This window comes from Natrinema salifodinae, assembly GCF_900110455.1.
GTDB lineage: Archaea > Halobacteriota > Halobacteria > Halobacteriales > Natrialbaceae > Natrinema > Natrinema salifodinae.
Genome location: NZ_FOIS01000006.1, coordinates 1 through 55,259, shown reverse-complemented (window position 1 = coordinate 55,259; position 55,259 = coordinate 1). Strand labels below are relative to the sequence as shown.

Below are 55,259 nucleotides of genomic sequence, written 5' to 3'. Positions count from 1 at the left end.
AGATCGAGTATCTGTCTCGATCGGAGAATCGGGTTCAGGTACTCAAATTACTCACAAGAGACGCGCTTACGCGCCGTGAATTGCAGGACGAGATTGGTGCTTCGCAAGCAACCCTCAGTCGGATTCTCCAGGATTTTGAGAAACGTCAGTGGATACAGAAACGGGACGCCGTCTACGAAGCGACCGCTCTCGGATCATGGGTCTCTGACTGTCTGAGTGCACTCCAACAAGCTCTCAGCGTGAGCGACGAGTTGCAGGAGTTTGAGGCGTGGCTTCCAACGGATATTGATGGATTCGACGTGAGCTGGCTCGCTAATGCCGAAGTAATCACGCCGACGCCGATTGAGCCGAACGCACCGATGGATCGAGTCGAACACTCATTGCGTACTGGACAGCATGTTCGCATACTCTCGTACGCATACAACAAGACCTGCCTTGACGCGAACATGACTGCGGTTCGAGAACGCGGTCAACGGTACGAGGCCGTATATAGTGATGAGGCCATTCAATCGCTATATGACAACCCCGAGTGGCGTGACCAGTTGGATACGATTCTCGACGCCGATACGACAGCTATCTCGGTTTATAACGGGGAGATTCCTTGTTCCGTTACGATCGTAGACAAGGTGGTTCAGCTTGTTCTCCGAGACGAACACGGTGTTATCCGTGCGATGGTTGAATCGAAGTCAAGACCGCTCCATAAGTGGGCAAATTCTCTGTTCGAGCAGTATCTTGATGATGCGAAGTCGGTTAGTAGCTAAAGTCCTTTAACCACGCTTCGTGACGAACAGGCCAGTAGCCGCTAATCACTTCGTCGTACTGACGCACTTGCAACGATACTGGTTGATTTTTCGAAAATAACTACGACGTAAATAAGGCACGCATCAGAACCATCCTCCGAGGTTGTGCTGGACAAGAGATCGACCCTCGCCTGGTCAGTTCTCGTCGCCGTCCCCGTCGGATTCCCTCGTCGACTCGGCCGCATCGCGGAACCACCGGCCAACCGTCCGCTGGCGCTCGTGTGCTCGGAGTCGGTCCTGTAACCGCTCCTCAATGAGCGCCTGCAGCTCGAGCCCGCGATCGGCGTCGATATCGTGGGCCGTCGCGGCCCGGCCGAGGAAGGTAGCGGAACTGGCGGTGTCGGCCGTTACACTCGCGAGTCGCCGCCGGCGCTGGAAGATCGTCGCCTGGTGGAGCACGGCCTGGACCCGGTAGTGGGGGACGACCTTCGTCGTGCGCCGCCAGAACCCCGTGCGCGTGAGGAAGTAACGGTCGCCGACGCGGTAGCCGCGGTTCGTCCATTTCAGATGGGCGGCGATCGGGACGAGAGCGGCGAGCGCGGCGACGACGTACCAGTCCCGGACGACGGTCGTGTACCGCGCGACCAGGTACGCGAGGCCGACGACTGCCGCGACGACGAGGAGGTAGCGAACGGCGTAGCGCTCGCGAGCGCGCCGCGGCGGCGACTCGAGGTCAGTCGAGCCGAAGGGTTCGATCGCGCGGGCGAGCGCGGCCACCCGGTCGGCGTCGGCGAGCGGAATCGCGGACTCCGTGCTCCGACCGTCCTGACCGGGCGCGTACCCGGCCGTCTCGACGCTCAGGGCGGCGTAGCCGAACCACCGGAACGGGACCGATTCCGAAATCGTCAGCGTCTGGACCTTCTCGAGCGGGATCGTCCCGCTGTAGCGCTGGAGCAGCCCCCGCTCGTAGTAGAGTTCGTCGCCGACACGGGTGAGCCGGAAGTCGTAGTAACGGGTGAACGTGAGGGTCGCGCTCAGGAACCAGGCGGCCAACAGGAAGCCCACGACGGCCCACGCGAGCGCGACCAGGCCGGTTTCCGCGCCTGGCAACACGCCGACGCGGTCGGAGAACAGGGTCATCGGGTCGAACCCGCTGGCGAAGGAGAGCGCGATCCCGCCGAGGAGGCTGGCCCCGGGATCGATCGTAAAGAGGCTCAGGATCGCGAGTTCGCGGGGGCGGATCTCGAACAGGAGCGTTTCGTCCGCTTCCGCGGGGGCCGTCGCGGCGTCGGTGGCTCGATTCCGGTCTCGGGCCTCGCGAGTGGGTCCCTCGGCTGCGTCCGCCTCTGCGCTCGCCCCGCGGCGGAGTTGTCGCCTGAGTCGCTGGGCCTCCGTTTCGGCGACGTACCGGAGGCTGACTTCGGTCTCGCCGCCGCCCGCGGTTTCGATGTGGACGGCCGCGATGCCGAGCAGTCGGCCGATCACGTTCTGTCGGATATCGACGTTCTGGATCCGTCCAAGGGGAAGTTCGCGATCCCGACGCGCGATGACGCCGGAGGTGACGTCGAACGTGTCGTCGGTGAGGTCGTACCTGAACCGCCGGTAGTACGCGAACTCGTAGACGATTCCGGTGACGATCCCGATCGCGACGAGCCCGACGACCGACAGCAGATCGATCCCGTTGCCGCCAGGCGAGACGACGACGCCGATGACGAAGAACAGGAACCCGGTGTTGAGGCTGCGAGAGAGCGATCGGACGGCGACCGAGGCCGGGTGCAGCGTCCGCGCGCTCATACCGCGTCCTCACCCGCGCTCTCGATCGCGAGCCGGCGCAGCGCATCCTGAAGATCCTCGGCGCGCGCGGGCGTCAGGCCGGGGATCGCAACGTCCGAACTCCGGGACCCGGCCGTGTAGATCACGACCGTCGCGAGCCCGAGGGTCCGCTCGAGCGGCGAGCGCCGGGAGTCGACGTGCTGGACACGGACGTAGGGGACGACCGTCCTGATGCGAGTGAAGACGCCCCGTTCGATGTACAGGTCGGCGTCCCGGAGGTCGAACCGCCAGACGCCGTACCGTCGCCAGGCGACGAAGATGCGCACGACGGCGAGGACGGCGGCGAGCCCCGCGGCGGCCGGTACCAGAGCGTCCGGCGCGGATTCCCAGAGATTGGTCCGCGTGAGCCCGATCGCTCCGCCGACGAGGATCCCGCCGAGGATCGCGGCCCGAACGAGTGCGAGCGCGAGCCAGACGACCCGGATTCGCGGCGTGAGCCGTTCCATACTGACCGTGAGGGAACGAACGGATTAAAGGGTGGGAAAGCGGCGGGGGTTCTCACCGACTGAGAGGGATTAGGAGCGAAGCGAAGCGGGAGAGGAGAACGGAACGCAAGCCGTCGCTGATGTCGGCGGAAGCGAGCCGACGGCGGGCAGCGATGCAGCGCGGCGTCAGTGGGTCGTGGCGCGGACGTCTTCGACGCGATAGAGATCGTCTTTGAGGCCGTCCCCGTCACAGTCCTCGTTCGGGCACTCGTAGTGCCAGCCGTCCTGGGTCGCTTCGCCCTCTCGGAATCGCTCTCCGCATACTTGACAGAAGAGCTGTCCCTTTTTGCACGTGTCTCGGTGTAACTCGAGGGCGAGTTCGGTCTGGAACGACTGGTTACAGTTACGACAGGTGTGCATATTTCGTCTGACGAGAGCCGCTGCCAAAACTGCTTGGGTTCTTTTATTCCGTTCGATTCGGCCCTGATACGGCCCCGACCTCCCGATTTGCGGGAAATCGATCGGGAAAAAAGAACGGTCGGTGCCCGTGTTTACTCGACTGCGAGTGGTTCACTCGTTGGTAGAACACACCAACATTGCTTCGTGTAAACAGTGCGCTTGGCGGTATGTCACGGGGCTGGTTTATAGGCGGATAGTCCTCGTTACGAAACTCACGTACCGCCCCGCTTACTTTGTCCGTCCTCGGCCTACGGCCGACGATGAACGCGCTCGAGATCGGCGGTCGGCTGCTGGCCGGGATCGTGCTCATCCTGCTGAACGCGTTTTTCGTCGCGGTCGAGTTCGGTTTGACTCGCGCCCGGCAGTATCCCGAGTCGGAATTCGATACTCCGGGACTCCGGCGCGCCTGGGAGATGACCGACGACCTCGAGTTCTACCTGACGACGTGTCAGGTCTGGATTTCCGGGACGAGCATCGCGCTGGGGGTCGTCGCCGAGCCTGGCCTGGCAGCGCTGATCGAACCGACGATACAGAACACGGCGCTGGCGTCGGTCGGCGCCGGCTCGCTGCTCGCGTTTTTCATTATCAACGTAGTCCACCTCACTCACGGCGAGCAGACGCCGACGTACCTCGGCGTCGAGCGCTCGAAGCAGGTGTGTCGGTACGGAGCGCGGCCGTTGTACTGGTTCGCGGCGACGATCACGCCACTGATCAAATTCGGCGACTGGGTGGCCAAGGCGACGCTCCGGCTGTTCGGCGTCGAGATGACCGGGTCGTGGACCGAGACCGAAGAGGAGGTTATCGAGTCCCGGGCCGAACTCCGCAACCAGCTCGGTTCGGTGCTCGAGGAGGGCGATCTCTCGACGGAACGCCGAGAAGAGGTGCTGAACGCCTTACGGATCGGAGAACAGTCGGTTCGTGAAGTGATGGTTCCGCCGGACGAGATCGTCGCGCTGTCCACGGCCGTCGATTCCGAGGAGAACCGTCGTCGAATGGAGGAGCGGCCGCAGACCCGCTATCCGTTGGTCGGCGAGGAGCTGACCGACTTCCGCGGGATCGTCTACACGCCGGTCCTCGTCGGCCGCCGTGAGGCCCTGGCATCCGGCGACCTCGATCTCACCGAACTGGCGGCGCCGCCGATGACCCTGGCGCCCGACGCGGACGTCAGCGACGCGATCGACCAGTTCCAGACGGAGAATCAAGAACTCGCGCTGGTGATAGAGAACGGCGAGGAACGGCGTTCCCCGAGCAGTCGGACGCGGCCTGGCGACGGCGACGTCGTCGGCCTGGTGACGGTGACCGACTTACTCGAGGCGGTGATGGGGGATATCGAGGACCCGCTCGATCGGGGAGAGATCGACGCGAGCGGTCGGTAAACTCGCTGCCGGAGAGTCAGTCGTCCTGACCGAGGATGCCCCGTTCGGTCATCTTCCGGGGGTCGAGGACCTCGTCGGCCTCCTCCTCGTCGAGGTACCCCTTCTCGAGGACGACCTCGCGGACGGTCTTGCCCTCCTTGAGCGCGGTCTTGGCGACCTCACTGGCCTTGTCGTAGCCGATGTGGACGTTGAGCGAGGTGGCCATCGCCATCGACTGCTCGACGCGGTCCCGGCAGTACTCCTCGTTAGCTTCGAGTTCGCGGACGAACCGCTCGGCGAAGACCTGGCTCGCGTTCGAGATGAGTTCGGCCGACTCGAGGAAGTTGTGGGCCAGCACCGGCTTGTAGAGGTTGAGGTCGATCTGGCCCTCGGCGGCGCCCGCGGAGACGGCGGCGTCGTTGCCGACGACCTGCTTGTGGACCTGATTGACGGCCTCGGCGACGACCGGGTTGATCTTGCCGGGCATGATCGAGGAGCCGGGCTGGTTCTCGGGCTGTTCGATCTCGCCGAGCCCGTTGCGCGGGCCGGAGGCCAGCAGCCGGAGGTCGTTGGCGATCTTGTTCAGCGAGCCGGCGACGGTCCGCAAGGCGCCGTGGGCCTCGGACATCGCGTCGTGGGCCGCCTGAGCCTCGAAGTGGTTGTCGGCCTCGCGGAACTGGACGCCGGTCTCCTTCGTGATGTACTCGGCGGCGCGGCCGGGGAACTCCTCGTGTGTGTTGAGGCCGGTGCCGGTCGCAGTGCCGCCGAGCGCGAGCTCGCCGAGGTGGTCGCGGACCTGATCGACGCGGGCCAGGCCCTTCTCGACCTGCGTGCGGTAGCCGCCGAACTCCTGGCCGAGCGTAACCGGCGTCGCGTCCTGGAGGTGCGTACGGCCGGTCTTGACGACGTCGTCGAACTCGTCTTCTTTCTCTTCGAGGGCCTCGCGAAGGGTGTCGAGCGCGGGGATGATGTCCTTTTCTACCGCCTCGAGGGAGGCGACGTGCATCGCGGTCGGGATGACGTCGTTACTCGACTGGCCGTAGTTGACGTGATCGTTGGGGTGGACGACGCGGTCGCCGATCTCTGCGCCCATGAGCTCGGCGGCGCGGTTCGCGATGACCTCGTTGGCGTTCATGTTCGAGGACGTGCCCGAACCGGTCTGGAAGACGTCGACCGGGAACTGGTCGTCGTGTTCGCCGGCGATGACCTCGTCGGCGGCCTCGATGATCGCCTCGGCGACGTCGTCCTCGACCAGGCCCAGATCGCGGTTGGCCTGGGCGGCGGCCTTCTTGACGACGCCGAGCGCGCGGACGAACCGGCGGCTGAACGTGATCCCCGAGATGGGGAAGTTCTGGATCGCGCGCTGGGTCTGGGCCCCCCAGTAGGCGTCCGCGGGAACCTGCATCTCGCCGAGGCTGTCCTCCTCGATTCGGTAATCGTCTTCGTCTCCCATACCCGGAGGCTCTCGGCGGGTCAGGTAAAATCCACCGAAAGCCCGATATCGTCCGCGCGGGCGCGCTCGCGAAGCGCCGACTGGAGTCGCTCGCGGCCGGTCCCGTGGATCTCGCGGGCCGTCTCGAGGTCGACGTCGCGGATCGTCGGCGTTCCCCAGACGAACGTCCGCGAGCTGGCGGTGTCGACGACCAGCGAGGCCAGGCCGAGCCGTCGCTGGAAGACCGACCGCCGCGTCGAGACCGTCTGGATCCGGTAGTAGGGGATGACGGTCGTGCGCCGCTTCCAGAACCCGGATCGGACCACCAGGTGGTCCTCGCCGACGAAGTAACCCAGGTGGACGTACCGCAGGTGGGCCGCGGGCGGGACGGCCGCGAAGACGACCGCAGCGAGGTACCACCGCTCCAGCGAGGTCGCTCGCGCGAGGCCGAACGCGGCGGCGACGACGACGGCCGCGACCAGCGAATAGCGGACCAGGTAGCGCCGTCGGGCCAGCGGCGGCGGCCGCCGGAAGTCGGGCGTCTCGACCCCGGTGAGGTTCTCGGCGAAGCGCCGGATTCGAGTATCGGCGGCCAGCGGGACGGCCGACTGGCTGCCGCCGCTGCTATCGGGGCCGTAGCCGGCGGTCTCGACCCAGAGGCCGGCGTAGCCCAGCAGCCGCTGGATCGGGTTGTCGGTGATCGTCACCGACTGGATTTTCTCCGCGGGGATCGATCCGCTGTAGCGCTGGAGCAGCCCCCGCTCGTAGACGAAGTCGTCGCCGGCCCGGCCCAGCCGGAAGTCGTAGTACGCGACGAACGTGTACCCGACGTTCAGCAGGTAGGTGACGGCGACCCCGTTGACGACCGAGATCAGCGTCAGGATCCCGTAACTCCCGGCGGTCCCGCTTTGGAGGTCCGTCGGGCCGCCGACGGGCCTGGCGACCGCGAGGAGGTAGTCGACGATCGCGTCGCTCGCGACGAAGAAGACGAACAGCAGTCCCGCGCCGGCGGCCGGCCGGAACGAGGACAGCGAGTACAGGAGCAGGTCTCGCGGCTCGAGGGCGAACAACCGTTGTCGCCTGGTCCGGCCGGAGCGGGCCGCCCCCGCTTCGGACGCCCGCGCCGCGGACGGCGTCGAAGCGGGGGCCCGTTCGGAGCCGGCGTCCGCCGTCGCCGCATCGGTTTGCGGTGCGTCCGTCGTATCGGGCGCCCGGCCGCGGTCGGCGGCCGCGTCGGTCTCGGCACCGGACCCCGTCGCACCCGCCTGGCGGCGCCGCTCTTTCACCGCCGCGGTCCGGTCGCGGATCTCCCGTTGCAGGCGCTGCGCCTCGGCATCACCGACGAACTGCAGCGTCGCCTCGGTGTCGCCGCCGCCGGCGGTCTCGATCGAGACGACGGCGAGGCCGAGCACGCGCTGGACCACGCCCTGGGAGACGTCGACGTTCTGGATCCGCCGGTAGGGGATCTCGCGGGCGCGCTTAGCGACCACGCCCGCAGTGACGTCGAACGTGTCCGCCGTGACCGCGTAGGTGAATCGATAGTAGTACGCCAGGCCGTACGCGACGCCGGCGACGAGGCCGAGCGGGGCCAGAACGAAGAGCCACCCGACGTCGACGACGTCGAAGACGCCCGACGAGATCGACACGAGAAAGATCGGGATCGAGAGCCCGGTGACGCCCCGCTGAACGGCCATCGAGACCGCGCTGAGTGGATGAAGCCGGTTCATAACACGTTAGACGGCATCCTCGGCCTCGCTTTCGACGGCCAGCTCGCGGAGGGTATCCTGCAGGCGCCTGGCCCGGTCCGGCGTCAGCCCCGGGATCCGGACGTCGGCGTTCCGGGAGCCAGCCGTGTAGACGACGACGCTCGAGAGCCCCAGCACGCGTTCGACGGGGCCGAACTGCGTGTCGACGTGCTGGACGCGGACGAACGGGACCGCGGTCTCGACGAAGGTGACGACACCCCGTTCGAGGTAGAGCGCGTCGTCCTGGAGTTCGAACCGCCAGGCCTGGTACAGGCGGACGGCGTAGACGACGCCCAGGAGGAGTCCGAGGGCGACCGCTCCGGCGATCGCGGACGTCGGGACGGCGACCAGCCACCGCTCGACCGCGGCGAGGCCGACGCCGAAGACGACCGCCGCGAGCGCTCCGCGGGCGATCCAGAGCAGTCTGATGCGCGGATGCAGCGATTCCATACGAATATCGTATCAGGACTGGTGGATAAAACTACGGTCGCGGGCGATGAACGAAGCGGCCGCACGGCGCGGTGGGCGGTGAGAGTCGAGGATCGAGCGAGCGGCAGTCGGTTCGACGGGGAGATTACCGGGAGAGAGACGGGACCGTGAGGACCGGGACCGACGCGTCGCGTCGGACCTGGTCGGTGACGCTCGTCGGCGCGAGGTAGCGGCGGAGGCCGCTCCGGTCCGGTTCGCCCATGACGATGAGATCGACGTCAGTTTCCGCCGCGTATCGGGCGATTTCCGTCGCGGGGTCCCCGTATCGGAGCCGTTTCGCGACGTCGATGTCGGTCTCGGCGGCCGCGTCGCCGACCGCGTCAAGCGCCGCTTCGGCGCTGTCCTCCCGTCGCTCGACGACCATGTCCCAGTGGTCGACGGACGCGGTCATACGTACGATCGACAGCGCGTCGACGCGCGCGTCGTGACGGGCGGCCAGCGAGGTGGCGATCTCGCTGACCGCCTCGTCTGTTTCTGCCTCGACCGCGACCAGCACGCGGTCGAACTGCCCCTCGCCGTGCTCCGTCTCGTTCGTCGGCGCGTCCGCGATGTCGCGGCCCCCTATCGTGGCCGGTTCGTCCGTTTCGATCGACTTCGATCCCATTACGTCCTAGCACGCTGCCGAGATCTATATAATTGTCCAGAAAATGATTCATATCGCCCCGAGTTTTCACCCCCCGCGCTCGGGTCGATCCGTGAATCGAATTCACGGCGTGAAACCGGAGGTCAATCGTGCAGGATCCGAACCGGTGCTGGCGACGATGCTCGAACGCGAACGGTGAACCCGCCGGTCCGGAAACCGTGCCGTCGCCGCCTATTGGGCGTCGAGATCCTCGTACTCTTCGGGCGTGTACGTCGACAGTTCGAGGGCGTGAATATCGGTCGTCATGTGGTCGTCGAGCGCGTCGTAGACCTGCTGATGCTGCTGGACGAGCGGTAGGCCCTCGAAGGCCGGTGAGACGACCGTCGCGGCCAGGTGGTCCTCGTCGTGTTCGTCGCGGGCGTGGGTGACGGTCGCGTCCGCGTCCTCGAGCCCCGATTCGATGAGTTCCTCGACTTCGGCTGGCTTCATAGGGGGAGAATACGGCGCTCGCGGCAAAAGCACCGCGGTCCCGGCAGGCGCGGGTAGGCGGACGCGAGGCTAGCGGTACCGGTAGCAGCGGTGGCCCGGCCCGTCAGAATGGGGTGTCCGGCGGCACGTCGCGACCCGAGGATCCCTGCTCGGCCAGGCCGTCGAGCCCGGTGCTCACGTCGACGCGATCGATCGCGTCGATCTCGGCCGGGAGCCGCTGGCGAATCGCCTGGGTCGTCATCGGGCTGACGCCACAGCCGCTGCAGGCGCCGCTGAGGTTGATCGAAACCCGGCGCTCGTCCAGGTCGAGGTCGGTGATCGTCGAGTCGCCGCCGTGCATCTCGATCTGGGGAAAGTTCCGGCGGAGGAACAGCGAGACGTCCTCGCGGACGGCATCCTCAGGGGACCGCTCGGCGTCGGAGTCGCTCATACCGGTGGGGAGGGACCGAAGGGGTATATCCCTGTTCACGAACCGGTCGAGCCGTCTCGTCGTTCGTCGGCATCGCGGTTGTGACGGTGATTCCACCGCCGATGCCGATGGCAGCGACTTTATGCCGGCGCGCGACGCTGCACCCGATATGTCACTGGCAGCCGAGACGCGCCAGGCGGTCGAGCGCGACCCGTTTCTCCTGACCGCCCTTCGGGCGGGGGTCGTCAACTACACCGCCGCGGCCCGCTATCTCGACGTCGACGGAGAGACCGACGCGATCGCGACGGCGCTGCGCCGGTACGCCGACGAGTTGCCGGCCTACGAGACCGAATCGCGGAACGTCCGCGTCCGGATGGAGAGCGGCATCGGACCGGTCGCGGGAGCGGGGAACGGTGACGAAGACGAAGACGGAGACGGCGACGATGAGAGCGCGGACCGCGGCGCAGCCGACGCGCTGCTCACCGTCGGCGGCGCGGCCGTCGGTCCCACCGGCGGCGATCGAACCGCGATCGTCGCGACCGGCGACGTCGACGCGGCCGCGCTGGCCGACGCGCTCGCGCGGCTCTCCGCCGCGGGGATTTCGCCGGCCGCGGCGGGCGTCGCCGACGGAACGCTGGTGATCGCCGTCGACCGCCTCGCGGGCGCGAACGCCCTGCGGGCAGTCGAGGACGCGCTCGACCGCGTCGGCGTTCGCGAAAGCGAGATCGACGGCGACTAAGTCGGCTCCGCGTACCAGGCCGGTTCGTCGACGAGGGACCAGTCTCTCAAAAGTCAAAAGCCGTGGTGACGAACCCGCCCACCCGTTGCAGTTCGCTCGGTGACCGATGCACCGGGTAACGGCCGTATTCGGGCGGCATCACACGCTTTAACTGTCGTCCGCGGGAAGTGAGGGTAATGACCCTGCACGTGACGAACACGTTGACGGGCGAGAAGGAGCCGTTCGAGCCACGGGACCCCGAGAACGTCTTGCTCTACTACTGTGGCCTGACGGTTTCCGATCCGCCCCACCTGGGCCACGCGCGGTCGTGGGTCCACGTCGACGTCATGCACCGCTGGCTCGAGTACCTCGGTTACGACGTGCGTCACGTCGAGAACTTCACCGACGTCAACGAGAAGATCGTCGCCCGCGTCGGCGAGGACGACCTCGGCGAGGACGAGAGCGAGGTCGCCGAGACCTACATCCAGCGGACGATCGACGACATGCGGTCGCTGAACCTCCTGCGCGCGGAGGTCTACCCCCGAGTGTCCGAGCACGTCCCCGAGATCATCGACCTCGTCGAGACCCTGATCGAGAAGGGCTACGCCTACGAGTCCAACGGCTCGGTTTATTTCGACGTCACGAAATTCGACGAGTACGGCAAGCTCTCGAACCAGGAACTCGACGAGATCGAGTCCCAGGGCGACCCAGACGAGCGCGCAGAAAAGCGCCACTCCGCGGACTTCGCGCTCTGGAAGGCCGACGGCGTCGACCCCGACGCGGTCGAAGAGCACCGCCACGAGGGCGTCGACCACGGCGGCGACCCGCCCGCGGGCACGACCTGGGAGTCGCCGTGGGGCGAGGGCCGCCCCGGCTGGCACATCGAGTGCTCGGCGATGAGCATGACCCACTTAGACGAGACGCTGGACGTCCACGTCGGCGGCCGGGACCTGGTCTTCCCCCACCACGAGAACGAGATTGCCCAATCCGAGGCCGCCACGGAGCAGGAGTTCGCGAAGTACTGGCTCCACTGCGAGCTGTTCCAGATGGAGGACGAGAAGATGTCCTCGAGCCTCGGTAACTTCGTTACCGTCGAAGAGGCGATCGACCGCTGGGGGACGAACGTCATGCGGACGTTCCTGACCGCCGGCTCCTACAACAGCAAACAGCTCTACTCCGACGAGACGATCGCCGAGGCCGAGGAGCGGTGGGACCGTCTCGAACGGGCCTACGAGGCGGCCGTCGACGCGCTGGACTCCCCCGCGGCGAGTTCGAAGGTAGAGGACGGCTCCTTCCGCGACGAGATCGACGGCGCGCGCGAGGCCTTTACGACCGCGATGAACGACGATTTCAACACGCGGGAGGCCCAGTCCGCGCTCCTGTCGGTCGCCACGGCGATCAACCGCCACCTCGAGGAAGCCGACGGCGACGGTGACGACGCCGACGGCGCCGCGGCCGGCCGCTACGACTACCGCGGCCTCCGCCTGGCCGTCGAGACGCTCGAGGAACTGGGCGGCGTGCTCGGGCTCTCCTTCGCGGGCGACGCGACCGGCACGGCCGAGCTCGCGGGCGACGTGGTCGACCTCGTGCTCGACGTGCGCACGCAAGAGCGCCAGGCCGGCAACTACGAACGGGCCGACGAGCTGCGCGACGAACTCGAGGCGCTCGGCATCGAAGTGCAGGACACCGACGAGGGACCGACCTACCGGCTTCCCTCCGGCGAGTAGCGGGCGCGAAACGACGGTCGCGAGGGCGGGGAGGGAGCCGCCGAAATCGGTGACCCCGGTCGGTCAGTCGAAGGGTCATCAGCGCGTGACGATCGTCCGGGCGTTTATTTTCTCGAGGCTGGTCGAGACGAGTGAGATGAATCGACGGCTGTTCATCGGAACCCTCGCGGCCGGCGGCGTCGGCGCGGCGGCCGGCTGCCTCAGTAGCTTCGTCGACGATGCGACGACGTTCACCGCGGCGCCGGCGCGCGTCTCCGAGGAGGCGGTCCGAGAGGCCGGCTACGAGTACCAGGGCACCGAAAAGCGAGTCGACGAGGACCGGATGGGCGGCGAAGACGTCGAGGTGACGAGCTACGCGAGCCTGTACGACCGGACCATCGATTTGCCGGCCGAATACAGCGAGGAACCGGTCCGGGCGGGCGTGTTCGGCGTGGCTACCACTCCGCAGGTCACCGTCGGCGACGAGTCGTTCAACCCCGTCGGCGACCTGTCGGACGGGGAGCTGGCCGCCCACGTACAGAACCGCTACGACGGCCTCGAGATCGGGCGCTCCGTCGGCGGTCGCGCGGTCGAATCCCTGGGTGAGCAGTTCTCGCTCACGTCCTACGAGGGGACCGCGACGCTGCGCGACGACTTCGAACTCGACGTCCTCGTCGACGTCGCCCAGCCAGATCACGACGGGGACCACCTGGTCATCGCCGCCGTCTACCCGGCCGACGACCTCGTTCCGGACGAATCGGAGCAAGAGCGGATCGACGCACTCGTCGCGGACCTGAACCACTACGACGGTCTCGACGTCGAAATCGTCGAGCGCTCCGGCGACGAGGGTTGAGAGACCGCGAGAGAACGGAATCGTGATCGAGCGTTCGAGTTCGTCCTGCGCTCAGAGTCCCAGCGCGGTGACGATCGAGAGTCCGCTCGCGATCGCGCCGATCAGGTAGCCGCCGATCGCGCCGCCGTTGAGCAGCGGCAGGCCGGCGTGGGGCCGTCCTTTGAGGACCATGTACATGAGCACGAGCAGCCCGGCGAGCGTGCCGACGATGGCCCCGAGGGCCGGCACGTTCAGCGCGATTCCGGGGACCGCGATGGTGCCGACCTCGAGGAAGGAGGCCGCGCTGGCGACGAGCACCGTCGGAATGACGGCGTCGCCGAGCCCGATGAACAGCGCGTCGCGTTCGAGGGCGTCCTCGCCGGCATCATCGACGTCCGTCTCCGTGGCGCCCGGGTCAGCGTCCCCATCATCGACGGTCTCGCTCTCACCGTCGGCTGCCGGGGCGTCGACGTCGGCTCGGGACTTCGCCTGGCGATCGTCTTCGATCACGTCGTCGGTGCTGCCGGCCGCGCGGTAGGAGTACGAGAGCGTCGTCGGCACGACGAGCACGACAGGGATCTTGAGGTCCATCACGCCCTCGGCCAGATCGAGCATGTGTTCGGTGCCGTAGACGCTGATCGCGTCGTAGACGGCGAGCACCGCGAGCAACAGTAGCGCCGGCAGGAGGCCGAAACTGATCCCGAACAGGGCGGCGGCGCCGGCCCCCATCAACACCCCGACGCCGTCGATGACGTACCACTCTGGGTGCCACAGGAGGGCTGCCCCGACGCCGAGCGCAGCGAGGAGGACGACCGCGTCGACCGCGCCGGCGGACGCGATCGGGCCGAGCACCGGCGGCACGAGTTCCGCGAAGACGTACCGGGCGATCATCACGCTGACGCCGACGATCAGGAGCCGGATCAGCCAGTCGAGGTCGAACTTGAAGGCCGCGAGCATCAGCCCGGTCGCGGCGAGCATGACGCCGAAGTAGAGGACGCTGTTGGTCGGATCCTGGGGGTTCTCGACCGCCTGGCGTTCCGATTGGTGGAAGGGCTCGATCAGCGCCAGCGCTCCGAGCTGGACGCCGAGAAACAGCAGTACCGTCACGCCGACGGCGGCGAGGACCCGCGTCCGGTCGTTCATGGCGCGGCGTTAGGACCCCGCTCCTATTGCCTTTTCCACTCGGCGGTCCGACGAGTCGAGCGCAGCGAGCCGAAACGCGGTGGCGGAGACGTCGGAAAACGCGCTACCGTGCGTACAGCGTCGATCCTACCAGCGACGGCAGGTGGACGTCGTCGTCCGGCGTCACCGCTACGTAGGGTTCGGCGACCGGCCCGAAAACGTCGACGACGCGGCCGACCTCGTCGAGGGAGTCGTCGAGCACGACAGTCCCGATCTCGTCGCGGTGTTTCTCGGTCCCGTTGCTCCCGCCGTCGGCGTCGGCCTGGTCCGCCCGCAGGACGGCCAGGCCCTGTGCGGTGCGGATGACCGATCCAACCCGGCGCATTTCACTCGCGCATCGCGACGACGTACGCCGCGACGGCTTGGACGAGGTCGTTCTTTGCGGAGTCGTCGGCCCCGCGGACGACGACCCGGCCCCGATCGGCCCAGTGCTCCCGGGAGTAGGCCTTGTCCCGCTCGATCGTGGCGTCGTAGCCGATCTGCTGGACGGCTTTCGCGATCTCGTCGACCGTCGGTTCCTCGACTGCCAGATCCTCCGACACGCGCCGTCCCTCGGCCCGCGAGAGGGACGCATCGAGATAGGCGGGCCAGATGACGTTCTCGACCATATCGGGTCGTCTGTGGAGGCGGGATAAAAATCGGTCGTTCACCGGTTCGTCGGGCGTGGCCTTCGAACGGGAGAGCAACGGAGATCGTTCCGGCGAGGAGCGTCGAACGGCGAGGGAGACCACTGACTACCGACCCTCCTCCCGTGATACGACCCTGTGTTCGGATACACGGTATTGCTGGACGCCGACGCGTGCAGTTTCGCTGACGTAGCGCCGATTCACCGGTGAAGAAACGGAGAAACGACTTCGAAACGATCCTGCGCTCCCGCTCCCCTTACTGCCGCCGGGTCAACGCGCCGAGCGTCGCGAGCAGCGCTGCGACCGCGACGGGAACGCCGAAGCCGGGGATCGCCTCGTCGCTCGCATCGGATTGGTCGTCGTCGGCCCCATCGGTATCAGCATCGTCCTCGAGTTCCGCCTCGATTTCCGCGTAGGCTTCGGGATGAACTTCCTCGACGATGGTTTCGATCGCGTAGACGACGTGCGGCGCCGGCTGATTGATCTGGTTCGCGTCTACTGCAACCAGTTGGTCGTTTTCGTAGGCGGTCGTCGCCATCGCGCCCTCCGAGAGGCCGGGGTCGTCGCCCTCGTCGTCGACGCCGTAGATGATCCACTCGGGGTCTTGCTCGACGATCACTTCGTCGCTGATGTCGGGCCATCCCTCGAGTCCCGCCTCGGCGGCGAGATTCTGGACGCCGGCGGTAGTCAACACCTCGTTCTGGAACGTCTCGGCACCGGCCGTATAGCCGAATCCGAGCGACCAGTACGCAAGCGGCCGTTCTTCGTCCTCGAGAGCCGATTCGATTATCTCGAGACGGTCGTCCATCCAGTCGATTCGCTCTTCTGCACCGGCGCACTCGCCGGTGAGCTGCCCGGTTAGCCGAACGTTTTCGCGGATGTCGTCGATCGACGTCGCGGTATCGAAGTGATAGACCGTCAGGCCGGCGTCCCGAAGCTGTTCGACGTCGCCGTCTTCCGTTACATTGTCGGCGAGAACGATATCAGGTTCGAGGGCGATCACCGTCTCGACGTCCACGTGCGTGTCGCCGGAGATGTCGATATCGGTCCGATCACCGGGATCGTGACTGTCGGTGTACTGGTTGATCGGCATTCCGACGAGGCGGTCCTCGGCGCCGATCTCGAAGACGGTCTGCGTGTCACTCGGCTGCAGCGCGACGACTCGTTCCGGCGGTTCGTCGAGCGTTACCTCCTCGCCGGTCGTGTCCGTGAGCGTCAGCGGATAGTCGCAATCGGCGTCTTGCTGTGTCGCATCGGTTGCGGCGCCGCCGGCGACCGTCGCGGGTGCGAAGCCGGCGACGACGAGAACCGTCGTCATCAGTACGATCGTTGCTGTTCGCATTGGCCCGATCATGCGGGCCACTCCAACAAATATTTGCCTAAAGCAAGCGAGATTGATCACTGTGACACTCAGGGGTCGGGTTCTCTCGTGGTCGATCGGACTGACGGTGCTCCTCATTGGGGTCGTCATCGTCAGCGCCGGGCTCGGTCCAGTTAGGATCGATTCGATCACGGTTGCGCTGGCGACCCTGAACGCCCTCGTCGTCCCGTCCGGAGTCGCGTTCGGCTCGTGGACGATCCCCGTGATCGGCTGGCCCGTTCCCGTGCCGGGGCTCGAGTACACCGAGGTATTCGCGTTCGAGACGCACGGACCCCACCAGACGATCGTCGCGGACATCAGACTGCCGCGCATCGCGCTCGCGGCCACGGTCGGGTTCGGCCTCGCAGCCGCGGGGACGGTCATGCAGGGTTTCTTCCGGAACCCGCTCGCCGATCCGTCGATCATCGGCGTCTCCTCCGGCGCCGCGGCGGGCGCCGTCGCCGCCATCGCGTTTCCAGCGCTCGTGCCGCTGTCGAGCGTCCATCTCTCGGCGTTCATCGGCGCGCTCGTCACCGCGTTTCTCGTCTACGCCATCGCGACCGACGGTGGACGGACGCCGGTCGCGACCCTGCTCCTCGCCGGCGTCGCGATCCAGGCCTTCCTGGGCGCGCTGATCTCGTACATGCTGGTCCACAGCGGCGACGACCTCCGCCAGGCCGTCGTCTGGATGATGGGCCACTTGAACAACACCACCTGGGAGGACGTCCGCTTCGCCCTCCCGGTAGCGCTGCTCGGGGTGCTTGTCCTCGGCGCCTACGCCCGCGATTTGAACGTCCTCCTGCTCGGTGAGGAGGACGCCCACCATCTCGGCGTCGACGTCGAACGGACCAAGATCTACCTGCTCGCCCTCGCAAGCATCGTCACCGCGGCGGGCGTCGCGGTCGCCGGCGTTATCGGCTTCGTCGGCCTCGTCGTCCCCCACGTCATGCGGCTGATCGTCGGACCGGACCACCGCATCCTGCTACCGACGAGCGCACTCGCCGGCGCGTCGTTTCTCGTCGTAACGGACACGATCGCTCGCGCCGGGCCGGCCGAAGTTCCCGTCGGCATCATCACCGCGTTCGTCGGAGTCCCCTTCTTCTTGTTCCTGCTCGTCCGCCGGGAGGTGCATTCGCTGTGATCGATTCGACGGCTCCTGACGATCCCGAGACCGAGACCGGAACCGATGGAATCCGGGACGAGATGGGAGCACAACTCGAGCCAACGACGATCACCGTCGACGACCTCTCGCTGTCGTTCGGCGACGTTTCCGTTCTCGAACGCGTCTCGCTTTCGATCGAACCAGGCGAGTTCGTCGGACTCGTCGGGCCGAACGGGGCCGGCAAAACCACGCTGTTGCGCGCGATCAGCGGGTCGCTTGCGCCCGATTCCGGGACGGTAACGGTCGACGGCGTCGATATTCACGGCGTCTCCTCGCGAACATCGAGCCGGCTCGTGGCGGTCGTTCCCCAAGACACGTCGCTCTCGTTTTCGTTTCCCGTCCGCGACGTCGTCGAGATGGGCCGACACCCCCACCGGTCTCGGTTCTCCTCGCCGGGACCCGAGGACCGCGCCGCGGTCGAGCGCGCCCTCGATCGAACCCGAACGACCGACCTGGCGGACCGACCGATCGACGAAGTCAGCGGCGGGCAGCGCCAGCGGGTCGTGCTGGCGCGTGCGATCGCCCAAGCGACGCCTGTCATGCTGCTCGACGAGCCGACGGCGAGTCTCGACGTCAACCATCAGGTCGAGACGCTCGAACTGGTCCGTGACCTGGTCGCCGACGGCCGGACCGCGATCGCGGCGATCCACGACCTCGACCTCGCGGCGCGGTACTGCGATCGCCTGGTCCTGCTCGCGGACGGCGCGGTCTCACGGGACGGGCCGCCGTCGGACGTGCTGACGGGCGACGCGCTCGCCGAGTCGTTCGACGCGACCGCGGTGGTGACGCCGAACCCGATCACGGGGACGGAGACGGTGACCGCGCTGGCGGACACCGGTGGTGATTCCGAAGCCGGCCCCCGGCCGGATCGCGTCCACGTCGCGGGACTCGGAACCGCCGCGGCCGGCGCGGTCGCCCGACTCGCGGCCACCGGACTCGAGGTGACGCTCGGCCCGGTCCCCCGCGGGGACGCGGCCGCCGAGACGGCCCGCTCGCTCGGTGTCGACGCGCTCGAGGTCGCGCCGTTCGAACCGCTCTCGGCAGCGGTTTGGAACGAGGCCGCGCGCCTGGTCCGCGCGGCCGACGCGACGGTGCTCGCGGAGCACCCGCTCGGCGGCGGTGCCGGTGGCGACGGCGGCGAGCGCGCGATTCACGCCGCGCTGGCCGAGTCGGAACCGCTGGTCGTCGTCGAGACGCAGTCGCCCGACGGGTCGGCCGTCTCGGAGATGGGCGATCGAGCGCGCCACGAGGAATATCGGGGCCAGGCCATCGAGTCGACGCCCGCCGAGATCCTCGAAGCGGTCGCAGCCGCGTACGCGGCCGCGGATCGATCCCGGTCTCGCTCGCAGTCGTCCGCGTCGACCGACTCGATCGACGGCTGAGAGGCTGCGGGCGAAGCGATCCGGCCAAACGCCGGCAACGCGGCGCGGGACCGTCGCCGCGCGATCGCACGCCGTTCCGTCGTTTCGACGGGCGATAATCCGCTGTTACGTCGATCCGGCGAGCGTTCTATCTGCGACTAGATGCGACCCGCGGTTCGTTTCCGGAGGCAAACGCCGATCTGTCCCGGGAAACGGGAGTGCGGCTTTTTCTCTCCCGTAGCCGTCTCGCAGCGAGTATGACAGGTTCTGATAGAACGCGGCGGACGGCGCTCAAACTCATCGGGGCGACGGCCGCGATCGCCGGCTTGCCGGCACCGATAGCGGCCCAAGACGAGGACGAAACGAACGAGACCGACGACGAGACGGACGAGGCCGTGAACGACGACGAAGAAACTGACCAGCAGCCGATCATCCTTGCCGGTCGAAGCGAGTACTGGTACGGCATCGCGCCGGAGGAGATCGAAGGCGAAGAAAACCCCGATCTGAACCTCGAGGAGGGCGGGGAGTACGACCTCGTCTGGATCAACGTCGACGGCGCGGAACACGAACTGATCGTCGAGTCCGAAGAAGGGGAGGAACTCGAGGCGTCCGACTCGTCGGAGACGGCGGGCGAAGCCGTGTCGATGACGATCGAGGCCGACGAGGACGCTGCCGAGTACTACTGCGAATACCACCCCGAGGAGATGCGCGGTGCCGTCGAACTCGACGGCGGGTTCGACCTCTCCGCGAGCGAGCACGAGGAGCACCACGAAGGAATGGAACCCGACGACGAGACCGATAACGAATCGAGCGATACCGAAATCGAGTACTGATCCCGGCGCTCCGGACTGGACGGTTTTTTACCCTTCCGCCCCAGAGTGGCCGCTAATGACCGAGTACGACTACGAGGACCTCGGACTCGTCGCCGGGCTGGAGATCCACCAGCAACTCGACACGGCGACGAAGCTGTTCTGCCAGTGTCCGACCGAGCTCCGCGACCCCGAGGAGGCGACGCGATCGTTCACGCGCTACCTCCATCCCACCCGGAGCGAACTGGGCGAACTCGACCAGGCCGCCCTCGAAGAGAGCAAGGTCGAACGCGAGTTCGAGTACCTCGCGTACGACTCGACCTGCCTCGTCGAGGAGGACGACGAGCCGCCCCACGAACTGGACGAGGAGGCACTCGAGACGGTCCTCGAGATCGCCCAGCTCATGGACATGTCCCCCGTCGACCAGGCCCACGTCATGCGCAAGATCGTCGTCGACGGCTCGAACACCTCCGGCTTCCAGCGCTCGACGCTGATCGCGACCGACGGCGAGATCGAGACCAGCGAGGGCGCGGTCGGCATCGAGGACCTCATGCTCGAGGAGGAAAGCGCCCAGCGCGTCGAAGAGACCGACGCGGGCGTCCGCTACAGCCTCGATCGGCTCGGCATTCCGCTGGTCGAGATCGGCACCAGACCGGACATCTCCACGCCCGATCAGGCGCTCGAGGCCGCCGAGCGGATCGGCATGCTGCTGCGCTCGACCGGCAAGGTCAAGCGCGGTCTGGGGACGATCCGCCAGGACGTCAACGTCTCCATCGAGGAGGGCGCCCGCGTCGAGATCAAGGGCGTCCAGAGTCTCGACGACATCGACGACATCGTCCGTAACGAGGTTGCCCGCCAGGTCGAACTCGTCGAGATCGCCGACGAACTGACCGGGCGCGAGGCGTCAGTCGGCGACGTGCAGGACGTAACCGAGGTCTTCGAGGACACCGACAGCGGGGTCATCGCCGGGGCCGTCAACTCCGGCGGCGCCGTGACGGCCGTGCCCCTCTTCGGCTTCGATGGCCTGGTCGGTCGCGAGATCGCGCCCGACCGCCGCCTGGGGACCGAATTCTCCGATCACGCGAAGCGCCACGGTGCGGGCGGCATCTTCCACACCGACGAACTGCCGGCCTACGGCGTCACCGAGGACGAAGTCGACGCGCTGCGCGAGGCCGTCGGCGCCGGTCCCGAGGACGCCGTCGCGATCGTCGCGGCCGATACCGATGTCGCCGAGGCTGCGATCGACGCCGTGGCGGCCCGCGCCGAGACGGCGATGGCGGGCGTTCCCGAGGAGACCCGCGGCGCGAACGACGACGGCACGACCCGCTACCTGCGGCCCCTGCCCGGGGCGGCGCGGATGTACCCCGAGACGGACGTGCCGCCGGTCGAACCCGACCCGAGCGACGTCCCCGAGCCCGAACTGCTGACCGAGAAGGTCGAGCGCTACCAGGCCGAGTACGATCTCGGCGAGGGCCTGGCGGAGCAGGTCGCCTACGGCGAGTACATGCCGCTGTTCGAGGACGTGGTGGCCGACGGTATCTCCGCGAGCGACGCGAGCGGAGGCTCGTCGGACTCGTCTGACGGCGTCGATCCGACGCTGGCCGCGACGACGCTCGAGTCGACGCTGACCGAACTCCGCCGTGACGACGTGGCGGTCGAGAACCTGACCGAGCGGCATCTGACGGACGTCCTCCGGCTGGTCGAGGACGGCGACCTGCCGAACGAGGGCGTGCCGGACCTCCTGACGGCCCTCGCGGAGGATCCGGATCGGACCGCCGAGGAGGCCGCCGAAGACGCCGGACTCGGGGGCGCCGACGAGGCAGAAGTCCGCGAAGCCGTCGTCGAGGTCGTCGAACGAAACGAAGCTCAGGTCGAAGACGAGGGCATGCAGGCGTTCTCCGGTCTCATGGGCGAGTGCATGGGCGCGCTCCGCGGGAAGGCCGACGGGGACCTGGTGAGCCAACTGCTTCGCGAAGAGATTCAGAAGCGAGCCTGAACCGGCTCGAGATGGGCTGAGCAAACGCGATCGGCGGAATCGATCCCTCTTTTCGATTCTCTTTCGACTTTCGTCTTCTCTCCGCTCATCACCGCCGTTTTACTCGTCGACCAACTCTTCTAACAGCGTCTCGAGGCTGTAGCTCTGGAGCGCGTCCCGTTCCTCGATCGCCGAGATAACGAACGTCGAGTCGGTCCGGTCGACGCCCTCGATCTGCTCGAACTCGGCGATCAGGCGCTCGACCATCCCGCTGTCGCTCAACCGCGCGATGACGATGAAATCGGTCTCGCCCATCGTGAAGTAGACGTTCGTGACGCCCTCGACGGTCAGGAGACGATCGGCGAACTCCTCGTAGGAACCCTGATAGTCGGCGTGAACCTGGATCAGGACGGTCACCCCGAGACCGAGTTCCTCGAGGTCGATCTCGTAGCGGTCGTTCTCGATGATCCCCTCCTCCCGGAGGTTGTTGAGCCGGTAATGGATCGTCGAGACCGGGATGCCGGTCGCGTCGTGGAGCCGTTCGGGGCTCCCCGTCTCGAGTTCGGCGATCGCCTTTAGCAGGCGCACGTCGCGGTCGTCGATGTCCATGGACGGACGTTGGGAGGCCGATAAGATGTGTCTTCCGACCGATGTACTTGGAGATTCATCCAACTCGACTTGCGTATCTGGCGGGTGATTCGGAATGCATTCATATGTATGATTTTTGGTCCAGCAGAACCGAGTTGCTTGTAGAAGCATCTAAATACGGGGACGATTTCCGAATCGAATATGACTCTACTCGATTCAGTGCCGGACGGGTACCGCGAAGCGGTGCTCTTTTCGATGCTAGCACTCTGTTGGGGGACCTCGTTCGTCGCGATCGAGGTCGGACTCGAACACGTACCGCCGCTGCTGTTCGCCGGCCTCCGCTACGCGGTCGCGGGCGCGATCGTCTTCGGCTACGCGGCCGTCGCGACCGATCGTACGCGGCCGCGCGACCGGTCGGAGTGGCTGGCGGTCACCGTCGCCGGCGTCTTCGTCATCGCGCTCTACCACGGACTGCTGTACCTCGGCGAGCTGTACGTCCCGGGCGCAGTCGCGGCGACGCTCGTCAGTACCGCCCCGATCCTCACGGTGGCGTTCGCCGGCGTCGTCCTCCCGGATGAGCGACTCGCGCCCGCCGGCGTCGCCGGCTTCGTGCTCGGCCTGGTCGGCGTGATCGCCGTCGTCCAGCCCTCCCCCGACGCGCTCGGCGGCGACGTCACCGTCGGAGCCGTGCTCGTATTCGCCTCGGCCATCATGTTCGCGCTCGGCAGCGTGCTCACGCGGCCGATCGACTCTGACCTCCCCCTCGAGACGCTCCAGGCCTGGGCGATGCTCGTCGGCGGCGCGGTGTTGCTCGGCTGGGCGTTCCTGCGGGGCGAATCGGTCGCGGCGATCGACCTGACCGGGACGGCCCTGCTCTCCTACGGCTACCTGACGATCGTCTCCGGCGTGTTCGCGTTCCTGCTCTACTTCGAACTGCTCGAACACAGCGGGGCGACGCAGGTGAACCTCGTCAGCTACGCCGAACCGGTGGTCGCGATGGGCGTGAGTTGGATCGCGCTGGGCTACGTCGTCGACTCGCTCACGCTCGTCGGCCTGGTGACGATCCTCGCGGGCTTCGTCATCATCAAGCGCCAGGCGCTGCGGGCGCTGCTTCGTTCGGCCTTCGGGACGGGATCGAGCGCGACGTCGTAAGCGAAGCGAGCGGTTCCACCCGAGTGGGCTCGACGACCGATGGTGGCTCGTTCCCGCTGATTTGTCGCCTCGCTTAGAACAGTTCGAACCGCCGATAACGGGTCGAATCAACGAGAGGGGCGGTTTCTTCACACGGATGCATTTCCGTACCGGGCTGGTTCCGGGCGTCCGTAATAACGTCTCTTCTGGTGGTTCTGTGAACTATCGGTTGCAGTAGACACTCACGTCGACCCGATAGAGTCGCATATCTGCGCCGTCGAAAACCTTTATCAGTTCACACGTTGGTCTGTTATGTGATCAATGACTGAGATGAGCGACGCGGACCCGGCGGAGCTGACCGCGGTGTGTCACGTGCGCGCGCCGTTGCTGCTCGAACCGATCGACGAGCAGATCGAGACGCTCCGCGCTTGCGAGTCCGAAGGGGCAATCGACGACCTGCTGCTCCGGAGTTGGCCCAAGGAGGTCGCGCTGTCCGACGACAGCCCCCATCAGGAAGTCCTCGAGAACTACGAGCGGTTCACGCGGTGGGCCGGCGAGCGCGGCGTCAGCGTCAGCCCGCCGTTCCGGGAGCGCTCGACGACTTCGCAGGTGACCGGCGAGACCCGGGCGCGGCTCGTGACGCCGCTGCTATGTCTCGAACTTTACGCGGACGACGACCTGATCGGCGTCTTCCCTCACACCGACGACGCAACCGAGGAGACGTACACGACCGACGAAGCCATCGCCACGCTCCGAACCGGTGACGTGCCGACGCCGCTCGGATCCGCCGCCGATGCCGACGCGGCGGCCGAATCGGCCGCGACGAACACCTGCCCCGACTGCGGCGGCGCCTTGATCGACGGCCAGGGGCTGTTCGCCTGCGGCGATTGCGGCTGGGTCGGAACCGTCAATTCGACCGGGCAGTACGAGTCCCGTGCGGAGCCCGCACGCGAGCGAGACGCGTCGCCGGTAACCCAGTAGCAGTAGACCCAGTAGCAGTAGACTCAGTAGCAGTAGAGCGGTCGAACGAGAAGCGGTACAGCTATTCGCGCGCGAACTCGCCGCCGTACTCGGCCTCGACGGTCACCGTCGCTTCGCTGTGATCTGCGGAGCTAATCGCCACTGTCTCCGCGTCCGCTTCCGTCCCGAGCGCCGACTCGAGGCGGTCCTCGTCGACCTGGTCTTCGCTGCCGTAGGCAACAGTTGCACGAGCGGTTGCGCCCGCGTCACCCGAAACGGCGAGCTGCTGGTGAGCGCCGTAGGCCCCGTCGAAAGCGTCGAATTCGAACGCCAGTCCCTTATCGTCGCTCGCCTGGTCGTCGGCGAGCGTGTCGGCGTCGAACTCGTCGTCGTCGGTGTACAGACAGCAGGTGATGCCGGTGGCGTCGCCGGCGCGGAGCAGCCGTTCGAAGTCGGCGTCCGCCTGGTGTTTCGGTTCGCGTTCGCCGGCCGCGGTCGCGACGGTTCGCTCGACGGCGGCGATCGGGTCGAACTCGGAATCGCTCCCGTTGGGGTAGGAGTAGGCGTAGACATCGTCGGAGACGCCGACGACTTCGTCGCTGTTGTCGTCGGTGTAGACCGCGTACGCATCCGCCTCGGTTTCGACGCTGTAGCTAGATTCCTCGAGATCGGCCGCGAGTTCGTCGCGGTCGTAGGTCCCGACGAGCGCGTAGACGCCCTCGGCGTAGACGAACTGTTCCTCGCCGTCGGCGGTCTCGTTGTGTTCCATATAGGCGTCGAACCCGGCCGAGGTCCCGAGCAGGCGGAGGCCGAACGAGCACAGCAGCGCGACGACGACCGGGTTGCCGACGAGCGGATCCGTCGGTTCCCGGCCCGTTTCGGCCCCTTCGTCCTCGAGCAACGTCCCCATCGTTTCGACGTCGATCGCACCGTAGAAGAACGACGAGTTCTCGGTCGTCGGGAGGATCGAGGCGTATGACGGGAGTTCGCCCTCGATTGGATCGTCGGCTTCGTCCTCGTCTTCGGCATCGGATTCGGGATCGGTCTCGTCGGACGTCTCCGAACAACCGGCGAGGGATGCCATCCCGGCACCCAGCAGACTCAGCGCCGTCCGTCGGCGAAGTGCAGTCATCTCGTGTTGCTGGTGACTACGCCCATATTACTGTGATGGCCGTTCGGCCGGGTTCCCGACCGTGACCGGCCGCTCTCATTCGGTCGGACGATCGCGAGCGCTCGAGTGCGATCGCGAGACGATCACTCCTCGATCGATCGGTTCTCGGCCGATCGGTTCTCGGCCGGCCGCTCGGTCGCGCGCCGGAGGAGCCCCAACAGCGTGTTCGCCTCGCGTTCGGTCACGTCCGCCCGGCCGAACACCCGTCGCAGCATCCGCATCGTCTTGTCCCGTTTCTCCTCGGGGTGGTTGATCTCGCCGAGCAAGTCTCCCCACTGGTCGTAGAGCCGGTCGACCGTCGCCTCGGGCGCGCGGACTCGCTCGACGTCGGGCAACTGCGTCTCCTCGAGCGTGAGCGTCCGGAGTTCGTAGAGCGTGACCGTGGCCGCCTGGCCGAGGTTGAGCACGGGGTACTCGGCGCTCGCGGGAATCGAGCAAATCTCGTCGATTCGGGCGAGTTCCTCGTTCGTGAGGCCGACGCGCTCGCGGCCGAACACGAGCGCGGTCGGAGCCTCGACGGTCGGCAGCCGCTCGGCCAGGTCGGCGGGCGTCGAGTAGGGAAATCGGATGTGGCTGCGGTCGTCCTCGTTGGTCACGGCCGTACAGCCGATCGTGTGGTAGTTTTCGACCAGGTGATCGAAGCTGACCTCCTCGGCGTTGGGGAGAATGTCCTCGCGGGCGTGGCCCGCGAAGCCGTAGGCCTCGCCGTCGGGATCGAGTTCGGGCGGATCGACGAGCAGGAGGTCCTCGAACCCGAAGTTCTTCATCGCGCGGGCGATGGTGCCGACGTTGCCAGGCGACTGGGCGTCGACGACGGCGACGGCTGGCGGCGTTCGATCTGTCGGTCGGTCGGTGGTGGGAGTATCGTCGCTCATTGGTGAGAGGAGGGACTAGGTGTGAGAGGAGGGACGGCAGTGGAGGTGATCGTGAGACGGCGCTCGGAGACGGTGTTCGCCTTCGACTCGGGCCCGTTGCCGACGGGAGTCGCGGCGGTCTGCCGGACGGTCTCGATCCGGCGGGACGCCGGGAAGATACCGGTCGCGTTTGCGGTCATAGCCGAAGTACTGAGCGGGATCGCAAAAAGGAGCGTGTTCCGGGACTTCGTTCTGCGGTCGTCTTCTCTCCGAAACGTCTCTTTCCTCCCTTTCCTTCCCTATCTTCCTGATAGATACCTAGTTCTAGGACTCTAGATCACTAGATAGAACGTCACTAGATAGATCGCTAGAACCACCACGATAACAGATGAACGTGCGACAACGAGTGGATGTAATGTCCAACGAGTGGACGTGGTGTCGGGGAGACGATAGTGTGGGAGGTAGACGGGAAGTAGTGTGTGGGTAGATGGGAGGAAAAGGAAGGAATCGGCGGAAACGGTCGATCGAACGCGGCAGGTCGTGTCGGTTGCCAGTGAGAGAGGGACACACCCCCCTCGCGTTTGTAAGCAGAAGTACGTGGGGGGACTCTGTTTTGGAACACACTACCCTCGCGGATGAAAAACTGGTCGGATTCGGGGGTCTATTTCCACGTATTCGCGGATACTTCTCGATCACCCCCGCCCTATTGTCGTTACAAGCGCGACGGGGGTGTGTCCCCGGTAGGTGATCAGTGTGGGTCGCGGAATCTCGCGTACAGTCACGATCGCGTCGGTTTCTGCCGACCTTATAGGGGTTCTGTTTCCGGTCAGAACACGGGGTCGCGATGCCGAAACCGAGCGCACCGTTCCGATTACCGGTGTGAGCGTCGGAGTCTTACATCCGCGACGGGGGTGTCCGTCCCGAATTCGTCGTCGTCCGCCGCCGTCCGCCATCGCCCGCCGCCGAACCGTCGATTCGACGGGAGTCGCCTGGCGTGTCTCGTCGCGCTGCCGGTCGCGGTTAGAAGCGCGAGGGAGGCGGTTCCCGGTTCTATTAGCCATGCGGCCGTTTCTCCCGGTGCTCGTATCTTAGACGGGACATTTACATCCGCGATCGATCTCCATACCTTTATTTCAGTCCAGTTGGTAGGGACCGGGTACCGCAATGTCCGCCAACGACGATCGAGACCCGCTCTTTCGGTACGACGATCCGGTCTTCGCCGACGAGCGTCTGCTCGAGATCACGCACCTGCCCGGTCCGGATCGGATCGTCGGCCGCGACGAGCAGATGCAACGGGTTGCGGACGCCCTGAATCCGGCCATCTTCGGGAGCGAGCCCAACCACCTGTTCATCTTCGGGAAGACCGGAACCGGCAAATCGCTCATCTCGCGGTCGGTGACCCAGCGCGTGATCACCGAAGCCCGGCACGACGACGTCACCGTGAAGTACGCCTTTATCGACTGCGGCGAACAGAACACGGAGGCGTCGATCGTCAAGACGATCGCCCAGATCGTCAACGATCCCGACGAAAGCGGGATCACCGTTCCCGACCGCGGTCTGGGGACCGGCGACTACTACAAGCGCCTCTGGCAGGCCGTCGACCACTGCACCGACGTCACCATCGTCATCTTAGACGAGATCGACATGCTCGAGGACGACGAGGTCCTCCGAAAGCTCTCGCGGGCCGGCGAGAACCGTCGAATATCAGACTCGAGCATCGGCATCATCGGCATCTCGAACAAGATCGACTTCCCGGATCATCTCTCCGAGCGGGTCAAGTCCAGCCTCTCGCGTGACGAACTCGTCTTCTCGCCGTACGACGCCAACCAGCTCGTCGAAATTTTAGAGAAACGTCGCGACGCCTTCCACGACGGGGTGCTCTCCGACGACGTCATCCCGCTGACTGCCGCACTCGCCGCCCAAGAACACGGCGACGCGCGCAAGGCGATCGACATCCTCCGGAACGCGGGCCGGATCGCGAAGAAGCGAAACGACACGCGGGTCACGGCGGACCACGTCCGCGACGCCAAGGAGAAGACCGAGGCCGACCGGTTCAACGAACTGATCGAGGGCTCGCCCCAGCAGGCCAAGGCCATCCTCTACTCGCTGACGCTGCTGACCGAGAACAGCTCGGAGAAGGAGTTCCCGACGAAGATTATCTACAACCAGTACAAGGAGGTCGCCCGCCAGCTCGACTTCGACGTGCTCTCCGAACGCCGCGTCCAGGAGATCCTCCAGGAACAGAACTTCCTCAACGTCATCCAGTCCGAGCGCGAAGGGCGGGGCCGCGGCCGCGGCGCCCACGCGAAACACCGCCTGCTCGAGAACCCCTCGATCGTCAAGAAGGTGCTCCTGCGAGATTCGCGCCTGGCCGTACTCGAGGACGACGAATAATCGCCGACCCGGCGGCTCGCCGGAACCGCGGTACCTTTTTGCCTCGCTTCCTCACTCCGGGTATGAACAGCGTCGACGCCGCCGGCCTGGGGATCGGAGACGACTACCCGCCCCGGATCATGGGCGTGTTGAACGTCAGCGAGGAGTCGCCCTACGATCCGAGCGTCTACGACGATCCCGGTGAGGCGGCCCGCTACGTCGACGAGGAACTGATCGGCGAAGGGGCAGACATCGTCGACGTCGGTCTCGAGTCCGCGAACAAGCGCTTCGACGTACTCTCGGCCGAGGAGGAACTCGACCGACTCCACGTCGCCCTCGAAACGATCGAGAGCGTCTCCGGCGACGCGATCTTCTCTATCGAGACCCGCTACGCCGAGGTCGCCGACGCGGCCCTCTCGCAGGGGTTCGACATGGTCAACGACATCTGCGGCTTCGCCGACCCAGAGATGCCGACCGTCTGTGAGGACCACGACGCCGCGGTCGCGAAGATGGCGAGCCCGCCGGACTTAGAACGGCCAGGCGCCGTCGAGGAGACCGACTGGGCCTCTCGAAAGTCTCCGGAGTGGGCGGCTCAGGCGGACTACGTCGATCAGGTCTACGAGGCGCTGAAGCAGAACGGCCTCACTGACAAGACGATTATCGATCCCGCCTTCGGCGGCTGGAGCGAGGCTCAGACGCTCGCGGACGACCGCGAGACCTTCCGCCGGCTGCGGGAGTTCCGCGCGCTCGGCCAGCCGATGCTGGTCTCGATCAACCGGAAGAACTTCCTCGGCGAGATCGCCGACCGCGAGACCGACGAGCGGCTCCCGGTCAGCCTGGCGGCCACGTCGATGGCCGTCGAGCGCGGGGCGCACGTGATCCGGACCCACGACGTGGCCGAGACGCGGGACGCGACGCTAATCGGCGAGGCGTTCACCGAGCGCGCGAGCGCCGCCGCGGACGGGCTGACGGTCTCACAACTGGACGTGCACTCGACTCGCGAGTTCCGAGCGCAGCTTCGGGAACGCGGCGTCGATCCCGCCTTCGCCGACGACTGGCAGGCTCAACTCGTCGAGATCGAGGGGCTCGAGGCGGACGCGCGGGAGCGACTGACCGCGATCGCCGCCGAGAACGGCGCGGTCGTCCAATGCGCGTCCGACGTGCAACCCTTACTCATGGGGTCGACGACGGCCGTTTCCGGAGTGACAGAACGTCTGAACGACGAAGACGGTGCCCTCGGCGAATTAGGCGAGAAGTTGTCAGAGGTACTGCGTTAAGAGAAAGCTTATACCGGATGCTTCGAAATGAGGGAGTGGACGCCGGGCGGCCTCCCGGGTAGGGGTACTTTGGAGGCGACCCCCGGCCCACAACACGGAATTATTGCGGTGCTACGTCGACCAGTGGCGACTGGGTCCGACTCCCGAACACACAAACCCCTCTAGCGACGAGTACGCCCATGGAGTTCGAGGAGTGGGAACCGGTCTACGAAGCGATTCTACGCGATTTCGGCTACGACCGCGCCGGCGACGAGCGGGGTCGCGACCTCCTGGCGTCGCTCGTCGACGATCCGCTCGATCCCGACGCGCTCTCGTTCGTTCGCGACGCGACCGTCGCCGTGGCCGGCGCCGGTCCGTCCGTGGAGACCGACCAGGCCATCAAACGCGCTCGCGAGGCCGACGTCGTCGTGGCTGCGTCGACGGCCGCCGATACCCTCGCAGCCCGCGGCGTCGAGGTAGACTGCATGGTGACGGACCTGGACAAGAATCCGGAGACGGTCGTGGCCCTCACGGAGCGGGGCGTGCCGGTCGCGGTCCACGGTCACGGCGACAACCGCGACGCGATCCGCGAGGTCGTCCCCGACTGCAACGACGCGTTCGTCTTGCCGACGACTCAGGCTGAACCCGCGGGTCCGGTTCGGAACTTCGGCGGCTTCACCGACGGCGATCGGGCGGCGTTTCTCGCCGATCACTTCGGCGCCGCTCGCCTGGCGTTCGTCGGCTGGGACGTCGACGATCCGAGCGTCGACCCCGCGAAGGCCCGCAAGCTCGAGTGGGCCGAACGGCTCCTCGCCTGGCTCGAGTCGCGCCGCGGCGAGCGGTTCGCGGTGCTGGACGGGCGTCGCGATGCGATCGAGACGGCCGGGGTGCCGATCGGCTCACGGTGACCCGAGATCCGTTCCCGCCCGCGCCGCGATCACTGAATTCGGTATTCGACGATATCGCTGCAGCCACAGGCCGGACAGTCCGCGGGCGTCGACTCGAGCGTCGTCCCGCACCGGCGACACTCTTCGATGATCGTCCGATCGTCCGATCGTCGTAGGACGGCCGCGAGCGCTTTCCGCACTGTCGACCCCGTCGTGGTACTCGAGGTACCGTTCGATCTCTCCTGTCCCCGCATAGCCGTTCAGTTGCGGATATCACAATTCGTTATTCTCCTGTTATCGAGAATATCTAGAGTAGCTAGCTATTCGGTTGGGAGTCCATACTGTGGTAATCGGCCCCTATAACCGTGACGCCGTCTGTGCTTCCGCAACCGTCTCGGACGGATTCGCACCGAACCGGTTCGGCAGCTCTCCGTTCGTCCCTTCGTCCACGATACCCAGGCGAACGTCTTCTCCGGCGCTGGTCCGTTCTCTCCCGTCTTCCGACCGAGTCGTAAAAGGTAGCGTTCAGTGTGCCGAATCGTTAAAACAGCGCGTCGAGCTCACCGCCGGTGTCCATCAGCGACGAGAAATCCTCTTCGGCGGTCGCGCGGACCTCTTCCGTCGTCTCCTGGGCCTCGATCGCGACCTGCTGGAGCTGGTCGATCCGGGGGACGTCGGTGACGCCCGACAACAGGACGATCGCGCCGACCTCGTCCCGGTGGGGGATCGGGTAGTCGCCGCCACGGATCTCCATGCTGCCGGTCTCGTCTTCCAGCCACTGGCGGCCGCGCTCGACGCCCTTCCGGTTGAGGTGGGACGGTGGGCCGGTCGCGACGACCAGGCCGCGGTCGGCGCTGGCGACGTCACAGGGGAGGGTGAGCCGCCCGAGGGCGGCTTTGCGCACGAGGCTGGTCATCCGATTAGTCGCCGCGCCCTCGTCGAAGTCGTCGCCGCCGGTGAGCGAGGAAAGCAGCCCCGAATTCGTCTCGACGGTCTCGCTCGCGTAGCCGATCGTCGAGATGCCGTTCGAGAGGGTGTTGATGATCTCCGAGGAGTCGACGACGCTCTCGGCGACGTGGTCGCCCTCCTCGACCTCGCCGGCGGCGAAGAGGAGGCCGAACCGCTCGACGATCTCGCGGTTGATGCGGTCGTAGCCGCCTTCGACGGACTCGCCGGCGCTGCGCCAGACGTCGTTGTCGAAGACCAGCAGGTTGTCGACCTCGTCGACGAACGTCTGGAACGAGCGCGCGGCGTTGAGCGTGTAGATGCCGCCCTCGTCCATCCCGGGGAGGATCCCGAGCCCGTAGACGGGCTGGGTGTAGATCCGCTTGAGGTGTTTTGCGAGCACGGGCGCGCCGCCCGAGCCGGTGCCGCCGCCCATCCCGGCGACGACGAGGAACGCGTCGATCTCGTGGACCGGAATCGAGTCGATCGCGCCCTGGATCTCGTCGATGTCCTCCTCGGCGACCGCCGCGCCGAGTTCGTTGTCGGCGCCGACGCCGTGGCCTTTCACGCGCGCCTGGCCGATGAGGACACGATTCTCTCGGGGGACGTGCTCGAGTCCTTTCAGGTCCGTCGTCGCGGAGTTGACCGCGACCGCCGATTCGATGAAGCCGCCGTCGATTCGATCGTCGAACGCCAGGAACTCGTCGACGACCTTCCCGCCTGCCTGTCCGAAGCCGATGAGTGCGAGTTTCATAGCTGTCTCAATCTCCGTCTGTCGTGGCCGTTCCCCGGCGCGACCGCAACCGATCAGCGGTGACCGGGCGAACCGGCCGGAACTGGAACGGGTGCCACGACGAGACCGTCGACGGACCGTTCTATTGTTATTGCTTACATACCACTGCAGAAAAGAGTTTAATCAACTGACTACTTTCGTCTAATACTGAATTTCATCAATAGCGGGGTAACCTGCGTGCGGTCTCCTCTCACTTCGACCGCACCCGTTTGCGAGTCGCTGACGTCGATATCGGCGTTCTCGGACCCCGGTGTCCAAGTCGACCGGGATCTGTCGCTGCCCTCCCGAGACCTCCGCGCGAGCGACGACGCGAACTCGTCCGCGTCGCGGTGCGAACGCTGAGATCCATCGTCGGCCGGCGTCGACATCGAGCCGACACGGCTGGAATCCGATATCGTTCGGCCCGCTTAGTTGCCGTCACAGCGGGTATGGCGGCGGTTTATCGGAGAGGTATATTTGCCAATACCCTTATCCGTCGGAATACCTAACGGAGCAGTATGTCCACGCCGGACAACACGTCGTCGCCCGATGGCGAGGTACCGCCGAGCCAGGCCATCATCCAGGCGATCGCGGCCCACGAGGGCGTCGACGTCACCGAGGTCGAGCCCCCGGCCTACGACCCGCTGTTTACGGTCGTCGATCCGGAGGCGCTCGACGAACTGTTCCAGACGACCGACGCCGGCACTGATACGTCCGGCGATGTCGTGGTATTCCTCGAGTACGAGGGCTACGAGATCGTCGTCCGCAACGGCCGGGACGTCGAGATCCGCGACGGATCTGGAGCCGCCGACGACTCGGTTCGGGGCCACGAACGGGGCCGAGGGCCGATCGGGGAGTGACGGCCCGCGCCGATCACTCGGCCCAGTAGGCCTCGCCTGGCTGGGTTTCGAAGATCGCCCGATCGAGGAGATCGATCGCTTTTTCGAGCCCCTCGCGCCCGCTGGTCAGCGAGTCCTCGTGTTCGATCGAGAGGGCGCCGTCGTAGCCGACCAGCCGGAGCGTCGAGACGATATCCTTCCAGTGAGACTCGTCGTGGCCGTAGCCGACAGAGCGGAAGAGCCATGAGCGATTGATCTCGTCGTCGTAGGCCGTCGTGTCGAGGACGCCCTTCTCGCGGGCCTGTTCCTCGTAGATCCGCGTGTCCTTCGCGTGGAAATGGTGGATGGCCTCTCGCTCGCCCAGGTAGCGGATCGCGTCGGTGACCGAGATCCCCTGCCAGTAGAGGTGTGACGGATCGAAGTTCGCGCCGATCCGGTCGCCGGTCTCCTCGCGCAGCCGCGCCATCCCGTGGGGCTCGTAGACCAGCATGTTCGGGTGCATCTCGATCGCGATATCCACTCCGTGCTCGTCGGCCAGGCCGTCGATCTCAGCCCAGTACTCGACGGCGAGATCCCACTGGTAGTCGAGGGCCTCGGCGTGCTCCGGCGGCCAGGGGGCCGTGATCCAGTTCGGGACCTCGCCGCTCGGACTTCCCGCCGGGAGCCCGGAGAAACAGGTGACCGCGTCGACGTCGAGTTGGCCGGCGAGTCGGATCGCCTCGCGGAGCTCGGTGTCCGCTTGGTCCGCCCGGTCGTCGTCGGGGTGGAGCGGATTGTTGTGGATCGCGAGCGCGCTGATCCGCATCTCGTACTCGTCGAGCAGGTCGCGCAACTCGGCCTGCTCGGTCTCGTCGTCGAGGTACTCGGCCCGCGCGACGTGATCCTGGCCCGGATGGCCGCCGACCCCCGGCTCGATCGCACCGACGCCTAACTCGTGGAGATAGGGGAGCGCGCTCTCGAGCGGTTCGTCGGCCAGCGGTGGAGTGTGGACGCCGATTTCCATAGGAGCGACGACCACAGCCGGTGCAATAAAATGAGGGGCGGCACGCACCGAGGGAAAGGCGAGCCGCCGCCGTAACGTCGAGCCCGAGAATCGCGGGACGGTGGGCTCAGCCCTTGATCGTCAGAATACCGTCGTTGACGGTGACGTCGCTCGCGTCGCTCGGAACGTCGAACTCGAACTGGTTCCCGTCGACGGTGACGATCGCCGTGTCACCGACGACGTCGACCGACGGTTTCGCACCCGTCGGGCCGAAGTCCACGGCGATGACGCTCTCGCCCTCGTACTCGCGGTTCGTGATCGTGACGTCGTTCTGGTCGTCGGCCGCGGCTTCCAGTTCGGGTGGCGTTTCCATGTGCATCCGTTGGCGACTCCCCGCCGTAAACGTCGTGCACGAAATCGCCTACTATCCGCCTCATCGCTCGACTGCACCGCGTTACTCGTCGAATTCGCCGCCGCCGATCGAGATCGTGTGACCCTCGTCGCTCGAGCGGTAGATGCCGTCGATGACCCGCTGAACTTCGAGCGCCTCCGTGACGCTGTTTCCGCGCTCGCGCTTGCCCTCGCCGACGACCCGGTCGAAAAACACCTTTTGTTCGTCCGAGTGGGTATCGTTCTGGCGCGTCTCGACGGACGTGTCCTCCAGGTGGTCTGGACCGATCTTGCTCGCCGAGTGGAAGGTGAGGTCCCCTTCGAGGAGGTCAAACCGGGCCGCCGACTCGGTCCCGCGGACGACGAACTCGTGGGTCGCCGGCCGATTCGTCGCCCAGGCGACCTCGAGCGAGACCGTGTGATCTCCCGTACAGCGGATGAAGGCGCTGGCGGAGTCGTCGACGTTGAACCCCTCGGGGCCCGCGTCGTCGGCCCACATGTCGAGGTAAGCGTACTCCTCGCGGGAGCCGAACTCGCCGCGGGCGACCCCGTTGACTTCGGTGACGTCGGGGTAGCCGAGCAGATACAGCGCGAGATCGATGGCGTGCACTCCGAGGTCGATGAGCGCACCCCCGCCCGCGATCTGTCGGCGGGTGAACCACGAACCCCGTCCCGGAATGCCGCGCCGTCGGACGTAGTTAGCCTCGACGTGAGTCACGTCGCCGAGATCCCCCCGTTCGATCCGATTTTTCACGATCCGGACCGTGTTCGCGAACCGATTGTTGAACCCCACCATGGCGTACCCGTCTGACTCCGCCGCCGCCTCGGCGATCCGCCTGGCGCTCTCGATCGAGTGTCCCAGCGGCTTTTCGAGTAAGACGTGGAGATCTCGCTCGAAGGCGTCGATCGCGTATTCCTCGTGGTACTTGTTCGGCGTCGTGATGATGACGGCGTCGACGGTGTCGAACAACTCGTGGTGGTCGTCGTAGACGTCGACGTCGTACCGTCGAGCGAACCGCGTTCGGGCCTCGGCGGCGACGTCCATGCCCCCGGCGAGGGTCACGCCGAGGTCGACGAGCCGCTCGGCGTGGTACTGGCCGATGTTGCCGAGGCCGACGATCCCTGCTTCGATGTCAGATCGATTTGTCATTGCCCTTAGTTCTGGAACTGCCAGCGTCCGTCTCGTTTCAGACCGATACACCCATAGCCGCTATATTGAATTGTTCGGTTGGAGCGACTTCTGTCCGTCGCTAAACGACAGCCGATGAAGTTCGAAAACGACGGCACAAGAGCGCTCGAACATCGCACGGGGTCAGTCAGCTGTCCGCTTCCGTCGGCGTCGTTCCGGGCTCTCGCTCCGAGCGGTCGGCCAGGCCGTGGACCAACGCATCGCCGGAGGCCGTATCGAAGAGGTGGATCTTCGACCGGTCTAGGACGACGTTGACGGACTGGTCGGCCTCGATGTCTGTGTCTGGAGTGACGCTCATCAGCAACTGATTGGGCGACGTCGCGGGATCCTCCTCCATCGACCCCACCGCGGCCTCGGAGAGTAACAGGTAGACGAAGACTTCGTCGCCCATCGGCTCGATCACGTCGGTCTGCGCGTCGATCGGATCCGTCGGGGAGGAAAGCGAGTCCGCGTACTGCACCAGATGGACGTCCTCCGGACGGACTCCGAGCGTGACGGCGTCGCCGACCGACACGTCGGGAACGTGCGTCGGGTCGAATTCGACGGTGAAGTTGTTCGTCTCGAGGCCGTTCTCGACGAGTTCGCCCTCGACGAAGTTCATCGACGGCGAGCCGATGAAGCCCGCGACGAACAGGTTCGCGGGTTCGTTGTAACAGACCAGCGGCGGCGCAAGCTGCTGGAGTCGCCCCTTGTTCAGGACGGCGATCCGGTTGGACATCGTCATCGCCTCCGCCTGGTCGTGGGTGACGTAGATGATCGTCGTGTCCAGTTCCTTGTGCAGGCGCTGGAGTTCGGTGCGCATGTGGACGCGCAGCTTCGCGTCTAAGTTGGCCAGCGGTTCGTCCATCAGGAAGACGTCGGGGTTGCGGACGATCGCGCGCGCGATCGCGACCCGCTGGCGCTGGCCGCCGGACATCTCGTCGGGCATGCGATCGAGCATCCCCTCGAGTTGGACGATGTCGGCGGCCTGCTCGACGCGGCGTTGGATCTCCTCGTCGTCGTACTTCCGGAGCCGCAGCCCGAAGGAGATGTTCTCGAAGACGTTCATGTGGGGGAACAAGGCGATGTTCTGGAAGACCATCGCGACGCCCCGGTCCTTTGGTGCAAGGTTCGTGACGTCATCGTTGCCGATGTACACCTGACCCTCGGTCGGCTGCGTGAGGCCGGCGACCGTCTCCATCGTCGTCGACTTGCCACAGCCCGAGGGGCCGACGAAGGTGACGAATTCCCCGTCTTCGATCTCCATGCTCACGTCGTCGACCGCGGTGACGTCGTCGTACCGTTTCGTGATGTTCTCGAGTTTGACTCGTGCCATTGTGTTACTCCTTGAGTGCGCCTGCGGTCAGTCCGCTCACGATCTTTTCCTGCGCGATCACCACGAGGATCGCCACGGGGATCACCCCGAGGATGCTCGCGGCGGCCATGAGGTGGTACAGCACCTCGTACTGGCCCTGGTAGGCGAGGATCCCTTCGAGGATCGGCGCCCAGTTCTGCGGCTGCCCGTCGGTCATCAGGAACGAGAAGAAGAACTCGTTGTAGACGGCGATGAACGTCAACACGCCGGCGGTCGCGACGCCGGGCGCCGACAGCGGGATGATGACCCGGAACAGTGCGCCGAGCCTGGTCGTCCCCTCGACGCGGGCCGCGTCCTCGAGCCCGTCCGGAATCTGGGCGTAAAACGTCGTGAGGATGAAGATCGCCAGCGGCATGAAGATCGCCGACAGCGGCGTCACCATCGCGAACGGCGTGTTGTACAGCGTGCCGTCGCCGGTGATCGGCTCGAGGATCGCGAACGAGGTGTTGAAGAGGTCGTTCAGCGGGATGAAAAAGGACGCCGGCGGGAAGAACGAAATGACCAACACGAGCAGCATCAGCGGCGTGCGGCCGGGGAACTCGAGGCGGCCGAAGGCGTAGCCCGCCAGGCTACCCACGACGAGGACGACGACGGTCGACCCCAGCGCGATCACGAAGCTGTTGAACATGTACCAGTGGAACGGGATGACCTCGAAGACCTCGACGAACGCGCCGGGATTGAACCCGTTCGGCGTGAAGACGATGTCCTGAAGTTGGCCTTCCGGCGTCAGCGCGACCATGAGCAGCCAGTAGAACGGGAACAGCGTCGTGAACAGGAAGAAGATCGCGGCGACGTAGAACATCGCTCGGTAGACCCGTTCGGGGTGGGAGATGGAGTTGGCTACCCACTGCTGGAACGGACCTCGGTCGAGTTCGGCCTCGCGATCGTCCGTGAGGGCGCCGCCCCCGTCCGGCCGGAGCCTGCGGCCGCCGGTTCCGGTCGGTGCGGTCCGTCGGCTCCGCACGTCTGCGCGGTCGCCCCGGCTCTCGGGCGTCGATTCGGTTTCGCTCTCGGTGCGGTCGCGGTCGAATTCGTCAGTCATCAGGTGACACCTCCTTCGGTATCGCGGAAGAGCAGGATGTACATCGCGATGATCACGCCGATTACCAGCGCCGTCGCGAAGGCGACGGCTGCCGCCGTCGCGTAGATCCGCGTGCCGCCGAACATCGCCTCGACGACCAGGCAGGTCAGCGACGGCACGGTCGTACAGCCGGCGGTCGACTCGATCAGTCCGAAGACGCGCATCGCGTCCATCGTCCGGAACAGCATCGCGACCAACAGCGCCGGCATCACCAGCGGCAGCGTGATCAGCTTGAACCGCTGCCAGGGCGACGCCCCGGCCACGCGCGCGACGTCGTAGAGGCTCCGGTCGACGCTCTGGAGTCCCGCCAGGATCAGCAGGGCCATGAACGCCGACGACTTCCAGATGTCTGCCACGAGGATGATGATGAACGCATCCCGGCTGTTGGCCAGCGGCGCGGCGCTGAAGACGCCGAGCGCTTGCATGATATCGGTCCCGAAGCCGACCTCCGGCTGGAAGATCAGGAAGAAGATCATCCCCTGGATGACGATCGGCACCGCCCACGGGAGGATGATCGCCACGCGGACCCACCGCCGGCCCCGGAAGTCCTGATCGAGCACGTACGCCTGGCCGAAGCCGATCACCGTCTCGACGACGACGCTGATGACCGCGAACGCCACGGTGACGAACAGCGCCTGCTGGAAGAACGGGACGCCGAGGTCGACGAACGGGAACGACGACGTCAGCGAGACGTCGAGGAACTGCCTGGCCAGGCGCGCGTTCCCGGTGAAGATGTCGACGTAGTTCTCGATGCCGACGAAGCCGCCGAGCGGGTCCATGCCCCGCGTCTCGTCGGCGCGCAGCGACATGACGAACGTCCGGAGCAGCGGGTAGAACGCGATCAGGGCCAGCAAGGCGAACGCCGGTAACAGGAGCAGGTAGGCGTAGGCCGCCTCGCTCAGGTTCTCCATCCAGTTGACGAGGACGTTGCCGGTCCGTTCGTGCTCCCGGTCCCGTCCGGTTTCATCGGTCACGGCGCCGCCGTCGGTCGCGGTCGGGGGCGGGGTCTCGGGTTCGGTCTCGGCGTCGGGATCAGTTGCCATTTTCGGCCACCTCCGCTTCGCTCCGCTGGAGCCGCTCTTCGAGGTCGCTCATCGCGGTCTCGGGCGCTTTTTCCCCGCGGTAGGCCGCGTTGACCTCCTGGTAGATCAGCGCCGATTGTTCGGGCCAGAGGTCGGTTACCGGTCGCGGAATCGCGTTCTCACCGGCCGCCTGGAGCTGTTCGGTGTACCGCGCGGAGGGGCCGATCTCGTCGGGATCAGCCTCTTCGATCAGGTCGATGTTCGGCGGCAGGAACCCGCCCAACTCGAAGACCGTGAGCTGGACGTCCTCGGCGGTGAACGCCTCGAGGACCTGCAGGGCCTCCTCGCGGCGCTCCGTGTGCGGGCTCACGGTGAGGTTCCACCCGCCCAGAGCCGCGGCGGTGCCGCCGACGCCCTCGAACTCCGTCTCCTCCTGCGAGACGGCGTACGGACGGGTCATCACGCCGAGGTCCTCGCCGAACGCGTCCTCGCCCCCGGTCTCGGCGATCGCGAACGGCCAGTTGCGGTTGGCGATCGCGTTGCCGTCCGCGAAGGGGTTGAGCGACTCCTGTTCGGTCCACTGGACGATCGCCGAGGGGCAGATCTCGGAGTACCCGTCGAGCCCGTTCGGATCGTCGCTGTCGATGAACGCGCGCATCATCCGGATCGCGTCGACCGTGTGTCCGTCGTCGACCGTGATCGGGCGGTCGCCGGCCGTAAACAGGTTCTCGGTGCCGCCGAAGTACGCGCCGCCCCACGAGGTCATCACCTCGTTGAACGTACAACAGGACAGGCCCTCGTAGGCGGCCCCCTGCGTGGTGAAGCCGTAGCTGATGTCCTCGTTGGCGTCCAGCGCGTCGCCGACGGCGTTCGAGAACTCCTCCCAGGAGGGCGGATCGGTGCCCCAGCCGTTCGTCTCGTAGCCCGCGTCTTCGATCAGGTCCTGTCGATACAGCATCAGTCCGAAGTCCGGAAACAGCGGCACGCCGTGGACGTCGCCGGTCTCCGGGTGGCGGGCCGTCTCCACGATCGCGTCGAGGTAGTCGTTCTCGACGGTGTTGAGGGCCTCGTCCCCGAGGTGTTCGCTCAGGTTGAGCGTCTGCTCTCGGAGGATAAAGGGGATCGTCCACCCGCTGTCCATCATGTGGATGTCGGGCGGTGCGCGACCCGCCTGAAGGGCCGATTGAGCGCCCTGCATCCGCTGTGCGGAATCGCTGACGACGGTCTGGATCTCCACGCGGATGTCCTCGTCGAGGCCGGCGTCCCACAGGGCCTGTTGGATCGAGGGCCCGTCGCCGTCGCTGTGCATGATCCCCTCGACGTCCGTGGCGGCTGTCATCACCACGGTGCCTGGTTGGCGACCCCGACCGAGGCAGCCGGTGACGGCGACCGCCCCCGCCGCGGTCGAGACCGATGCGGTCTTCAGGAACGATCGACGTCCCAGGCGAGACCGATCGCACCGACCGACGGTATCGCGTCCCATGACCAGTGATCGGTCCACGTTATGGGACTTAGTTGTTGGCAATAAATGGAGTAATAAAGCGCGACTGTCAGGATCTCGTGTCTGTTACGTCAGCTTTGCCATCGCCGATCCGTCGGCCTCCGATTCGGATTCGGTCCCGTCGATCCCGCCGCCGCCGCTCAATCCCCCATTGCCGACCGCGGGTCGGCAGCTGCCGGCAAATCACCGATGGCCCGCTGCCGAGATACGCTATAGGGCCGTTCGCGGCGCACGCTCCGTCAGTACGACCTCCCACGGTCGGATCGACGACTCCGCCGAGCGCGATCGCCTGGCGGTATCGGTATCGGGAGCGGACGCGATCCGGCCACGTCGACACGTCGACACGTAACGGTATAAGAGCGCGATTTCCGGACCTCGATCGGCGGTCGATCGTCGAACGAGGGTGGCTCCGGTCAGGGATCGCAGACGATCGTCAGTCCTCGAGCGTCGGCGGCTCGTTCCGGCCGATGTGGATCTCGTGGGCCTCGATGTCCTCGAGCGCGGCGACGCGGCCACCGACGGAGAGTTCCTCGCCCTCCGTCGTTTCGATCGTGAGGCTGGCAACTTCCTCGCTGACCTCGAAGGCGATGTCGCGGATGCGACCGCGGACGATCCGCTGGCCGCCGACCTCGACGTCTCGGCCCTCGATGGTCGCGTAGAATTCCCCGCCCTCGTCCATGAGGTCCTTCACGCACCGGCGGATGGAGGCGTACTTCCGGGGGTACGCCTCGTTGCGGCCGTCCTCACCGAGGGTGCGTTCCGCGGTCGTCCAAAGGACCGTCCCGAAGAAGCCGGAGACGAGGAAGCCAAGCGCCGACCGGTTGAAGATGACGCCGTAGCGGTCCTGGTCGTCGCGCAGGGCGTCCTGGGTCGCGTAGACGGAGTAGTTCCCGTCGGCGACGGCGATGACCGGCGTCGTGATCCCGCGGCGGGCGCGGGCGGTCGAGGCGACCTCGCCGTAGGCGAACTCCGCCGGATCGGGCGCTTCGCGCGCAGGCGTGACGATCAGATCGACGCTCACGCCGGCGTCGACCGCCGCGCGCAGCTCGTCCTCGTACCGGGTCAGCAGGTCCGGCGTCAGCGACAGGGCGAGTTCGAACTCCGCGGCATCGATAACCTCCTCGAGGTAGCGAAGGATCGTCGATCGGGACTTGACCAGCGAGACGGCTTCCGTGTCCCGGGCCGGCGCCGTGTAGCGGGCCTCGAGTTCGTCGATCATCTGCTCGAGGGAGGACTGCACGTCGTCGAAGGCCTCCTCCGGGTCGATCGCGACGACCTTCATCGGCCGAGACTCGCGCAGTTCGACCAGGCCGCGATCGCTCAAACTGCGGACCGTGTCGTAGACCCGCGGTTGGGGGATCTGCGTCTGGTCCGCGATCTCGCTCGCCGTGAGCTGGCCCTGCTCTAAGACGGTGAGGTAGGCGTCGATCTCGTACTCGCCGAGGTTGAAGCGATCCCCGACGTGCTCGACGGTCGAGCGCAGTTCGTCTGGTGCCATACACCACCCTATGTTCCCGATCGCTAAATGATTTATTATATATCGAGTAGCACGTGTTTTCGTAATCAGGTTGTTTCAGTCGATTCGCTACCGGCGGTCCCAGCCAAACGGTCAGAACCCTTAACCACACCCGGCCTGAGTGTGTTGCCATGCGCGAGGTCCCGTTAGTAGACGAGGGCTCGATGGTCGAGGGCCTCGAAAATGCCATCCCGGTCCCGGTACCGGAGCGAGTAGTCGCCATCACCCTCGCACTCGCCGTGCTCGTCGTCGGCTGGTACCTCTCGAAGCTCGTCGTCCGCCTCGCAGGACGAACGGTCGCCCGCCGGATCGAACGGCCGAGCGTCACCCGAACCGTCCTACGCGGTGTCAGGCTCGCCGTCCTCGTCTGGGCAGGCACCATCGCCGCCGGTATTCTCGGCGTCGGCGACACGGAACTCCTCCTGTCGGTGACCGTCATCTCGGCCGTGATCGCGATCGTGCTCGCGCCGCTGGTCGGCAGCCTGATCAACGGGCTGTACGTGCTGGCCGACCGGCCCTACGAGATCGGCGACATGATCGAAGTCACCGACGCCGGCCACCGCGGCTTCGTCGAGGACATCACCATCCGGTACACCAAGATCTTCACCCTCCAGAACACTTTCATCGTGATCCCCAACTCCGAGATCCACGCGCGCGACGTCATCAACTACTCCGCCGAGGACGAGCGCACTCGGATCACGGTCTCGTTCGACGTCACCTACGACAGCGATCTCACCGCGGCCCGCCAGGCCGCCGAGCGGGCCGCCCGCAACGTCGACATGGTCATCTCCGGCGGACCAGATATCCGGATCGGCAGCGCGCGATACGCTGCAGCGCCCTCCTGCCGGATCGACGAGTACGCTGACGACGGCATTACGCTCGAACTGTTCTTCTGGATCAAACACCCCTACAAACTCTCCGTCGCCCGGGACCGGGTTCAGACGGCCATCGGTGAGCGCTACGCGGACCTCGACGTGGAGTTCGCGTACCCGCGGCGCCACCACGTCTTCGACGAGACCAGCGGGGTCGCCCGCCTGGCCGTCGACGACGCCGAGATCGACGTCGATCGGGCACCCGCGGGCTCGCCGGTCGAACCAGGCGGGCCGAGCGAGCGGGACGAGCAGGAGCAACGGAGCGAGCAGAGCGGCGCGAGCGAGAGTCCCGCGGATCCGGCCGATCAGTAACGGTAGCTGCAACTGCTGCGGTGGCGGCATTGACGGAAACGGGACCGAATTCGGGGGTTTGCTTCGACGTCTCGTGGGTGTGATTTATATCGCTCCCGGTGTAATTCACAACGTACCGACAGATGTACGACGATATTCTCATCCCTACCGACGGCAGCGACACGATTTCCGAGACACTCGCCCACGGGCTGCCCATCGCCGCGAACAACGACGCGACGGTCCACGCGCTGTACGTAGTCGACAGCCGCGTCACCGCCGCGGCCGACTCGGAGGCCAGTACGGACTTAGAGCGGACGCTCGAGGACGAGGGCCGGGCGGCCGTCGAGACCGTCGACGAGCGCGCGAGCGCGGAGGGACTCGAGACGGTCGCCGAGGTGCGACAGGGGACGCCGGCGAAGACGATCCTCGAGTACGCGGACGAGCGGGGGATCGACCTGATCGTCATCGGAACGCGGGGCAAGAGTCCGCGAGAGAAGGTGACTTCGCTGGGCAGCGTCTCTGAGCGGGTTGTCGACAACGCCTCGATTCCGGTGTTCGTCGTCCGAAACGCGGGCGAGCGCGAGTAACGAGGGACGGCGACGAGCGAGGAGAAAACAATCGCGGGGGAGCGGCGGGCCGAAGCCGACGCCGAGGCCGGACGGGTTCAGGCGCGTGCGCTCTCGACCGTGATGACCTCGCAGTCGAGGTGGCTTCGCAGGTAGCGGTCGATGTCGGGGTTGTCGGTGAACCGCCGGAAGATCCGACGAAGTCGACTCGCCTGTTTGGTTCCGATGACGACGGCGTCTGCGCCCTCCGCCGCGACTTCGTCGAGAATGCTTTCCTCGACGAGGAAGCCGGTTCGAACGACGTAGCGGGCGTTTTCGATCCGCCCGAACGTCCCCTCGACCGCGTTTTTCAGGTCCATTCGCGTTACTTTCTTCCCGTTCTGGTAGAGGTCGACGTGGAGAATCGTCAGCGCCGCGTCCCGCTCGCGGGCGACCTCGATCGCCTGCTCGAGCGTTCGTTTCGAGTGTTTCGACAGGGGATACCGAACGGGAACCACGACCAACGACATTAGGAAGCCGAACGCTTCCCGCCCGGGTAAACCTTTCAGTCCGGACTGTCCACACTGCGAACCTGTCCCACACGGTCGGTTCGGCCCGGAAGCCCGGGTCGATCCGTCCCTCGAGGGCGAGCCAGGCGACGTCCGCCGGGACAGACAGTCATTTACCGCGAGCGGGAGTACGGCCGGACATGGACATCTGGTCGACCGAAGACGGCGAGACCGTCTACATTTCGGAGACCGACGGCGACAAGGGATCGAAGGGGCCGTTTCTCGTCGCCTACGAGACCCCCGACACGGACCGCCGGTACGGCTGGTTCTGTACGAACTGCGAAACCTTCGACAATGCGATGGACGCGATGGGTCGGATCAAATGCAACCGGTGCGGGAACTTCCGCAAACCCACCGAATGGGACGCCGCCCACGAGTAGCGACGCCGCGGAACGAAGCCTCGGTCCGCCGGCTGATCGACGATCCAGTCCGCGACCGATAATAGACGATTACCGAAGCCGACTCGTTCATTCGCGAAAATCGATGGGTTAGAAACGGACCCAGTTCCTGATCATCGGGAAGTAACCGTTTGTTCTCGTTACGTACTAACATTTATAGTGGTCGGTGACGTAGCTGGTTCTGAATGGGTCCTGTTAACATGCGACTCGTCGAGCAGGCCAGGTCGATCTTCGCAGAGTTGGGCTACACCGTCGAAGGCAACGGCCCCGAGTTCCGCGCCGAGCGGGCATGGAAAGTCGTTCACGTGAACACAGTACTCGAGACCGGCGACCTCCCGACGTCGGCGTCGGGACAGTTCCACTGTTTCGTCGCCGAACCGTCGGACGCCGACGACCTCGAGGCGCGACTCGAGCGGGCCGAGCCGAACTACGAGTGGGCGATCATCGTCATCGACGGGGAGGACTATCAGGTCGAACGAGCTCCGCCAGGACCACACGTCTCCGTGTAAAAACCTGAAAACTAAAACCGAACCCGACGTTCAAGCGGCCAGCGACACCGAGCGGCCCTATTCTTCGAGCGCGTTCCGCGTCGCCGTCACGCCGGCGCCCGGATCGACGTTCGCGCCCATCGACTCGAGCACGTCTCCCAGCGCCGTCACAACGTAGATCACGTTCTCCGGTCGCGCGGAGTGGCCCATGCAGCCGATCCGGAAGATCTCGCCGGCCAGGTCGCCCAGGCCGCCGGCGATCTCGAGGTCGTACTGCTCGACGAGTCGATCGCAGACCGCGCCGTCGTCGATCCCGTCGGGGACGCGGACGGCGTTGAGACTCGGCAGCCAGTATTCATCGGGCGCGTTCATCGCCAGGCCCATCGCTTCGACGCCCGCTTTCAGCGCACCGGCCAGGCGTTCGTGGCGTGCCCACCGCGCTTCGATTCCTTCTTCGGCGACCAGGCGCAGGGCCTCGCGGATCGCGTAGACGTTCGTGATCGGCGCGGTGTGGTGGTACGAGCGGTCGTCGCCCCAGTAGCCCTCGAGTAGGGAGAGGTCGAGGTACCACGAGCGGGGGTCCTCGTCCCGGGAGAGGACCTTCTCCATGGCCTCGTCGGAGAGGGTCAGCGGGCTCGCGCCGGGCGGACAGGAGAGACACTTCTGGGGACCGGAGTAGGCGACGTCGATGTCCCACTCGTCGACGCGGAGTTCGACGCCGCCGAGGGAGGTGACAGTGTCGGCGACGACCAGCGCGTCGTGGTCGTGGGCCGCGGCGGTGAGCTCGGGCACGTCGGGCTGGAGTACGCCCGTGCTCGTCTCGGCGTGAACGAAGCCGAAGACGTCCGGATCGTGGTCGGCAAGCGCATCCGCGACGTCATCGGGGTCGAGCGGCTCGCCCCACGGCGCGTCGACTTCGACGACCTCGCCGCCGGCCCGCCGTGCCATCGAGGCCATCCGCCCGCCGAAGTAGCCGTTCGTCGGCACGAGCATCCGGTCGCCCGGTTCGACGACGTTCCCGATCGCGGCCTCCATCGCGGCCGAACCGGTCCCCGAGACCGGGATGGTCCACCGGTTGTCCGTCCGGAAGGTGTAGCGCAGCAGCTCCTGGACCTCGTCCATGATCTCGACGAAGGCGGGATCGAGGTGGCCGACCAGCGGCGTGCTCATCGCCCGGAGCACGCGGGGGTTCACGTCGCTCGGGCCCGGTCCCATCAGGGTTCGATCCGGGGGTGTGAGTTCGCCGACGGATGGTGCACGAACCGTCTCGCTCGACGTTTGCTGAGCCATGTAGGCGAGTGCTCACGTGCCACTCGCAAAGAGCTACCGACATCGGTAAGTGCAGCGATCGGCCCGACTGCCGCTCGGTTTCGACACGCACGGCTGCGAGCCGCTTAAGATCACGCGTCACGTAGCCGATACGTCGTGTTCGTCGGTCACGCACTACTGGCGTTCGCCGTCGCGGCGCTTGCCGCCGAGCGACGTGGCTGGGACGGTCGACGGACCCTGACCCTCGGCGCCGTCGCGGGCGCCTTCGCGACGATTCCGGACGTCGACGTCGCGTACGCGCTCGTCGGCCTCCTCGAGTGGCGGGTCGCGGACGGCGCGCTCGGCGCGTCGACGGCCTTCTGGGACGCGAGCCGCGTCGTCCACCGCTCGGTCACCCACTCGCTGGTCGTCGGCGCGATCGCGGCGCCGGCGTTCGGCCTGGTCGCGGTCCGCGGCGCGGGTCGTGCGACCCTCGCCCGCGGCGTCGCCGGCGGGCTCCTCCTGAGCCTCGTCGGGATCGCGTTCGCCGTCGACGGCCCCCTGGCCGCGTTTGTAACGGGACTGTTCGTCGCGAGCGGCATCCTCGTCGCCGCGACCGCCAGGCGGACGTCGCTCTCGCCGACGACGGTCGGCCTGGCCGCGCTCTGGGGGCTGTGGTCGCATCCGTGGGGCGATCTGGTGACCGGGTCCCCGCCCGAGTGGCTCTATCCCTTCGCGTCGCCGGTCCTCTCCTCGCGGGTCGTCCTCCACGCGGACCCGACGCTGCACCTACTCGGCGCGTTCGCGATCGAACTCGCGGTGATCTGGTTCGCGCTCGCGACGTGCTGCCGGCTCACCGGCCGGTCGCCCGTCGCGCTCGTCGATCGGCGGGCCGCCGTCGGCGGCGCCTACGGGATCGCCGCGCTCGCGGCGACGCCGCCGACCCTCGCGGTCTCCTATCACTTCGTCTTCTCCATCCTCGGCGTCGGCCTCCTCTGTGGCGCGATTCGAACGCCGCCGTCGCCGACGCTACCCCGGTCGCTCGGTCGCGATCGCCGGTCGCCGGTACCGGTATCGGTCCCGTCGGTCGATTCGCTGCTCGACGTCTCGCTCACCGGCCTGGCCGCCGTGACGATCGCGCTCGTCGCGTACGCGCTCGTCTACCTGACGGCCGTCGCACCGGCGTAACGGCCCTTCCCGCGGCGCGGCATGCGGTCCGTCGCGATCGGTTGCTGTCGCGCGCCGCGTCCGCCGGTTCCGTTACGTATCCTTTTGGGGAATCGGTCGGTAGGAGTACCCGTGTCTCAGACGTCACTCGAGGACCTGATCGCCGACGGCCGCTCGAACGCGGCGGTCGCGTGGCTGTTGGTCGCCGCGATCGCGGTCATCGGCCTCGGCGAACTGGCGACCGGCGGCGTGCTCTGGACGACGCTCGCGGCGACGCTCGTCGGCCTGGCGCTGCTGCCGCCGCTTTTCTTCCGATCGCCGCTCGCGATGCTCCCCTGGGAAGTCCTGTTGCTGGCGGCGCTGCCCGTCCTCGGACTGGCCCTCGGAGCCGACCGATTGACCGGCCACTTCGCGTCGTACCTCTCGGTCGCGGCGATCGCGCTCGTGCTCACCGTCGAACTCCACGCGTTCACCGCCGTGCGGATGACGCCGAGTTTCGCCGTCGTCTTCGTCGTGGTGACGACGATGGCCGCAGCGGGGCTGTGGGCGCTGTGCAGGTGGAGTGCGGCTCAGCTTCTGGGCGTCCCGTTCGACGCCGACCACGACGCGGTGATGTGGGAGTTCGTCTACTCCGCCGTCGCCGGCTTCGGCGCCGGGATCGTCTTCGAGATCTACTTCAGGCGCCTGGTTCCGCCCGAAAAGCGCCTGCCCGAGGACGTCGGCCCGCTCGCGGACGCGGCGATCGAGATGGAAGCGGAGGCGGAGGTGGACGATGCGTAACCGCATCGGTTGGCTATCCTCGCGGGAGCGCCAGCGCCAACTCTCCTATCTGATGGAACTCGGCCTGGTCGGGATGCTGTTCGTCGGCATTGACCGGGGCAACGGCGGCATCGTCGTCAACACCGGGGTCGCACTAGCCGTGACCCAACTGCCGCCGCTGCTTGAACGCGACTACGAGATTCCGATGGATCCGCGGCTCACGCTGTGGATCACGACGGCCGTGTTCCTCCACGCGTTCGGCGCCGTCGGGCTGCCGGGCTCGACGACGAACCTCTACCGGCAGGTCTGGTGGTGGGATCACATGACCCACGCGCTGTCGGCGTCGCTGGTCGCCGGCGCGGGCTACGCCACCGTCCGCGCGATCGACGAGCACGCAGAGGGCGTCTACCTCCCGCGGAAGTTCGTCTCCCTGTTTATCCTCCTGTTCGTCGTCGCCTTCGGCGTCCTCTGGGAGATCCTCGAGTTCGCCATCGCCCTGTCGGCCGAGGCCTTCGGGTTCGACGCCGTACTCACGCAGTACGGCCTCGGCGACACGATGCTCGACTTCGTGTTCAACTCGATCGGCGCGCTCGTCGTCGCGCTGTGGGGTGGCGCCTACCTCACGGACGTCTCCGGCGCGATCCGCGAGCGACTCGATGCGCGGAGCGACTGATCCGACTCCAGCATCGACCGCTACTTTTCGTCTCGCGCCCGTTAGGGTCCGACTCACTCCGAAACCGACGCGCGGTTTTACGTCGCCGTGCGGTGTAGGACGGGCGGCTATGGTCTTCAAGAAGATCACGCTCATCGGCACCAGTCCCGAGAGCTTCGACGCCGCCGCCGACGACGCCATCGACCGCGCGGAACAAACCCTCCAGAACGTCCACTGGATCGAGGTCGACGAACTCGGGGTCGAACTCGCCAGCGCCGACGACCGAGAGTACCAGGCCGAAGTCACCGTCGCCTTCGAACTCGAAGAGTAAGCGCGACCGCGATCGGACGGAGAAGCGGAAATGGGAACCCGCAACGCTATCGGGGTCCTCGTTTTTCGACTCGTCGGGACGTCGACCGAAATCGTGACTACTTCCGGTTCGAAAGCGGAGAAAACGGCGGAATGCGGCAGAAAACGGATTGATGCGACGAGAGACGCGATGCCGTCGTCGTCGAACGGCGGATCGGCGGGCCGCTCCTTACGTCCGGAACGACTCGCCGCAGCCGCATTCACTGACGACGTTCGGGTTGTCCACGTGGAACCCTTCGGCCTGGAGGCCGCTCTCGTAGTCGAGCACGCTGCCCTCGATGTACTTCAGACTCGCGGGATCGACGAACACGCGCAGGTCGTGGTGTTCGTAGATCGTGTCGTCCCCGTCCGGCGCATCGTCGAACCGCATCCCGTAGGAGAGACCGGCACAACCGCCCTGCTGGACGAACAGGCGGAGCCCGGCTTCCGACGCGTCGAGCCCTTCGCTCTCGAGCAGGGAGAGGGCCTGCTCGGCCGCATCTTCGGTCACTTCGATCTCCGGGCGCGTCTCCGCCTCCCCGCCGTCCATACTGTCCGTGCTCATAGTATTCCCTTCCGGCGCGACGATGTTAACTGTGACGCCATTCTCGCCCGAACGAGCTAGCTGAATACGGTTACGCGACAGTTCGACGACCCTAATAGCTGCTTACTCGCCGAAACGGTTCGTCCGCCGCCGAAGCGAGCGGTAGTACGTTCCGAACTGCCGCTCGTCATTTCGCGAGAGCTCGATGTCGTGTTCCGCGAGGAGTTCGAGCATCCGCTCGAGCTCGCAGTCGTACCACATCGAGAGGAGCCGCACGTTTCGCTGTGCGTAATCGTAGTTGCGCTCGAGGACGCGCTCGTCCAGTGGGTCGACATGCGGTTCCATCTCACCACCCACTCCGTCCTCCATCCACGTAAAACCAGTTTGAAGGTCACCGGCCTGAAAATCGTGTTACGACGCGCAACGGTCCTGAAACTCCGGTTACGCGGTGTAACGGTCCCGTTCGTTACCGATCCCTGTCGTTTTCGAGCCGATCAAGTCGCGTCCGGACGCTCTCGGCGTGCGCTTCGAGCCCCTCGGCGTCCGCCAGCGTCGTAATCGTCTCGCCCAGGTCGGCCAGGCCGCCCGCCGAGAGCCGCTGGACTGTCGTTGACCGAAGGAAGGTCTCGACGGAGAGCCCGCCGGTCACCCGCGCGCCGCCGTCGGTCGGCAGGACGTGGTTCGTACCGCTGGCGTAGTCGCCGGCCGCGACGGGCGTGTGCGGGCCGAGGAAGACGCTGCCTGCGCTGTCGATCCGGTCGAGGAGCGACTCGTCGTCGTCCGCGATGATCGACAGGTGCTCGGGGGCGTACTCCTCGGTGAAGAGGATGGCCTCGCTCATCGATCGCGCGTGCAAGACGCCGCTCGCGTCGTTGGCCAGCGCCTCGCGGATCACGTCTTCGCGCTCGCGCGCGTCCACCCCGTCGTCGACGGCCGCGGCGATCTCGTCCGCGGTGGCCTCGTCAGCCGTGACCGCGACGACGGAGGCGTTGGGATCGTGCTCGGCCTGGGCGAGCAGTTCCGCCGCGACGAGGTCGGGATCGGCCGTCTCGTCGGCGACGACGACGATCTCGCTCGGTCCCGCGAGGAAGTCGATCTCGACGTCGCCCCGGACCTCGGCCTTAGCTGCCGTCACCCACTTGTTGCCCGGGCCGACGATCTTCTGCACGCGGGTGATCGTCTCCGTGCCGTAGGCCAGGCCCGCGATCGCCTGGGCACCGCCGACGCTGTAGACCGCGTCCGCGCCCGCGGCGTGGATCGCCGCCAGCGTGACGGGATTTACGTCGTCGGCCGGGGGCGTCACCACGGAAACGTGGTCGACGCCGGCCACGACTGCCGGGACGACGCCCATGATCGCGCTGGAGGGGTAGGCCGCGGAGCCGCCGGGGACGTAGACGCCGACGCGGTCGATCGGTCGGAACCGTCGGCCCAGCGTGCGGCCGTCGCCGAACTCCTCCCGCCAGTCCTCGGGGAGTTGGGCGTCGTGGAACTTGCGAACGTTCGTCGCCGCGGTCTCGATGGCCTCCCGGATCTCCGCGTCGATCTCGTCGTAAGCCCGCTCGCACTCGTCGGTGATCTCGAGGTTGCCGACCTCGACGCCGTCGAACTCGCTGGTGAATTCGCGGACGGCGACGTCGCCCTCCTCGCGGACCCGCTCGACGATCTCGCGGACGTCTCCTCTGACCGCCTCGATCCCGGCGTCGCGCTCAAAAAACGCCGTGCGGTCGGCCGGTCCGAGATCGGCGATCGCCTGCACGTCGATTGTCATGCGTTCGGGTTCGTGCGGCGGTCGAAAAACGGTTTCCTTCCGCTCACGCGTCCGAGTTCTCGACCTCCCAGACCCCGACGAAGTCGAGGGTCGCCCTGACGAACAGGTAGACCAGCAGGGCGAACCCGACGACGGCGAAGGGGGCCTGGAGCAGGCTCGCGGTCTCCGCGCCGAGCACGATCCGACTGAGCCCCCGGACGAAGAAACTCAGGGTCACGAGCCCGAACGCGACGACCGCGAGTTTGACGAATCCCGATCGATCCATGTGTCTCCCTACGATCCCGGTCGCTAAATCGTGTCGATTCGATAGCATGGATCGTCTGTTCTCGCGTGCGCTCGCGAGGCGCGCATACGAACCAAATACAAACCACAAACCGCGACGAACGCGAACCGAACGAATCGCAGTTGGCGAGTGCCGTCCCGGTCATCAGTCACGACGCGGCCGGTAACCGGTTCCTATCGCTCTCGGAACGCCCGGAGAGACCGGTACGCCCGCCTCACCTCCGTTCGGCCCCGCAAGCGTGCCATAACTATTCGTCGGCGGCCGGACCTCCCGCTATGTGGCCGTGGGAACACGCGATCGTCGCCTATCTCGCCTACTCGCTGTGCCGTCACATCCTCACCCGCGAGTCGCCAGGCGGCCTCGACGGCTTCGCGGTCGTGGTCGCGTCGGTGCTCCCCGACCTGATCGATAAGCCGCTCGCGTGGGAGTACGGCGTCTTCGACGTCGGCTACGGGATCGGCCACTCGATCTTCTTCGCGGTGCCCCTGGCGCTGGTCGTCGGGACCGTCGCGAACGCGGCCGGCCGGCCGCGGACCGGACTCGCATTCGGGTTCGGCTACCTATCGCACCTCCCCGCGGACGTCGCGGACGCGCTGTTCCGACAGGGAGTGCTCCAGGTCGAACTCATGCTCTGGCCCGCCGCCACGGTCGAGGGTCGGCCACCCGGCCCCGGCGTCGTCGAGGCGTTCACCATGTTGTTCGACCGCTACTGGCACCACCTGATCGCGGGCGAACTCTCGACGTACCGCTGGACGCAGGTCGGTCTGGCCGGCCTGGCGCTGCTGGTGTGGCTCGCCGACGGCGCGCCGGTCCTCCGCGAGTGCCTGGTGGCGGGGACGAGAGGCGTCCGAGCGCTCCTCGCGCGGGATGCGGAGTCGTCGCGCGCGAACCGATCGGACTAGCGGTCTCTCGTTGGGTCGACCGCTGTCGGAGCTACCCGCAGTAACAGTTGTCCGGCGGACAGTGGGTCATCTCTCGATCACCGACCTCGATGCCGAGCGCCGAGAGCGATCCGAGCAGCCGACGGGTCGCGTCGGTATCCGGCCTGGTCATTCCGGCGACCGCACCCGTCGGGGACTCGCCCGCCTCGATCGTCGCAACGACTTCTCCGTCGACGTGGTCGATCACCGCGACGTGGTTCGCCGTCTGCACCGGGACGTACAACTTCTCTCGATTCGGTCCCCAGGCACCTGAAATCGACCGCCCGCCAACGTCGAGTTCTCGCTCGACTGTCGCGTCCTCGACGTCGAGCACCGTTACGGCCTCGGCATCCGGCGTGAAGAGATAGCCGGTCTCACCGTCGGGGCCGATCTCGCTCGTGATCGGTGCCGCCGAGAGCCCGTCGTCGCGCGTGATGCGCTCGCGTTCGACCGGCTCCTCGGGGTCAGAGACGTCCCAGATGCTCTCGGAGCCCTCCCGAGGGATGTCGGGATCGGGCCCGAGTTCGCCCTCGCCGTTCTCGACGAGGAGGCGATCGCCGTCGAACGACGCCGTCGCCATGAACGGCAAGACCTTCCCCTCCCCGACCGGCTCGCCCGCGTCGATTCGCGCGACGATCTCGAAGGGATCGAGGGAGACGACCGCCAGCGTCTCGTTCGCAATCTCCGGGACGAAAGCGTACTCTCCGTCGGGACCGAGCGTCGCGTCACACGGCCCCGTGTACTCCGTTTCGATTTCGCCGGTCACCGTCCCGAACTCGTCGTTGCTGCGATCGGCGTCGACCCGGACGATCGAATGCGTCTCCGGCTCGTCGGGGTCGGGGTCGAGCGTCGTCGTCCCGCCCGCGGCGACGACCAGTTGGTCCTCGCCTGGCGTCAAGTTCGGGTAGTTCGGTCCGTAGCCGGTCTCGACGGCGGCGACTTCCTCGAGCGTGTGCTGGTCGACCGCGCGAATCCCTCCGTCGACGTTGAGCCAACAGACGTCGTACTCGGAGTCGGCGCTCGTCCCGTACTGGTTCGCGGGAAACGAGGCCGTCGTGTCGATGAACGCGGTCTCGAGGTGTTCGTCCGCCTCGGCGTCGATGACGCTCACCGTTCGATCGCCGTTATTGAACGCGAACACCGTGGGCACGCGCTCGCGCTCGCCTGCTGAATCCGAGAGGCAACCCGAGAGCGAGACCGTCGCGCCGACGGTCGCGGAGGACGCAAGGAGCCGCCGCCGATCGACGCCCTCCGCGAAGGGGTCCACCGGTCGGACGCCAACTGACGATTCGGCCGCCGGTCGATCGTCCGCTCGCTGGTCGGTCATGTCCGAACGGACATCGCCTGGCAACTAAAGCGTCGGTCTACAAATGGGTGTGATACTGGCCGGTACTGTTCGTCTGGAGTCAGTGAGAGGTCTCGGCCAGATGATCGGCAGCAAACTATGCGATACCGCCTATCTGTGCGGATCTCGGACTCGCTTTCCGCTGTTTACCATATCGGGTAAGAGTCGTTCCCTCGTGACTTCCCAACGCAGAGCAATGTGCGTCCGAGACGACGGCCTTATATATTCGACCGGCGTTCGACACTAATGCGAACGACGTGGCGCACGCCGCCACGTTCCCTCCGGCCGCATTCCGGCACGGAGGCAGGCACTTCATCCGCCCCTCGACACTCAGCGAGGGCGTGCGGATCGAGCGTGATCGACGCCGACTATCGGCGTTCCAGTACGATGCCCTTATACACTCTGGGCGCGTACAAGAAATCACGCGCATTCCCCCGCCGGCTGCGATTTCCGGCGCGGGCATCGATCCGACGCCCTTAAGTGTACGAGGGCATTCGGATGAGAACGCGAACGCAAAAGAACGCGTGACCGACGAAGCGTTCAACTCGCTTCGTCAACCCG

Annotated in this window: 56 protein-coding genes and 1 pseudogene (1 of these 57 running past the window's edge); 25 read left to right on the top strand and 32 right to left on the bottom strand. The window is 66.3% G+C overall.

All coding sequences use genetic code 11. The features are described 5' to 3' along the window. Positions 1–761 carry the 3' portion of a helix-turn-helix transcriptional regulator gene (locus tag BMY29_RS19885; protein WP_049990557.1) on the top strand. It extends 19 nt beyond the left edge of the window, so only the last 761 of its 780 coding nucleotides appear in the window; its start codon lies beyond the left edge, outside the window; its stop codon occupies positions 759–761. 174 nt (positions 762–935) lie between these two features. Here the strand turns inward: BMY29_RS19885 and BMY29_RS19880 are convergent, their stop codons facing one another. The 3 genes from BMY29_RS19880 to BMY29_RS19870 form a co-directional block, all read right to left on the bottom strand. After that, complete coding sequence (locus BMY29_RS19880; RefSeq protein WP_049990558.1) at positions 936–2,534, bottom strand: PH domain-containing protein; 1,599 nt, start codon at positions 2,532–2,534, stop codon at positions 936–938. Next, positions 2,531–3,019: a PH domain-containing protein gene (locus BMY29_RS19875; RefSeq protein ID WP_049990559.1), complete on the bottom strand. Its 489-nt coding sequence runs from the start codon at positions 3,017–3,019 to the stop codon at positions 2,531–2,533. The genes BMY29_RS19880 and BMY29_RS19875 overlap by 4 nt, the downstream gene beginning before the upstream one ends. A gap of 165 nt (positions 3,020–3,184) precedes the next feature. Beyond that, complete coding sequence (locus tag BMY29_RS19870; protein ID WP_049990560.1) at positions 3,185–3,418, bottom strand: HVO_2901 family zinc finger protein; 234 nt, start codon at positions 3,416–3,418, stop codon at positions 3,185–3,187. Positions 3,419–3,717: 299 nt separating this feature from the next. On the opposite strand from BMY29_RS19870, the gene BMY29_RS19865 reads away from it, so the two are divergent. Next, a complete protein-coding gene (locus tag BMY29_RS19865) occupies positions 3,718–4,833 on the top strand; it encodes a CNNM domain-containing protein (RefSeq protein WP_049990561.1) in 1,116 nt (371 codons plus the stop codon). Positions 4,834–4,849: 16 nt separating this feature from the next. Here the strand turns inward: BMY29_RS19865 and BMY29_RS19860 are convergent, their stop codons facing one another. From BMY29_RS19860 to BMY29_RS19835, 6 genes are all read right to left on the bottom strand, one after another. Continuing rightward, on the bottom strand, positions 4,850–6,265 hold the full coding sequence (locus BMY29_RS19860; RefSeq protein WP_049990562.1) for a class II fumarate hydratase: 1,416 nt from the start codon (positions 6,263–6,265) through the stop codon (positions 4,850–4,852). A gap of 20 nt (positions 6,266–6,285) precedes the next feature. Beyond that, positions 6,286–7,971 (bottom strand): PH domain-containing protein, encoded by a 1,686-nt coding sequence (locus BMY29_RS19855; protein ID WP_049990563.1) that lies wholly within the window; start codon positions 7,969–7,971, stop codon positions 6,286–6,288. 6 nt (positions 7,972–7,977) lie between these two features. Then, the gene (locus BMY29_RS19850) at positions 7,978–8,439 is read right to left on the bottom strand and encodes a PH domain-containing protein (protein WP_049990564.1); all 462 of its coding nucleotides are present in this window, start codon (positions 8,437–8,439) and stop codon (positions 7,978–7,980) included. A gap of 124 nt (positions 8,440–8,563) precedes the next feature. After that, the gene (locus tag BMY29_RS19845; RefSeq protein ID WP_049990565.1) at positions 8,564–9,082 is read right to left on the bottom strand and encodes a universal stress protein; all 519 of its coding nucleotides are present in this window, start codon (positions 9,080–9,082) and stop codon (positions 8,564–8,566) included. Positions 9,083–9,292: 210 nt separating this feature from the next. Next, a complete protein-coding gene (locus BMY29_RS19840) occupies positions 9,293–9,550 on the bottom strand; it encodes a BolA family protein (protein ID WP_049990566.1) in 258 nt (85 codons plus the stop codon). A gap of 103 nt (positions 9,551–9,653) precedes the next feature. Next, entirely contained in the window at positions 9,654–9,980 is a 327-nt protein-coding gene (locus tag BMY29_RS19835) for a NifU family protein (protein ID WP_049990567.1), read from the bottom strand. A 148-nt stretch (positions 9,981–10,128) separates the two neighbouring features. Here BMY29_RS19835 and BMY29_RS19830 point away from each other — a divergent pair, with 148 nt between their 5' ends. The 3 genes from BMY29_RS19830 to BMY29_RS19820 all read left to right on the top strand — a co-directional run bounded on the left by BMY29_RS19830 (position 10,129) and on the right by BMY29_RS19820 (position 13,236). Further along, positions 10,129–10,698: a DUF7523 family protein gene (locus BMY29_RS19830; RefSeq protein ID WP_241471293.1), complete on the top strand. Its 570-nt coding sequence runs from the start codon at positions 10,129–10,131 to the stop codon at positions 10,696–10,698. 176 nt (positions 10,699–10,874) lie between these two features. Continuing rightward, positions 10,875–12,404 (top strand): cysteine--tRNA ligase, encoded by a 1,530-nt coding sequence (gene cysS / locus BMY29_RS19825; protein ID WP_049990569.1) that lies wholly within the window; start codon positions 10,875–10,877, stop codon positions 12,402–12,404. 136 nt (positions 12,405–12,540) lie between these two features. Continuing rightward, entirely contained in the window at positions 12,541–13,236 is a 696-nt protein-coding gene (locus BMY29_RS19820; protein ID WP_049990590.1) for a DUF6517 family protein, read from the top strand. 51 nt (positions 13,237–13,287) lie between these two features. Here the strand turns inward: BMY29_RS19820 and BMY29_RS19815 are convergent, their stop codons facing one another. The 4 genes from BMY29_RS19815 to BMY29_RS19800 form a co-directional block, all read right to left on the bottom strand. Next, complete coding sequence (locus BMY29_RS19815; protein ID WP_049990570.1) at positions 13,288–14,358, bottom strand: presenilin family intramembrane aspartyl protease PSH; 1,071 nt, start codon at positions 14,356–14,358, stop codon at positions 13,288–13,290. A gap of 103 nt (positions 14,359–14,461) precedes the next feature. Continuing rightward, entirely contained in the window at positions 14,462–14,722 is a 261-nt protein-coding gene (locus BMY29_RS19810) for an H/ACA ribonucleoprotein complex subunit GAR1 (protein WP_049990571.1), read from the bottom strand. A 1-nt stretch (position 14,723) separates the two neighbouring features. Further along, the gene (gene srp19, locus BMY29_RS19805; protein ID WP_049990572.1) at positions 14,724–15,005 is read right to left on the bottom strand and encodes a signal recognition particle subunit SRP19; all 282 of its coding nucleotides are present in this window, start codon (positions 15,003–15,005) and stop codon (positions 14,724–14,726) included. Positions 15,006–15,279: 274 nt separating this feature from the next. Beyond that, a complete protein-coding gene (locus BMY29_RS19800) occupies positions 15,280–16,365 on the bottom strand; it encodes a PGF-CTERM-anchored ABC transporter substrate-binding protein (protein WP_049990573.1) in 1,086 nt (361 codons plus the stop codon). Positions 16,366–16,426: 61 nt separating this feature from the next. On the opposite strand from BMY29_RS19800, the gene btuC reads away from it, so the two are divergent. The 4 genes and pseudogenes from btuC (at position 16,427) to gatE (ending at position 21,711) form a co-directional block, all read left to right on the top strand. Next, entirely contained in the window at positions 16,427–17,524 is a 1,098-nt protein-coding gene (gene btuC, locus BMY29_RS19795) for a vitamin B12 ABC transporter permease BtuC (protein ID WP_049990574.1), read from the top strand. A 122-nt stretch (positions 17,525–17,646) separates the two neighbouring features. Further along, positions 17,647–18,927, top strand: a pseudogene (locus tag BMY29_RS19790) (ATP-binding cassette domain-containing protein); the annotation flags it as partial. A 236-nt stretch (positions 18,928–19,163) separates the two neighbouring features. Further along, positions 19,164–19,739, top strand: coding sequence for a cupredoxin domain-containing protein (locus BMY29_RS19785; protein WP_049990575.1), 576 nt, complete (start codon positions 19,164–19,166; stop codon positions 19,737–19,739). A gap of 55 nt (positions 19,740–19,794) precedes the next feature. After that, a complete protein-coding gene (gene gatE / locus BMY29_RS19780; protein WP_049990576.1) occupies positions 19,795–21,711 on the top strand; it encodes a Glu-tRNA(Gln) amidotransferase subunit GatE in 1,917 nt (638 codons plus the stop codon). A 99-nt stretch (positions 21,712–21,810) separates the two neighbouring features. On the opposite strand, the gene BMY29_RS19775 is transcribed toward gatE, so the two are convergent. Continuing rightward, positions 21,811–22,293, bottom strand: coding sequence for an Lrp/AsnC family transcriptional regulator (locus BMY29_RS19775; RefSeq protein WP_049990592.1), 483 nt, complete (start codon positions 22,291–22,293; stop codon positions 21,811–21,813). A gap of 186 nt (positions 22,294–22,479) precedes the next feature. Here BMY29_RS19775 and BMY29_RS19770 point away from each other — a divergent pair, with 186 nt between their 5' ends. Together BMY29_RS19770 and BMY29_RS19765 are read left to right on the top strand one after the other, a co-directional pair. After that, positions 22,480–23,430 carry a DMT family transporter gene (locus tag BMY29_RS19770; protein WP_049990577.1) on the top strand — a complete coding sequence of 317 codons (951 nt, stop codon included), beginning with the start codon at positions 22,480–22,482 and terminating at the stop codon, positions 23,428–23,430. Between the two features lie 300 nt (positions 23,431–23,730). Beyond that, a complete protein-coding gene (locus tag BMY29_RS19765) occupies positions 23,731–24,390 on the top strand; it encodes an HTH domain-containing protein (protein WP_173424912.1) in 660 nt (219 codons plus the stop codon). Between the two features lie 61 nt (positions 24,391–24,451). Here the strand turns inward: BMY29_RS19765 and BMY29_RS19760 are convergent, their stop codons facing one another. Both BMY29_RS19760 and BMY29_RS19755 read right to left on the bottom strand, forming a co-directional pair. Continuing rightward, entirely contained in the window at positions 24,452–25,501 is a 1,050-nt protein-coding gene (locus BMY29_RS19760; RefSeq protein WP_049990578.1) for a hypothetical protein, read from the bottom strand. A 122-nt stretch (positions 25,502–25,623) separates the two neighbouring features. Then, positions 25,624–26,415 carry an RNA methyltransferase gene (locus tag BMY29_RS19755; protein ID WP_049990579.1) on the bottom strand — a complete coding sequence of 264 codons (792 nt, stop codon included), beginning with the start codon at positions 26,413–26,415 and terminating at the stop codon, positions 25,624–25,626. Positions 26,416–26,454: 39 nt separating this feature from the next. On the opposite strand from BMY29_RS19755, the gene BMY29_RS19750 reads away from it, so the two are divergent. The 4 genes from BMY29_RS19750 (at position 26,455) to BMY29_RS19735 (ending at position 30,931) form a co-directional block, all read left to right on the top strand. Continuing rightward, positions 26,455–26,730: a hypothetical protein gene (locus BMY29_RS19750; RefSeq protein WP_049990580.1), complete on the top strand. Its 276-nt coding sequence runs from the start codon at positions 26,455–26,457 to the stop codon at positions 26,728–26,730. Positions 26,731–27,558: 828 nt separating this feature from the next. Continuing rightward, positions 27,559–28,788 (top strand): Cdc6/Cdc18 family protein, encoded by a 1,230-nt coding sequence (locus BMY29_RS19745; RefSeq protein ID WP_049990581.1) that lies wholly within the window; start codon positions 27,559–27,561, stop codon positions 28,786–28,788. 62 nt (positions 28,789–28,850) lie between these two features. Then, a complete protein-coding gene (gene folP, locus BMY29_RS19740; RefSeq protein ID WP_049990582.1) occupies positions 28,851–30,044 on the top strand; it encodes a dihydropteroate synthase in 1,194 nt (397 codons plus the stop codon). 179 nt (positions 30,045–30,223) lie between these two features. Beyond that, positions 30,224–30,931 (top strand): 6-hydroxymethylpterin diphosphokinase MptE-like protein, encoded by a 708-nt coding sequence (locus BMY29_RS19735; RefSeq protein ID WP_049990583.1) that lies wholly within the window; start codon positions 30,224–30,226, stop codon positions 30,929–30,931. A gap of 520 nt (positions 30,932–31,451) precedes the next feature. On the opposite strand, the gene BMY29_RS19725 is transcribed toward BMY29_RS19735, so the two are convergent. After that, entirely contained in the window at positions 31,452–32,609 is a 1,158-nt protein-coding gene (locus BMY29_RS19725; RefSeq protein ID WP_074854878.1) for a tubulin/FtsZ family protein, read from the bottom strand. A gap of 536 nt (positions 32,610–33,145) precedes the next feature. Here BMY29_RS19725 and BMY29_RS19715 point away from each other — a divergent pair. Beyond that, complete coding sequence (locus BMY29_RS19715; RefSeq protein WP_049992321.1) at positions 33,146–33,487, top strand: HalOD1 output domain-containing protein; 342 nt, start codon at positions 33,146–33,148, stop codon at positions 33,485–33,487. A 13-nt stretch (positions 33,488–33,500) separates the two neighbouring features. Here the strand turns inward: BMY29_RS19715 and BMY29_RS19710 are convergent, their stop codons facing one another. From BMY29_RS19710 to trmB, 8 genes are all read right to left on the bottom strand, one after another. Beyond that, on the bottom strand, positions 33,501–34,469 hold the full coding sequence (locus BMY29_RS19710) for a sugar phosphate isomerase/epimerase family protein (RefSeq protein WP_074854876.1): 969 nt from the start codon (positions 34,467–34,469) through the stop codon (positions 33,501–33,503). A 106-nt stretch (positions 34,470–34,575) separates the two neighbouring features. Next, positions 34,576–34,821, bottom strand: a complete 246-nt coding sequence (locus BMY29_RS19705; RefSeq protein WP_049992153.1) for a DUF7127 family protein — start codon at positions 34,819–34,821, stop codon at positions 34,576–34,578. An 81-nt stretch (positions 34,822–34,902) separates the two neighbouring features. After that, positions 34,903–35,988 (bottom strand): Gfo/Idh/MocA family protein, encoded by a 1,086-nt coding sequence (locus tag BMY29_RS19700; RefSeq protein WP_049992152.1) that lies wholly within the window; start codon positions 35,986–35,988, stop codon positions 34,903–34,905. A 166-nt stretch (positions 35,989–36,154) separates the two neighbouring features. After that, on the bottom strand, positions 36,155–37,342 hold the full coding sequence (locus BMY29_RS19695) for an ABC transporter ATP-binding protein (protein ID WP_049992151.1): 1,188 nt from the start codon (positions 37,340–37,342) through the stop codon (positions 36,155–36,157). A gap of 4 nt (positions 37,343–37,346) precedes the next feature. Further along, positions 37,347–38,423 (bottom strand): carbohydrate ABC transporter permease, encoded by a 1,077-nt coding sequence (locus BMY29_RS19690; protein WP_143067752.1) that lies wholly within the window; start codon positions 38,421–38,423, stop codon positions 37,347–37,349. Further along, positions 38,423–39,505 (bottom strand): carbohydrate ABC transporter permease, encoded by a 1,083-nt coding sequence (locus tag BMY29_RS19685; RefSeq protein WP_074854874.1) that lies wholly within the window; start codon positions 39,503–39,505, stop codon positions 38,423–38,425. The genes BMY29_RS19690 and BMY29_RS19685 overlap by 1 nt, the downstream gene beginning before the upstream one ends. Continuing rightward, positions 39,495–40,967 carry an extracellular solute-binding protein gene (locus BMY29_RS19680; protein ID WP_049992150.1) on the bottom strand — a complete coding sequence of 491 codons (1,473 nt, stop codon included), beginning with the start codon at positions 40,965–40,967 and terminating at the stop codon, positions 39,495–39,497. The genes BMY29_RS19685 and BMY29_RS19680 overlap by 11 nt, the downstream gene beginning before the upstream one ends. Before the next feature lie 451 nt (positions 40,968–41,418). Next, a complete protein-coding gene (gene trmB / locus BMY29_RS19675; RefSeq protein ID WP_049992149.1) occupies positions 41,419–42,483 on the bottom strand; it encodes an HTH-type sugar sensing transcriptional regulator TrmB in 1,065 nt (354 codons plus the stop codon). A gap of 149 nt (positions 42,484–42,632) precedes the next feature. Here trmB and BMY29_RS19670 point away from each other — a divergent pair, with 149 nt between their 5' ends. Together BMY29_RS19670 and BMY29_RS19665 are read left to right on the top strand one after the other, a co-directional pair. Further along, the gene (locus tag BMY29_RS19670) at positions 42,633–43,685 is read left to right on the top strand and encodes a mechanosensitive ion channel family protein (protein ID WP_049992148.1); all 1,053 of its coding nucleotides are present in this window, start codon (positions 42,633–42,635) and stop codon (positions 43,683–43,685) included. A gap of 122 nt (positions 43,686–43,807) precedes the next feature. Continuing rightward, positions 43,808–44,251, top strand: a complete 444-nt coding sequence (locus BMY29_RS19665; RefSeq protein WP_049992147.1) for a universal stress protein — start codon at positions 43,808–43,810, stop codon at positions 44,249–44,251. A gap of 77 nt (positions 44,252–44,328) precedes the next feature. Here BMY29_RS19665 and BMY29_RS19660 read toward each other — a convergent pair whose 3' ends face one another. Beyond that, positions 44,329–44,739, bottom strand: coding sequence for a universal stress protein (locus BMY29_RS19660; RefSeq protein WP_049992146.1), 411 nt, complete (start codon positions 44,737–44,739; stop codon positions 44,329–44,331). 179 nt (positions 44,740–44,918) lie between these two features. Between BMY29_RS19660 and BMY29_RS19655 the strand changes: the two genes are divergently transcribed. Both BMY29_RS19655 and BMY29_RS19650 read left to right on the top strand, forming a co-directional pair. Next, positions 44,919–45,158 (top strand): DUF5816 domain-containing protein, encoded by a 240-nt coding sequence (locus BMY29_RS19655; protein WP_049992145.1) that lies wholly within the window; start codon positions 44,919–44,921, stop codon positions 45,156–45,158. A 218-nt stretch (positions 45,159–45,376) separates the two neighbouring features. After that, positions 45,377–45,685 carry a DUF7116 family protein gene (locus BMY29_RS19650; RefSeq protein ID WP_049992144.1) on the top strand — a complete coding sequence of 103 codons (309 nt, stop codon included), beginning with the start codon at positions 45,377–45,379 and terminating at the stop codon, positions 45,683–45,685. A 57-nt stretch (positions 45,686–45,742) separates the two neighbouring features. On the opposite strand, the gene BMY29_RS19645 is transcribed toward BMY29_RS19650, so the two are convergent. After that, on the bottom strand, positions 45,743–46,954 hold the full coding sequence (locus BMY29_RS19645) for a pyridoxal-phosphate-dependent aminotransferase family protein (RefSeq protein WP_049992143.1): 1,212 nt from the start codon (positions 46,952–46,954) through the stop codon (positions 45,743–45,745). Positions 46,955–47,089: 135 nt separating this feature from the next. Here BMY29_RS19645 and BMY29_RS19640 point away from each other — a divergent pair, with 135 nt between their 5' ends. The 4 genes from BMY29_RS19640 (at position 47,090) to BMY29_RS19625 (ending at position 49,821) form a co-directional block, all read left to right on the top strand. Beyond that, entirely contained in the window at positions 47,090–48,100 is a 1,011-nt protein-coding gene (locus tag BMY29_RS19640; RefSeq protein ID WP_049992142.1) for a metal-dependent hydrolase, read from the top strand. Positions 48,101–48,211: 111 nt separating this feature from the next. After that, complete coding sequence (locus BMY29_RS19635; protein ID WP_049992141.1) at positions 48,212–48,859, top strand: hypothetical protein; 648 nt, start codon at positions 48,212–48,214, stop codon at positions 48,857–48,859. Then, on the top strand, positions 48,852–49,511 hold the full coding sequence (locus BMY29_RS19630; protein ID WP_049992140.1) for a DUF2238 domain-containing protein: 660 nt from the start codon (positions 48,852–48,854) through the stop codon (positions 49,509–49,511). The genes BMY29_RS19635 and BMY29_RS19630 overlap by 8 nt, the downstream gene beginning before the upstream one ends. Before the next feature lie 109 nt (positions 49,512–49,620). Beyond that, positions 49,621–49,821 carry a dodecin gene (locus tag BMY29_RS19625; protein WP_049992139.1) on the top strand — a complete coding sequence of 67 codons (201 nt, stop codon included), beginning with the start codon at positions 49,621–49,623 and terminating at the stop codon, positions 49,819–49,821. Positions 49,822–50,028: 207 nt separating this feature from the next. On the opposite strand, the gene BMY29_RS19620 is transcribed toward BMY29_RS19625, so the two are convergent. From BMY29_RS19620 to BMY29_RS19605, 4 genes are all read right to left on the bottom strand, one after another. Next, positions 50,029–50,403, bottom strand: coding sequence for a HesB/IscA family protein (locus BMY29_RS19620; protein ID WP_049992138.1), 375 nt, complete (start codon positions 50,401–50,403; stop codon positions 50,029–50,031). A gap of 102 nt (positions 50,404–50,505) precedes the next feature. Then, entirely contained in the window at positions 50,506–50,727 is a 222-nt protein-coding gene (locus tag BMY29_RS19615) for a hypothetical protein (RefSeq protein WP_049992137.1), read from the bottom strand. A 121-nt stretch (positions 50,728–50,848) separates the two neighbouring features. Then, positions 50,849–52,150: a histidinol dehydrogenase gene (gene hisD / locus BMY29_RS19610; protein WP_049992136.1), complete on the bottom strand. Its 1,302-nt coding sequence runs from the start codon at positions 52,148–52,150 to the stop codon at positions 50,849–50,851. Between the two features lie 43 nt (positions 52,151–52,193). After that, positions 52,194–52,415, bottom strand: a complete 222-nt coding sequence (locus BMY29_RS19605) for a hypothetical protein (protein WP_049992135.1) — start codon at positions 52,413–52,415, stop codon at positions 52,194–52,196. A gap of 293 nt (positions 52,416–52,708) precedes the next feature. Between BMY29_RS19605 and BMY29_RS19600 the strand changes: the two genes are divergently transcribed. Next, positions 52,709–53,335, top strand: coding sequence for a metal-dependent hydrolase (locus tag BMY29_RS19600; protein ID WP_049992134.1), 627 nt, complete (start codon positions 52,709–52,711; stop codon positions 53,333–53,335). Between the two features lie 31 nt (positions 53,336–53,366). Here BMY29_RS19600 and BMY29_RS19595 read toward each other — a convergent pair whose 3' ends face one another. Next, positions 53,367–54,680 carry a YncE family protein gene (locus BMY29_RS19595; protein WP_049992133.1) on the bottom strand — a complete coding sequence of 438 codons (1,314 nt, stop codon included), beginning with the start codon at positions 54,678–54,680 and terminating at the stop codon, positions 53,367–53,369. Positions 54,681–55,259: the final 579 nt, after the last annotated feature.

Coding starts and splice junctions, on each gene's coding strand:
- BMY29_RS19880 (WP_049990558.1), bottom strand. CDS start 2,534: ATGAGCGCGCGGACGCTGCACCCGGCCTCGGTCGCCGTCCGATCGCTC.
- BMY29_RS19875 (WP_049990559.1), bottom strand. CDS start 3,019: ATGGAACGGCTCACGCCGCGAATCCGGGTCGTCTGGCTCGCGCTCGCA.
- BMY29_RS19870 (WP_049990560.1), bottom strand. CDS start 3,418: ATGCACACCTGTCGTAACTGTAACCAGTCGTTCCAGACCGAACTCGCC.
- BMY29_RS19865 (WP_049990561.1), top strand. CDS start 3,718: ATGAACGCGCTCGAGATCGGCGGTCGGCTGCTGGCCGGGATCGTGCTC.
- BMY29_RS19860 (WP_049990562.1), bottom strand. CDS start 6,265: ATGGGAGACGAAGACGATTACCGAATCGAGGAGGACAGCCTCGGCGAG.
- BMY29_RS19855 (WP_049990563.1), bottom strand. CDS start 7,971: ATGAACCGGCTTCATCCACTCAGCGCGGTCTCGATGGCCGTTCAGCGG.
- BMY29_RS19850 (WP_049990564.1), bottom strand. CDS start 8,439: ATGGAATCGCTGCATCCGCGCATCAGACTGCTCTGGATCGCCCGCGGA.
- BMY29_RS19845 (WP_049990565.1), bottom strand. CDS start 9,082: ATGGGATCGAAGTCGATCGAAACGGACGAACCGGCCACGATAGGGGGC.
- BMY29_RS19840 (WP_049990566.1), bottom strand. CDS start 9,550: ATGAAGCCAGCCGAAGTCGAGGAACTCATCGAATCGGGGCTCGAGGAC.
- BMY29_RS19835 (WP_049990567.1), bottom strand. CDS start 9,980: ATGAGCGACTCCGACGCCGAGCGGTCCCCTGAGGATGCCGTCCGCGAG.
- BMY29_RS19830 (WP_241471293.1), top strand. CDS start 10,129: ATGTCACTGGCAGCCGAGACGCGCCAGGCGGTCGAGCGCGACCCGTTT.
- cysS (WP_049990569.1), top strand. CDS start 10,875: ATGACCCTGCACGTGACGAACACGTTGACGGGCGAGAAGGAGCCGTTC.
- BMY29_RS19820 (WP_049990590.1), top strand. CDS start 12,541: ATGAATCGACGGCTGTTCATCGGAACCCTCGCGGCCGGCGGCGTCGGC.
- BMY29_RS19815 (WP_049990570.1), bottom strand. CDS start 14,358: ATGAACGACCGGACGCGGGTCCTCGCCGCCGTCGGCGTGACGGTACTG.
- BMY29_RS19810 (WP_049990571.1), bottom strand. CDS start 14,722: ATGCGCCGGGTTGGATCGGTCATCCGCACCGCACAGGGCCTGGCCGTC.
- srp19 (WP_049990572.1), bottom strand. CDS start 15,005: ATGGTCGAGAACGTCATCTGGCCCGCCTATCTCGATGCGTCCCTCTCG.
- BMY29_RS19800 (WP_049990573.1), bottom strand. CDS start 16,365: ATGCGAACAGCAACGATCGTACTGATGACGACGGTTCTCGTCGTCGCC.
- BMY29_RS19785 (WP_049990575.1), top strand. CDS start 19,164: ATGACAGGTTCTGATAGAACGCGGCGGACGGCGCTCAAACTCATCGGG.
- gatE (WP_049990576.1), top strand. CDS start 19,795: ATGACCGAGTACGACTACGAGGACCTCGGACTCGTCGCCGGGCTGGAG.
- BMY29_RS19770 (WP_049990577.1), top strand. CDS start 22,480: ATGACTCTACTCGATTCAGTGCCGGACGGGTACCGCGAAGCGGTGCTC.
- BMY29_RS19765 (WP_173424912.1), top strand. CDS start 23,731: ATGACTGAGATGAGCGACGCGGACCCGGCGGAGCTGACCGCGGTGTGT.
- BMY29_RS19760 (WP_049990578.1), bottom strand. CDS start 25,501: ATGACTGCACTTCGCCGACGGACGGCGCTGAGTCTGCTGGGTGCCGGG.
- BMY29_RS19755 (WP_049990579.1), bottom strand. CDS start 26,415: ATGAGCGACGATACTCCCACCACCGACCGACCGACAGATCGAACGCCG.
- BMY29_RS19745 (WP_049990581.1), top strand. CDS start 27,559: ATGTCCGCCAACGACGATCGAGACCCGCTCTTTCGGTACGACGATCCG.
- folP (WP_049990582.1), top strand. CDS start 28,851: ATGAACAGCGTCGACGCCGCCGGCCTGGGGATCGGAGACGACTACCCG.
- BMY29_RS19735 (WP_049990583.1), top strand. CDS start 30,224: ATGGAGTTCGAGGAGTGGGAACCGGTCTACGAAGCGATTCTACGCGAT.
- BMY29_RS19725 (WP_074854878.1), bottom strand. CDS start 32,609: ATGAAACTCGCACTCATCGGCTTCGGACAGGCAGGCGGGAAGGTCGTC.
- BMY29_RS19715 (WP_049992321.1), top strand. CDS start 33,146: ATGTCCACGCCGGACAACACGTCGTCGCCCGATGGCGAGGTACCGCCG.
- BMY29_RS19710 (WP_074854876.1), bottom strand. CDS start 34,469: ATGGAAATCGGCGTCCACACTCCACCGCTGGCCGACGAACCGCTCGAG.
- BMY29_RS19705 (WP_049992153.1), bottom strand. CDS start 34,821: ATGGAAACGCCACCCGAACTGGAAGCCGCGGCCGACGACCAGAACGAC.
- BMY29_RS19700 (WP_049992152.1), bottom strand. CDS start 35,988: ATGACAAATCGATCTGACATCGAAGCAGGGATCGTCGGCCTCGGCAAC.
- BMY29_RS19695 (WP_049992151.1), bottom strand. CDS start 37,342: ATGGCACGAGTCAAACTCGAGAACATCACGAAACGGTACGACGACGTC.
- BMY29_RS19690 (WP_143067752.1), bottom strand. CDS start 38,423: ATGACTGACGAATTCGACCGCGACCGCACCGAGAGCGAAACCGAATCG.
- BMY29_RS19685 (WP_074854874.1), bottom strand. CDS start 39,505: ATGGCAACTGATCCCGACGCCGAGACCGAACCCGAGACCCCGCCCCCG.
- BMY29_RS19680 (WP_049992150.1), bottom strand. CDS start 40,967: ATGGGACGCGATACCGTCGGTCGGTGCGATCGGTCTCGCCTGGGACGT.
- trmB (WP_049992149.1), bottom strand. CDS start 42,483: ATGGCACCAGACGAACTGCGCTCGACCGTCGAGCACGTCGGGGATCGC.
- BMY29_RS19670 (WP_049992148.1), top strand. CDS start 42,633: ATGCGCGAGGTCCCGTTAGTAGACGAGGGCTCGATGGTCGAGGGCCTC.
- BMY29_RS19665 (WP_049992147.1), top strand. CDS start 43,808: ATGTACGACGATATTCTCATCCCTACCGACGGCAGCGACACGATTTCC.
- BMY29_RS19660 (WP_049992146.1), bottom strand. CDS start 44,739: ATGTCGTTGGTCGTGGTTCCCGTTCGGTATCCCCTGTCGAAACACTCG.
- BMY29_RS19655 (WP_049992145.1), top strand. CDS start 44,919: ATGGACATCTGGTCGACCGAAGACGGCGAGACCGTCTACATTTCGGAG.
- BMY29_RS19650 (WP_049992144.1), top strand. CDS start 45,377: ATGCGACTCGTCGAGCAGGCCAGGTCGATCTTCGCAGAGTTGGGCTAC.
- BMY29_RS19645 (WP_049992143.1), bottom strand. CDS start 46,954: ATGGCTCAGCAAACGTCGAGCGAGACGGTTCGTGCACCATCCGTCGGC.
- BMY29_RS19630 (WP_049992140.1), top strand. CDS start 48,852: ATGCGTAACCGCATCGGTTGGCTATCCTCGCGGGAGCGCCAGCGCCAA.
- BMY29_RS19625 (WP_049992139.1), top strand. CDS start 49,621: ATGGTCTTCAAGAAGATCACGCTCATCGGCACCAGTCCCGAGAGCTTC.
- BMY29_RS19620 (WP_049992138.1), bottom strand. CDS start 50,403: ATGAGCACGGACAGTATGGACGGCGGGGAGGCGGAGACGCGCCCGGAG.
- BMY29_RS19615 (WP_049992137.1), bottom strand. CDS start 50,727: ATGGAACCGCATGTCGACCCACTGGACGAGCGCGTCCTCGAGCGCAAC.
- hisD (WP_049992136.1), bottom strand. CDS start 52,150: ATGACAATCGACGTGCAGGCGATCGCCGATCTCGGACCGGCCGACCGC.
- BMY29_RS19605 (WP_049992135.1), bottom strand. CDS start 52,415: ATGGATCGATCGGGATTCGTCAAACTCGCGGTCGTCGCGTTCGGGCTC.
- BMY29_RS19600 (WP_049992134.1), top strand. CDS start 52,709: ATGTGGCCGTGGGAACACGCGATCGTCGCCTATCTCGCCTACTCGCTG.
- BMY29_RS19595 (WP_049992133.1), bottom strand. CDS start 54,680: ATGACCGACCAGCGAGCGGACGATCGACCGGCGGCCGAATCGTCAGTT.